The following is a 55,811-nucleotide window of genomic DNA, read 5'->3' as shown; positions in this document are numbered from 1 at the left end:
CCAGCGGATCAACCTCGACCAGGTCCCGCACCCGGTCACCGCGCACTACCCGGCGAGCGGGCAGCACTTTTTTGAACGGCTGCGGTACGCCACGGCGTACCGGGAGACCGTGAAGCTGACCGAGTCGCCCGTCGCCGCCGACGGGCCGCTCGCCGTCACCGAGGCGTACACCCTCGACGCGCGCCGGCTCTCGCACCCCGTCGAGTCGTACGGCTACCGGCTCACCGAGCCCGACGGGCGCCGCATCCTGCCCGAGAAGCTCGCCGCGCACGGCATCAAGGGCCCCGACGTGGGCCGGATCCAGCGCGACGGCGTCCTGGACGGCGTCACGCTCGACGAGGTCAGCGAGGTCCGGCGCGGGCAGCGCTTCGCCTTCGTCATGGACACCCGCCTCTGCGACGGCGTGCACGCCCTCGCCGACGGCGCCGACATGCTCGTCATCGAGTCGACCTTCCTCGACGAGGACGTCCGGCTCGCCACCGACCACGGCCATCTGACGGCCGGACAGGCCGCGTCGGTCGCGCGGGACGCGGGGGTGCGGCACCTCGTCCTCACCCACTTCTCGCAGCGCTACTCCGACCCCGCGGAGTTCGAACGGCAGGCGCGGGCGGCCGGGTTCGACGGCGAGCTGAGCATTGCCCAGGACCTCATGAGGGTCCCCGTACCGAAGAGATAGAGCACCACCCATGCACCTCCCCACGGCGCTTCCCCCGGCGCTCCCCAAGGCCGAACTGCACCTCCACATCGAAGGCACCCTCGAACCCGAGCTGGCCTTCGCGCTCGCCGCGCGCAACGGCGTCACCCTGCCGTACGCGGACACCGCCGCCCTGCGCGAGGCGTACCGCTTCACCGACCTCCAGTCCTTCCTGGACCTCTACTACGGCCTGGTGGCGGTCCTGCGCACCGCCGAGGACTTCACGGAGCTCGCGGACGCCTATCTGGAGCGGGCCGCCGCCCAGGGCGTCCGGCACGCCGAGATCTTCTTCGACCCGCAGGCGCACACCGCCCGCGGCGTCCCGATCGGCACCGTGATCGAGGGCCTGGGCGCCTCCCTCGACCGCGCCGAGGAGCGGTACGGCATCTCGACGCGGCTCATCATGTGCTTCCTGCGCGACGAGTCCGCCGAGTCGGCGCTCGCGACCCTGGAGGCCGCGAAGCCGTACCTGGACCGGATCACCGGCGTCGGCCTGGACTCGGCCGAGGTCGGCCACCCGCCGGCCAAGTTCCGCGAGGTGTACGAGGAGGCCGCCCGGCTCGGCCTGCGCCGCGTCGCCCACGCGGGCGAGGAGGGCCCCGCCGCCTACGTCCGCGAGGCCCTGGACGTGCTCGGCGTGGAGCGGATCGACCACGGCCTGCGCTGCATGGAGGACCCGGAGCTCGTCGAGCGGCTGGCCCGCGAGCGGGTCCCGCTCACCCTCTGCCCCCTGTCGAACGTCCGGCTCCGCGTCGTCGACACCCTCGCCGACCACCCGCTCCGCACGATGATGGCCGCGGGCCTGCTGGTGACGGTGAACTCCGACGACCCGGCCTACTTCGGCGGCTACGCGGGCGACAACTTCGACGCGGTCCGGACCGCCCTGGCCCTGGAGCCGGAGCAGCTCCGCGAACTCGCCCGCAACTCCTTCGAGGCGTCCTTCCTGGAAGACGACGAGCCGCGCAGGGCCCGGTACCTCGCGGAGGTGGAGGCCTTCGACTTCGGCGCCGCCTAGGGCCTGTCGTCACACTCCCGTCTGCCCCGCGACGCCATGCACGCGCTCTCGCCGCACCGGGCACAAGCCCGAGTACGTCCAGTACGAGGACTCGCGCCCGGCACGCCGAGAGCACGCACCTGACGCCGCAGGGCCGCCCTTCGGGCGACGACGGGAGTTTGACGACAGGCCCTAGGCCTCTTCCATGCGCTCTCCGGTTTCGATGATCGCGCCTTCGCACCGGCCGACCATCCGATGATTCCGCGGCGGTGATGGGCCGGTCGAGCACACTTGCAGGCGGTGGCGGCGGGCAGGCGTGTTGCCCGTTTCGGGTCCGACGGCGAGTGCCATGATCGGGAAAAATCCGCTCCTCTATCAACGGGGCCGTGAGGCCTTGAGGAGGACCATCGCATGTCAAGGGTCGGTCGGTGCGCGCGTCTGTTCGTCGCACTCCTGTTGATGCTCGTGGGCTCGGCCGCCGTAGGCGCCACTTCCGCCCACGCCGCCACCGAGCAAGTCACCGTGAGCCTCTACCGGGTCGTCGAAATCTCCTGTGACGAGGGAGACGGCGAGGCGTGTGGGAACGACTACTATCCGAAATTCGAAATCGACCACCAGGGGCTGTTCGACGGGAAAGACGACTACTGCTGCGCCCACGGGGCCGACTTCAGGACCAACTGGGTCCGGACGGCAACCGTGGACACCAGCCACAACCCCGTCGCCATCCACTTGGAACTGTGGGACCAGGACGACCTGAGCGCCGACGACCCCGTCCGGTGGGTCGGTTCGAGCAACGACCTCAACCTCACATTCGACCTGATGACCTGCACGTTCACCGGCAGCGGTCTGACCGGTCAACAGGGAGCGGGGGTCCCCACCCTGGCCGGTGAGAGCGAGGGCCCCGTGGCCCGGGGCTACTTCACGATCACCACACCCTCGTGCGTGAGCCTGGCGAACAACGAGGACAGCGACGGCGACGGTCTCATGAACACCTGGGAAGTCCCGGGCAGGGGCTACGACTTCGACACCGACGGGACCGTGGACCTGCCCCTGGGGGACCAGCCGTACGGGGCCGTCCCCTACCGCAAGGACCTGTTCGTCGAGGCGGACTACATGGCCGAGACCAAGCCTCAGGCCGAGGCCCTCGCCGACGTGGTCAAGGCGTTCGCCGAGGCTCCGGTCGACCCGTACCCCGATCCGGCCGACGCGACGAAGACCAAGTTCCGGGGCGTCAACCTCCATGTGACGGAGGGAGAAGCCGTCACGACCGTGAACCCCCTCATGTGGCGGTCGGACGGCCCTGGCACGGCGGACGACTTCAACGACCTGAAGAGCGGGAGCCCGCCGGGCCCTTGCACCGGATTCTTCGGCTCGGCAGCCGATCGGTCCAGCCCCAACTGCGCGAACGTCCTGAGTGCGAAACGCCAGGCCTTCCGCTACATGCTCTTCGCCCTCACCTTCTTCGACGGATCCACGCCGCCCAAGGCGTCGACGGCGTCGGGCACTTCCGAGTGGACCTCCGTGGGCCCGCAGGGCGGCAACGACTTCATCGTGACCCTGGACACCTGGGATTCCTCGACGATCCAGAAGATCGGCGCACGCAGGAAGGCCGAGGCCGCCACCTTCATGCACGAGCTCGGGCACACGCTGAGCCTGGGACACGGCGGCAACGACGCGGTCAACTGCAAACCGAACTACCTCAGTGTCATGAACTACACCCTGCAGTTCGCGGGCAGGGACGCCGCGAGGCCGCTGGACTATTCCAGCGCGGCCCGGGGCACGGCCCTCGGGACGACCCCGGCCACGGTGCTCGACGAGGCGAGCCTGAACGAGAACAACGGCGTGTACGGGACGCCCTCACCCGCGCGCAACACCGTCTACGGAGTCGCCGGCAAGCTGCGCGTCGCACCCGCCACGAACGGTCCCATCGACTGGAACGAAACCGGCGGCGACAAGGAATCCGCCATCCCGGCCGACATCAACTACATCCAGTCCATCGGTCCTGACGACGGCGGATGCAGCAAGGCCAGCCCCGGCCAGAGCCTGGGCGGCTTCGACGACTGGGCGAACATCCAGTACAACCCCCGCCTCAACGCCGGGTTCTTCGCCGACGGAGACCGCCCGCTCCTGCCGGAGCTGACCGAGGAATCGGTCCGCGCCATGTTCCAGCAGGCCGACCTCAAGATCGCCAAGTCCGCCGACGAAGCCGACGCCACCGGCGGGGCCACGGTGCACTACACGACCACCGTGACCGACCTCGGACCCGGTACCGCCACGGGCGTCCACGTGGACGACACCCTGCCCGACGGCAGCACCCAGCAGCGCTCGCTCGCCGACCTGGCCAACGGCGCCACCGCCACGGTCACACCGGCCTTCACCTACCTCGTACCGTGCGACACGGCGGACGGCACGGTCCTCACCAACCGCGCCACGGTCACCGGCACCGACACCGAGGGCGTGCCCGACCCGTACACGGACGACAACACGGCACGGGCGACCACCACCGTGCACGCCCCGGTCCTGACCGTGGACAAGGCCGCCACGGCCACCGTCGACGCGGGCCAGGCCATCACGTACACCCTCACCTACGCCAACACGGGGAGCGGCGCCGCATCCGGCGTCACCCTCACCGACACCCTGCCGGCGGGCGTGTACTACAGCCAGGCACTCGATCTCGGCACCGGCCCCAGGCCGAGCTCCGTGACCCTCAACGAGGACGGCACCCGGACCCTGGTCTGGAACGTCGGCAGCCTCCCGGCGCACTCCGGCGACCGGCAGATCGTCTTCACCGCGAGGCCGACGCTCCTGGCCCTGGCCGGCACCACCTACACCGACACCGTGTCCGTCGGCTACAAGAACGCCGGCGGGGCGTGCACCTTCGCGCCCGTCACGGACTCCGCCACCACCACCATCACCGTGACGCCGCCCAGCCGCGACCCGCTCTCCCAGGGCTACTGGAGGAACCACCCGGGGCTGTGGACCGCCGAGTTCCTGGCCCGCGTCCAGGCCACCGACCAGCGGTACGACACCGACCGGAGCGGGGCCCTGTCCGCCGCCGAGGTCACCGCGGCCTTCCGCGACGACAACGCGCCCAAGAGCGTCCTGGGCAAGCAGCTGCTGGCCGTCTACCTCAACCTGGCCACCCGGCGCATCAACGCCGGAACGGCCATCCTCTCGCGTACCACCCAGTCACTGGGCCTGCACAACGTCCGCGAGGCCGTGATCTACGCACAGGACACGCTGCTCCTCCCGGTGAACTCCGGCACCACGCAGCGCTACAGCAGGATCATCGGAGTGCTGGACGACATCAACGCCAACAGGATCGAGCGTTACTGACGGCTGCCCGAAAGGCCTTCCGTACGCTCCGAGGCCCCGCTCCCGCGCATGTCCGCGCCGGTGGCGGGGCCTCGCCGCGAGGCGAACGTCGCAGGTGGGGAGGGGCGGAGCCGCCGCTATCCGCGGTCCGACGGCCGCGCCAGGCGGAAGGCGGACTTCGCCGCGCGGCGGTGTGCCGTGCGGACGGGGAACTCGGTGACGGGCTGTTCCGGCGCGCCCATCTGCGGGACGAGGGCGGAGGACGCCGAGGCCGTGCCCGCGAGGACCGCGGCCGGGGCGCCGCCGCGGCGCCGGACGGAGCCCGGGACGAGGGGGCGGCCGGAGGCGTGCCGGGCCACGGCCGTCATGGGGACCGCGACGAGGAGGAGCAGGGCGCAGAGGACCACGCCCATGCCCGGATACCCGGCGCTCTCCGACAGCAGGCTGCCGACGACCGGGCCGCAGGCCACGCCCAGGGAGGACGCCGAGCCGACCAGGACGGCCCAGCGGCCGCGCGGGTCGAGGGAGGCGGCGAGGCCGAGGAGGTACGAGAGGACGACCGGGTAGACGGCGTTCCACAGGATCTCGCCGGTCGCGAAGGAGGCCAGGCTCCCGGCGGCCGAACTCAGCAGCACGCAGGCCGCTATGGCGGCGGTGCCCACGCCGATCGGCACCGCCCGGCCGAGGCGCGAGCCGAGCGCGCCGGCCGCCGTGACCCCGGCGAGCCCCGCGCCGAGCGCCGCCGCGAAGACCGCGCCGACGGTGACCTCGGAGAGCCCGGCCTGGGTCAGTCCGATGCGGCCGCTCACGCCCCAGAGCGCGTTCTGCGCGAGGGACCAGCACAGGATGCCCCCGGCGAGCACGGCCCCGGCCCGGCGGTACGGCAGCGGGCCCGCGGGGGAGTCCGTGCGGGTTCCACGCGCGCGCGTGGAACCCGCCAGCCGGCCCGTAAGCGGCCACACCAGGACCGCCGCGCAGGCGATCGCGAGCAGCGGGGGCGCGTGGCCGCCGCCCAGGTGCGGCAGCGTGAGGTAGAGGGCGCCCGCGGTGGCCGAGACGGTGAGCAGGCCCAGTGTCGAGGCCCGGTGCGGGTCGCGCTCGCCGGCGATCCCGGCCGCGGCGACCGCCGTCGCCGTGCCCGAGCCGAGGCCGCCGAGGACCGTGCCCGCGACCACCAGGGGCACGGTGTGGGTCGCGGCGGCGGAGCCGTATCCGACGGCCATGGCGAGGAGGCCCGCGCGGGCCGCCGTGCGGGGGCCGATCCGTTCGCCGTGCGCGGCGAGCGTGAATCCGGCGGCGGAGGAGCCGAGCAGCAGCACCGAGCCGACCAGGCCGGCCTGGGAGGGGCCGAGGCCGAGGCCCGAGGCGAGGCGGCCGACGACGGTCGGCAGCAGGTACGGGGCGAGGTAACCGGCGGTGAAGAGGGCGACGAGGGCGACGAGGGCCCCCGAGCCGCGCAGGCGCGACGACATGGGCGTTCCCGGGAACGGAAAGGGAGGGGTGGAGCGCCCGGTGGTGCACGGAGCACGGGGTCGCGGAACCATGTGTATCAAGCAGGTGAGTTGTCCGAGAAGGTGGTACCCGAGGGTAAAGTGTGTGATCCGGGTCACCATCGGTTTGGTGTGCGGGTATACGGGTAAGAGACCGGCTTTCCTCGTGCGTCCCACCCTTCACCCGGCCCCCATCGGGCACACTGGGCTGATCCGCACCACGTACGGGGAGCCGCCGTGACCACAGCAAGGGGAGACCAGCCGCAACACGACGCCGGGGTCGACCCGTTGGTGTGCCTGCGCGAACCCACCGACCCCGCCTGCGACGTCTTCCTGACGGGCACGGTCTTCCTCGACATCATCTTCACCGGCCTCGACAGCGCCCCCGTCCGCGGCACCGAATCCTGGGCCCGCGGCATGGGCTCGAGCCCCGGCGGCGTCGCCAACATGGCCACCGCCCTCGCCCGCCTCGGCCTGCGCACCTCCCTCGCCGCCGCCTTCGGCGACGACCACTACGGCGAGTACTGCTGGGACGCCCTGGAGCAGGGCGAGGGCATCGACCTCTCGCTCTCCCGCACCGTCCCCGGCTGGCACTCCCCGGTCACCGTCTCCATGGCCTACGAGGGCGAGCGCACGATGGTCTCCCACGGCCACGAGGCCCCGCCGCTCGACGGCGCCCTGCCCGCCTACCCGCCGCACGCCCGCGCCGCCGTCGCCTCCCTCGTCCCCGGCCGCTCCGAGGACTGGGTCGCCCGGGCCGCCCGCGGCGGCGCCAAGGTCTTCGCCGACGTCGGCTGGGACGACACCGGCCGCTGGGACCTCGCCGGGCTCACCGACCTGGAGCACTGCGAGGCCTTCCTGCCGAACGCCGCCGAGGCCATGCGCTACACCCGCACCGACTGCCCCCGGGCCGCCGCCCGCGCCCTCGCCGACAAGGTCCGCTACGCCGTCGTCACCCTCGGCTCCGAAGGCGCCTACGCCGTCGACGGCGCCACCGGCGAGACCGCCGAGGTCCCCGCCATCCAGGTCGCCGCCCTCGACCCCACCGGCGCCGGGGACGTCTTCGTCGCCGGCTTCGTCACCGGCACCCTCGCCGACTGGCCCCTCGCCGACCGGCTCGCCTTCGCCGGCCTCACCGCCGCCCTCTCCGTCCAGGAGTTCGGCGGCTCCCTCTCCGCCCCCACCTGGGGCGAGATCGCCGCCTGGTGGCAGCACGTCCAGGGGCACGCCAAGCAGGACCCCGAGGCCCTGCGCGGCCGCTACGCCTTCCTGGAGCGCCTCCTGCCCGCCCCCGCCCGCCCCTGGCCGCTGCGCCGGGCCGTGCCGACGATCGGCTTCCGGGCCGCGGCCTCGTAAATTCCTTCGACCCGCCGCCGCCAAGTCGTAGGCTTGGGGACCGAGAGGTTGTCGAGCGGCGAGAACCCCGCAACGGGAGGTATGCGCAGGCCACAGTGCCGGCCCATGACTCAGACACCCACAGCCCACAACGGCGCGGCCCACGAGGGCGCGCCCGGTCAGGCCCGCGCCCAGTTCACGGTCCCCGCCAAGCACCCGATGGTGAGCCTCCTCGGCTCCGGTGACTCGCTGCTCCGCGTCATCGAGAGGTCGTTCCCGGGATCCGACATCCATGTCCGGGGCAACGAGGTCAGCGCGGTCGGCGACGCGGCGGAAGTCGCCCTGATCCAGCGCCTGTTCGACGAGATGATGCTGGTGCTCCGCACCGGTCAGCCGATGACGGAGGACGCAGTGGAACGCTCGATCGCCATGCTCAGGGCGAGCGGGGACGGTTCGGCGGAGGGCGGCGAGGAGACCCCCGCCGAGGTGCTCACGCAGAACATCCTCTCCAACCGGGGCCGCACGATCCGCCCCAAGACGCTCAACCAGAAGCGGTACGTCGACGCGATCGACAAGCACACGATCGTCTTCGGCATCGGCCCCGCCGGTACCGGAAAGACCTACCTCGCCATGGCCAAGGCGGTCCAGGCCCTGCAGTCCAAGCAGGTCACCCGGATCATCCTGACCCGGCCCGCCGTCGAGGCGGGCGAGCGCCTGGGCTTCCTGCCCGGCACGCTCTACGAGAAGATCGACCCGTACCTGCGGCCGCTCTACGACGCCCTGCACGACATGCTCGACCCCGACTCGATCCCCAAGCTCATGGCGAGCGGGACGATCGAGGTCGCACCCCTGGCGTACATGCGCGGACGCACGCTGAACGACGCGTTCATCATCCTCGACGAGGCGCAGAACACGAACCCCGAGCAGATGAAGATGTTCCTCACCCGCCTCGGCTTCGACTCGAAGATCGTCATCACCGGTGACGTCACCCAGGTCGACCTGCCCAACGGGACGAAGAGCGGTCTGCGACAGGTCCGGGACATCCTGGACGGCGTCCCGGACGTGCACTTCTCCACCCTCACGTCGCAGGATGTCGTCCGGCACAAGCTCGTCGGCCGTATCGTCGACGCGTACGAGCTGTACGACAGCCGCAACGGCCGCAACGGGCTGTGACGACTTAACGAGAGAAGTACACAAGCACCATGTCGATCGACGTCAACAACGAGTCCGGTACCGAGGTCGACGAGCAGGCGATCCTCGACATCGCCCGCTACGCGCTCGCGCGCATGCGCATCCACCCGCTCTCCGAGCTCTCGGTGATCGTCGTGGACGCGGAGGCGATGGAGCAGCTCCACATCCAGTGGATGGACCTGCCGGGTCCGACGGACGTCATGTCCTTCCCGATGGACGAACTGCGCCCGCCGGCGAAGGACGACGAGGAGCCCCCGCAGGGGCTCCTCGGCGACATCGTGCTCTGCCCCGAGGTCGCCACCCAGCAGGGCAAGGACGCGCCGACCGAGCACTCCATGGACGAGGAGCTCCAGCTCCTCACCGTCCACGGGGTGCTGCACCTCCTGGGGTACGACCACGAGGAGCCGGACGAGAAGGCCGAGATGTTCGGCCTCCAGGCGGCGATCGTCGACGGCTGGCGCGCGGAGAAGGGCCTCACCGGCCCGTCCCCGGCGCCGACCGTGTCCTGACCCGATGGACGTCTCGCTGATCCTCGGCGCCGTCGCGCTGGTCATCGTGGCCTGGCTCGCCGCCTGCGCCGAGGCCGGTATCGCCCGCGTCTCCAGCTTCCGCGCCGCCGAGGCCGTACGGTCCGGGCGGCGCGGGGCGGAGAAGCTCGCGCAGGTCGCCTCCGACCCGACCCGCTACCTCAACGTGGCGCTGCTCGTCCGGGTCGCCTGCGAGATGGCGGCCGGCGTCCTCGTCACCTACGCCTGCCTGGAGGCCTTCCCGGAGACCTGGGAGGCGCTGCTCGTCGCCATCGCCGTCATGGTCCTCGTCTCGTACGTGGCCGTCGGCGTCTCGCCGCGCACCATCGGCCGCCAGCACCCGCTGAACACGGCGACCGCCGCCGCGTACGTCCTGCTGCCGCTGGCCCGGATCATGGGCCCGATCCCGCAGCTGCTCATCCTCATCGGCAACGCGCTGACGCCGGGCAAGGGCTTCCGCAAGGGCCCCTTCGCCTCCGAGGCCGAGCTGCGGGCCATGGTCGACCTCGCCGAGCAGGAGTCGCTGATCGAGGACGAGGAGCGCCGCATGGTGCACTCGGTCTTCGAGCTGGGCGACACCCTCGTGCGCGAGGTGATGGTGCCGCGCACGGACCTCATCTGCATCGAGCGGTACAAGACGATCCGTCAGGCCCTCACGCTCGCGCTGCGCTCCGGTTTCTCCCGGATCCCGGTCACCGGCGAGAACGAGGACGACATCGTCGGCATCGTGTACCTGAAGGACCTGGTCCGCAAGACGCACGTCAACCGCGACTCCGAGGCGGACCTGGTGTCGACCGCGATGCGGCCCGCCGCCTTCGTGCCGGACACCAAGAACGCGGGCGACCTGCTGCGCGAGATGCAGCAGGAGCGCAACCACGTCGCCGTCGTCATCGACGAGTACGGCGGCACGGCCGGCATCGTCACCATCGAGGACATCCTGGAGGAGATCGTCGGCGAGATCACCGACGAGTACGACCGGGAACTGCCGCCGGTCCAGGACCTCGGCGAGGGCAGCCACCGGGTGACCGCCCGGCTCGACATCGGCGACCTCGGCGAGCTGTACGGCCTGGGCCCCGACGAGTACGACGACGAGGACGTGGAGACCGTCGGCGGGCTGCTCGCCAAGGCGCTCGGCCGCGTCCCGATCGCGGGCGCCGCGGCGGTCGTGGAACTGCCCGACGGCCGTTCGCTGCGGCTGACGGCGGAGGCGCCGGCCGGCCGCCGGAACAAGATCGTCACCGTGCTGGTGGAACCCCTGGAACCGGAGGACGCGACGGAATGACCCCCGACGAGCTGCGCACGCTCTGCCTGGACTTCAACGACGCCTCGGAGGAGTTCCCGTTCGGACCGGACACCTCCGTCTTCAAGGTGGCCGGGAAGATGTTCGCGCTGTCGTGGCTCGACGGCGATCCACTGCGGATCAACCTCAAGTGCGACCCGGACGAGGCGGTACGGCTCCGCGCGGAGTACCCCGCCGTCGCCCCCGGCTACCACATGAACAAGCGGCACTGGAACACCGTGACCGTCGGAGAGCTCCCGGACCGGATGGTCCGGGAGCTCGTCGAGGACTCGTACGACCTCGTCGTCGCCGGTCTGCCGAAGGCGGTACGGCTCCGCCTCGACCGCCCCTGACTCAGGAGCTGCGCCGCAGGCCGAGGCCGACGAGGACCGCGGTGCCGAGGACGATCGCCGCGTCCAGGGCGAGGACCGTGCGGACGCCGCCGAACAGGTCGCCGCCCGTGGTGGCGAGCACGCCGAGCAGCGGGATGCCGATCGTGAGGCCGACCTGCTGGGTGGTGGTCACCAGGCCGGTCGCCAGGCCCTGCTCCTCGTCCGGGACGCCGGAGGTGACGGTCAGCCCGTACGAGATGATCGCGCCCAGGTGGAACATGCAGGCCAGCGAGGCCGCGACGGTCGCGAGAACGGCCCCGGAGTCCCGTCCCACGCCGAGGATCGCGGCGGTCAGCAGGCCCTGCCCGACGAGCGAGCCGACCAGGACGCGGCGGGCGCCGAGCCGGCCGATCACCTTCGGGGCGAGCGTGCCGGCCACGATCGCGGACACGCCCTGCACGCCGAAGATCAGGCCGGTGACGAAGGCCGAGAGGTGCAGCGTCTCCTGGAGGTACAGGGTCAGGACGAAGACGACGGTCGACATCATCGAGAAGGTGATCAGACCGCCCAGGTTGCCGAAGGCGACCGTCCGCCGCCCCAGCATCGGCAGCGAGACCAGCGGGGCCGGGTGCCGGGACTCGACCCGCACGAAGACCGCGAGCAGCAGCAGCCCCGCCACCAGCGTGACCAGCACGTCGGCGCCGCCGAAGCCGCGCTGGGCAGCCGTCGACAGGGCGTAGATCAGGGCCAGCAGACCGCCGGTGACGGTCACCGCGCCCGGCACGTCGAGCCGGGGCCGCTCCGGGGTGCGGGACTCGGGCAGCAGGCCCGGCGCCAGCGGCAGCACCACCAGGGTGAAGAGGGCGAGCAGGCCCATGGTGGAGCGCCAGCCGAGGGTGTCGGTCATGACGCCGCCGAGCACCATGCCGACGGTGAAGCCGAGCGAGAGTACCGTGCCGGAGACGCCGAGCGCCCGGTCGCGCAGCGGCCCCTCGGGGAACGTGGTCGTCAGGAGCGACATGCCGGTGGGGACGATCGCGGCGGCGCCCAGGCCCTGGAGGGCGCGGCCGGTGAGGAAGACCGCCGGGTTCCAGGCGAAGGTGGCCAGCAGCGAGGCGGCGCCGAAGAGCGCGAGCCCGGCGAGGAACAGCTTCTTGCGGCCGTAGAGGTCGCCGATCCGTCCGAAGAGGAGCAGGAAGCCGCCGGACGGCAGGGCGAAGGCGGTGACGGCCCACTGGAGGGCGGACTGGCCGAGGCCGAGGTCGGCGCCGAGGACGGGCAGCGCCACGTTCAGGACGGAGAAGTCGAGCGCCACCATGAACTGGGCGGCGCACAGCACGAAGAGGATGAGCCGGGTGCGGCCGTTGAGCTCCGGGGGAGCCGCGGGGGTGGGGGGAGCGGTCGGGGGCGAGGTCGTCGTTGCCATGACCCCACCTTCGGCGTGCGGGAACAACCGTGGGGAGCGGGAACTTATCCTGTTGGTCGCACCACCAGGCACCACCAGGCACCACCAGGCACCGCCGGGTGTCCGCCATGCGTCCAGGGGGAGGAAGCACACGTGGCCACGGTCCTCGAGAGCGCCGGAGCGAAGCAGCACCGACTCGCCGAACTGCGCGAGTTCCTGATGAGCCGTCGGGCCCGGGTCAGTCCGGCGGAGGCGGGGCTCCCGGACGGCGGTGCGCGCCGCCGCACCCCGGGGCTGCGCCGGGAGGAGGTCGCGGTCCTCGCGGGCGTCGGGGTCTCCTGGTACCAGTGGCTCGAACAGGGCCGGGACATCACGGTCTCGCCGCAGGTCCTCGACTCGGTCGCGCGGGTGCTGCGGCTGAGCCCGGCGGAGCGGCGCCACCTGTACGTCCTGGCGGCCCTGAACCCGCCGGCCCTGGAGGCGGCCCCGGAGGACCGGGACATGTGCGACGGGCTGCGGCGCCTGATCGACGCGTGGATGCCGTTCCCGGCGCACATCATGGACCAGTACTGGAACACGGTCATGTACAACGACGCGGCGGCGATCGTGCTCGGGATGCGGCCGGAGATCTCGCAGAACTGCATGATCGCGTTCTTCACCGATCCGCTGTACCGGTCGCGGGTGGGCCACTGGGAGGAGCTCGCGCCGAAGGTGGTCGCGCAGTTCCGGTCGGCCTGCTCGGAGTGCGACGACGACGGCGGCTTCCGGGCGGTGATCGACGAGCTCAAGGAGCGCAGCGAGGAGTTCGTCGAGCTGTGGGAGCGGCGGGACATCCTGCCCGGCGGCCAGAACCGCAAGGAGATGGAGCACCCGATCGTCGGCACGCTCGTCGTCGAGGCGACCCAGCTCCGCGTCCCGGCCCGTCCGGACCTCGTCATCGTCCTGCACACCCCGCTCCCCGAGGCCGACACGGCCGAGAAGCTGGAGTGGCTCGTCTCGCCGGCGGGCCGCCGCGGCGCGATGTACCCGGTGGCGGGCTGATCCCGGGACGGTCGCGGGCTGATCCCGGACGGTGGCGGGCTGATCCCCCGGACGGTCGCGGGCCGATCCCCGGACGACCGAGGGCTGATCCCCGACCGTCGCGGGCTGAGACGGGGCGGTCGAGGGTTGAGACGCCCTCCGGTCGTGTCCGGCCCCCGACCTATGCTCGGGGCATGACACTCAGCAGCGAGCACGGCGACCTCGGCGCCGAGGACCTCAAGATCATCACGCTGGCGCGGAGCGCCCGCGCCCGCAACGGCGTGCCCGAGGGCGCGGCCGTCCGCGACGAGACGGGCCGGACGTACGTGGCCGGCACCGTGGAGCTGGAGTCGCTCAAGCTGAGCGCGCTGCGCACGGCGGTGGCGATGGCGGTGGCCAGCGGCGCCCAGTCCCTGGAGGCGGCGGCCGTCGTGTCGAACGCCGGGGCCGCGTCGGACGAGGACCGCGCCGCGGTGCGCGACCTCGGCGGCCCGGAGACCCCGGTGCTGCTCGCGGGCCCCGACGGGCAGCTGCGTACGGCGGTCACGGCCGGCTGAGTCGGACGGTGACGGCAGGACGCGTCGAGGACCCGGCACGCCGCCGGGTCCTTGCGCGTTTGTGAAGGATCACCGCATCTTCTCTTGCCTTCCCCGGTCGTCTGCGCATCAATGGCAACGGTTCGCCCGACGGACCGTCAGATATTCGCCCTCCACGCAGTGTCCGCACCCCCTGCGTTCGTCATCGGAAGGGGTACGAACCCGCCATGAGAAGCAGAAGCAGCTTAGGAACCGTCGCGGTACTCGCCGGGGCGCTCGCCGCCGCCGGACTCGCCTTCGCACCGACGGCCGGCGCCGTCGCGCCGGGCTCCGCCACGGCCACGTACGACTGCGGCAGCTGGGGCGGTGGCACCGCCACCCTCACGGCCACGCAGAGCGGCACCGCCGCGACGATCAAGCTCACCTCGGCCATCACGACGCCGATCGCGGTCGGCGCCGACTCGATCAACGCCACCCTGACGATGGCCAAGGGCGGCGGCGGCACCCGGGTCTTCACCGGGAAGAAGAACCCGGCGCTCGGTGCCGGCCAGTCCGTCGTCATCGGCCCGCTGAGCGGGACCGTGGCCTCGGGCGACAGTCTCAACTCGTACTTCGCGGGGGTCGCCCTCAAGATGGTGATCTTCGGGGTCACGGTGAACTGCGACGCGCTGACGTCCCAGTCGCCCGGCCCGTTCGTCTTCAGCTGAGCACGTCCCGCCCCTCGACCGGTGTCGCCCTCGGCGGCACCGGTCTCTGGTGTGCCCGGCGGCCGCTCCGGCCCTCTTGACCTGGGGAAACGCCACCCAGAGGGTGATCTTGACAGAAGCTGATGGGTCATCAGTCGATGTCTCCCGATGCCATTGACTTCTCTCCGCCCGCAGCCGTCAATGGCGCCCACTCATCCCTCAGGAGGGGGCACACCCATGGCACTCAATCGATCCCGGGCGGCGACCCGAAGACGGCGCTGGACCGCCGTCCTCGGCGTCGCCGCCCTCGCGGTCGCCGGCGGAGGCGTACTCGCCGCTCCGGCCGGCGCGGTCTCGCAGTCGGTGGACTTCCAGACCCGCTGCGTCCCGCCGCCGATCGCCCAGATCCCGCCGATCGAGGGCACCACCACCGCCCAGATCACGGTCGACAAGCCCAACCCCAAGGTCGGCGAGACCGTGACCGTGACCTACGCGGTCACCAAGCCCGCCGCGTCCAACCCCGTCGACCTCGCGCTCCCGGCCGACATCCTGACGCCCAGCGGCAAGGTCGTCCTCGGCGGCGCCCAGACCGGCACGGTCACCGTCACCGGCCCCAAGAAGAACCCGCCGGTCCCCGGCAAGGGCGCCTTCCCGGGCTTCTCCATGACGGGCACCTTCACGGCCACCGCGGCGGGCTCGATCACCCTCTCGCCCGGCGACTACAACATCCACACCAGCTACCTCATGGAGCTGGACACCCCCTGTACGGTGCTCAACCCGCCCGCCCCGGTCTCCGAGACGGTCGTCGCGAGCCCCGTCACCAGCCCCAACACGCGCACGCTCCAGCTCGACAGCGCGTCCGGGGACCCCGGCGTCCGGGTCACCGTCACCGGCGCCGCGTTCACCCCGCTCACCGAGGTGACCGTCGTCGGCCGGTCCGGCGCGGCCGAGACCGCCGACAAGATGACGGTCACGACCGACAGCGAGGGCGGCTTCGCCGCGCGCCTGAAGGTCAACGACCCGGCCACCACCGGGATCGTGGCGTACGAGGGCGCGGCCTGGGACGCCGAGAAGGGCGCGGGACCCGCCGCGTACAAGGTGATCGTGCCGACTCCGCCGAACAGTCAGACGATCACCGCGGCCGTCACCGCGGGCGAGCTGTCCATGACCCAGGCGGGGGACGCCGTCCAGCTGTCCTCGGTCGACTTCGGCACGGGCGGCGCGGCCACCGGCGCCCTGCAGACGGTGACCGTCAAGGACTTCCGCGGCGGACCCGCGGGCTGGTCCCTGACCGGCAAGGTCACCGACTTCACCGGGCCCGGCGGAGCCATCGGCGCCGGGAACCTCGGCTGGACGCCCGCCTGCACCGCCAAGGCCGGCAGCCCCAGCACCTGCGCGGCCGGCTCGGCCGGACCGGTCGGGAGTGGCGGCGCGACCCTCGCCTCCACCCCGAACGGCACCCTCACGGGCGGTGAGTTCACCGTCGACGCGGGCCTCTCCCTCGACGTGCCGGCGTACACCGCCCCCGGCTCGTACGCGGGCGTGCTCACGCTGACGCTGTCCTGACCACCCCGCGGGCCGGGCGCGCACCCGGCCGGCCCGCTCCGTCTCCGCACCCCCGGGGGGTTCCGCACCCGTGCGCACCAAGCCGTACGTCCTCCTCCTGAGCACCCTCCTCGTGCTGGCCGCCCTCGCGCCGAGCGCGGAGGCCGCCGAGAACGGCGAGTGGGCCGTCTACCCGGCCGCCGCGCGGCTGGGCAGCCGCCCCTACTTCTTCCTCTCCGCGGACCCCGGCGGCACCCTCACCGACCGGGTCACCGTCGCCAACAAGACCGCCGCCCCGCTCACCTTCCGGCTGTACGGCGCCGACGCCTACAACACCGACCGGGACGGCGGCTTCGCCGTCCGCACCCAGGCGGAGAAGCAGACCGGCGCCGGTGCCTGGATCAAGCCCGAGCGGACCCGGGTCACCGTCCCGCCCCGCTCCGCCGTCACCGTCGCCTACACGCTCGCGGTCCCCGCCGACGCGGACCCCGGCGACCACCCCGGCGCCCTCGTCGCGCTCGACGAGCGGATCAGCGCCGGCGGGAAGGGCGCCGTCGCCGTCGGCGTCCAGCGCGCGGTCGCCGCCCGCCTCTACCTCCGGGTCAACGGGCCGACCGTCCCCGCGCTCGCCGTCGAGGACGTCACCCTCGACCAGGACCGGCCGCTCGTCCCCGGCACCCGCACGAGCAGCGCCCTCGTCTCGTACACCCTGCACAACCGGGGCAACGTCACCCTCAACCCGAAGGTCGAGCTGAAGGCCCGGGGGCTCTTCGGGCGCACCCTCCTCGACCGCGACCTGGCCCGGGTCCCGGCGGAGCTGCTGCCCCGGCAGAAGATCCGGCTCACCGAGCGGTGGACCGGCTCCCCGCAGCTCGACTGGGGTGACGTCACCCTCACGGCCACCGCGAAGGACGTGCGGGAGACCGGCACCGTGTCCTTCCTGGCGCTGCCGTGGCTCGCCGCCGCGGTCCTCGCCGTGGGCGGCGCGGCGGGCCTCTTCGGCCTGCGGATACGGCGCCGCCGGGCACTGAGTGCGTGAGGCGGGCGCTCATCGGGGACAATGGCCCCCATGAGCGCTCGCAACCAAGAAACCGAAGCCGTCCACCGGGCCGGCTTCGCCTGCTTCGTCGGCCGCCCCAACGCGGGCAAGTCCACCCTCACGAACGCTCTGGTCGGCCAGAAGGTGGCCATCACCTCGAACCGGCCGCAGACCACCCGGCACACCGTCCGCGGCATCGTGCACCGCCCGGACGCGCAGCTGATCCTGGTCGACACCCCCGGCCTCCACAAGCCGCGCACCCTCCTGGGCGAGCGGCTCAACGACGTGGTGCGCACCACCTGGGCCGAGGTCGACGTGATCGGCTTCTGCCTGCCCGCCGACCAGAAGCTCGGCCCCGGCGACAAGTTCATCGTCAAGGAACTCGCCGCGATCAAGAAGACGCCCAAGGTCGCGATCATCACCAAGACCGACCTGGTCGACTCCAAGACGCTCGCCGAGCAGCTCATCGCCGTCGACCAGCTCGGCAAGGAGCTGGGCTTCGAGTGGCAGCAGATCGTCCCGGTCTCGGCCGTGGGCGACAAGCAGGTCCAGCTGGTCGCCGACCTGCTCATCCCGCTCCTGCCGGAGTCCCCGCCGCTCTACCCGGAGGGCGACCTCACGGACGAGCCGGAGCAGGTCATGGTCGCGGAGCTGATCCGGGAGGCCGCGCTCGAAGGCGTACGGGACGAGCTGCCGCACTCGATCGCGGTGGTCGTCGAGGAGATGATCCCGCGCGAGAACCGCCCGGCGGACCGGCCGCTCCTCGACATCCACGCCAACGTGTACATCGAGCGCCCCAGCCAGAAGGGCATCATCATCGGCCCGAAGGGCAGCCGGCTCAAGGAGGTCGGCATGAAGTCCCGCAAGCACATCGAGGCGCTCCTCGGCACCCCCGTCTTCCTCGACCTCCACGTCAAGGTCGCGAAGGACTGGCAGCGGGACCCGAAGCAGCTCCGGAAGCTCGGCTTCTAGCGGGCCGGCCGATCAGGCCCGCCTGATCGGCCGGACCCCCTGGGGCTACGCGCCTTCCTTGAGGACCCTCGTGACGAGGGTCCTCTGCGCGTCCGTGAGGCGGGGGTCGCAGCAGCGGACGGTGACGCCGTCGACGGTGATCTCGTAGGAGAAGCCGTCGGGGACGCCCCGGACGTCGCCGTCGCCGTCCGCGAGGACGGTGGCGGCCAGGGACTCCAGCTCGGGGTCCGAGACCGCCACCTCCGCCGACCGCTCGATGCCCGCGAAACCGCCGGTGCGCCGCACTCGAATTCGCATGGGCCCTGTCTACCAGCCGGTCAGTCGGTGGGCACCCCCACCGCCGCCCAGGCCTTGAGGACGGCCTGGATCTCCTCGCCGTCGCCGAACCGGGCGCGGGCCGCCGCCACGGTGGCCGCCGCGAACTCGGAGAACCGGGTCTCGGGGGTGAGGGTGCCGCCGGTCATCACGTCGTACCAGATCCGTCCGGCCCGGTCCCAGGCGTTGCCGCCGAGCTCGGTCGCGGCCAGGTAGAAGGCGTGGTTGGGGATGCCGGAGTTGATGTGCACCCCGCCGTTGTCGCGGCCCGTGCGGACGTAGTCGTCCATGTGGCCGGGCTGCGGGTCCTTGCCGAGGACGTCGTCGTCGTACGCGGTGCCCGGGGCCTTCATGGAGCGCAGCGCGGCGCCCTGCACGTTCGGGTGGAAGAGGCCCTCGCCGATGAGCCAGTCGGCGTCCTGGGCGCTCTGGCCGCGGGCGTACTGCTTCACGAGGGAGCCGAAGACGTCGGAGACCGACTCGTTGAGGGCGCCGGACTGGCTGAAGTACTCCAGGTTCGCCGTGTACTGGGTGAAGCCGTGGGTGAGTTCGTGGCCGATGACGTCCACGGGGAGGGTGAAGTCGAGGAAGATCTCGTCGTCGCCGTCGCCGAACACCATCTGCTCGCCGTTCCAGAAGGCGTTGCCGTAGTTCTCGTCGTAGTGGACGGAGGCGATCAGCGGCAGGCCCGAGCCGTCGATCGAGTCGTGCCCGAAGGCGTTCATGAAGAGGTCGAAGGTGGCGCCGAGGCCGGCGTAGGCCCGGTTGACGGTGGCGTCGGCGACGGCCTCCTCGCCCTCGCCGCGGACCTTGGGGCCCGGCAGGTCGGTGCCGCGGGCGCAGTCGTGGACGGTGCGGTGGGGCTTGCCGGCGTCGCCGGGGGCGAGCGTCGGCGCGGCGCCGGGCAGCGGCAGCACCCGGAACGTACGGGCGGCGGCGTCGGCGACCAGGGTGCGGCGGGCCGCGGCGGCGATGGCCGGGTCGGAGGAGCGGGCCAGGTGCTCCAGGAGGTGGGGCGGCACGATCGAGCAGAAGGCGGGCGTGTGGGGATGCATCCCTGCAATGTGGCACTGCGTGATGTCGCTGTCACGAGAAGAGACGAGGATTGGCGAAATGGAGTGATGGGTCACCATTCGGGCTTGACGCGGCGGCCGTCCCGCATACTGGAACAGGACGTCCGTGCTCCACGGAGCTGGGCTATGGTGACGCCCATCATGCGTTTCGGGCTGCTTCTCCTTAGCTGCCGCGGCGAGGGCCTGTAGTCGTAGGCCGACCCCCTCCCCGCGGGACCTGGTGTTGCGTTCGACAGTCGGCCGTCCTTCTTGCTGGACCCGAGGAGCCCAACGCAATGTCCCAGTCCCCCTTCGTCAGCCGCCCCACGCCCGTCACCAACGCGACGCAGCTGCAGAAGCCGTCCGGTATGCCGATCCACAAGTACGGCCGGTACGAGGCCGTCGAGATCCCCGACCGCACGTGGCCCGACCGGCGCATCACCAAGGCGCCCCGCTGGCTGTCCACCGACCTGCGTGACGGCAACCAGGCCCTGATCGACCCGATGTCCCCGGCGCGCAAGCGCGAGATGTTCGATCTGCTGGTCCGGATGGGCTACAAGGAGATCGAGGTCGGCTTCCCGTCGTCCGGCGAGACCGACTTCGCGTTCGTGCGTTCCATCATCGAAGAGGGCGCGATCCCGGACGACGTCACCATCTCCGTACTGACCCAGGCCCGTGAGGACCTGATCGAGCGGACCGTGGAGTCGCTGGTGGGCGCCAAGCGCGCCACCGTCCACCTGTACAACGCCACCGCCCCCACGTTCCGCCGGGTCGTCTTCCGCGGTTCGAAGGAGCAGATCAAGCAGATCGCCGTGGACGGCACCCGCCTGGTCATGGAGTACGCGGAGAAGCTGCTGGGTCCGGAGACGACCTTCGGCTACCAGTACAGCCCGGAGATCTTCACCGACACCGAGCTGGACTTCGCCCTGGAGGTCTGCGAGGCGGTCTGCGACGTCTGGCAGCCCGGCCCGGACCGCGAGATCATCCTCAACCTGCCCGCCACCGTGGAGCGTTCGACGCCGTCCACGCACGCGGACCGGTTCGAGTGGATGTCCCGGAACCTGACGCGCCGCGAGTTCGTCTGCATCTCCGTCCACCCGCACAACGACCGCGGCACCGCCGTGGCGGCGGCCGAGCTGGCCGTCATGGCGGGCGCGGACCGCATCGAGGGCTGCCTGTTCGGGCAGGGCGAGCGGACCGGCAACGTCGACCTGGTGACGCTGGGCATGAACCTGTTCTCGCAGGGGGTCGACCCGCAGATCGACTTCTCGCAGATCGACGAGATCCGTCGCACCTCCGAGTACTGCAACCAGATGGAGGTCCACCCGCGCCACCCGTACGCGGGCGACCTGGTCTACACGGCCTTCTCCGGCTCCCACCAGGACGCCATCAAGAAGGGCTTCGACGCCATGGAGGCCGACGCGGCCGCCGCCGGCAAGACGGTCGACGAGATCGAGTGGGCGGTGCCGTACCTGCCGATCGACCCGAAGGACGTCGGCCGCTCGTACGAGGCGGTCATCCGGGTCAACTCGCAGTCCGGCAAGGGCGGCATCGCGTACGTCCTGAAGAACGACCACAAGCTGGACCTGCCGCGCCGGATGCAGATCGAGTTCTCGAAGATCATCCAGCAGAAGACCGACACCGAGGGCGGCGAGGTCACGCCGGCCGCGATCTGGTCCGTCTTCCAGGACGAGTACCTGCCCAACCCGGAGAACGCCTGGGGCCGCATCCAGCTGCGCTCCGGCCAGAGCACCTCGGACACGGACGGCACGGACACGCTGACCGTCGAGGCGGTCGTCGACGGCGTCGACACCGTCCTGACGGGCGCCGGCAACGGCCCGATCTCGGCGTTCTTCGCCGCGCTGCAGTCGATCGGCGTGGACGCCCGCCTGCTGGACTACCAGGAGCACACGATGAGCGAGGGCGCGTCCGCGCAGGCCGCCTCGTACATCGAGTGCGCCATCGACGGCCAGGTCCTGTGGGGCATCGGCATCGACGCCAACACGACCCGCGCGTCCCTGAAGGCGGTCATCTCGGCGGTCAACCGCTCCGCCCGCTGACCCGCACCGCGCCCGACGGCCGCCCCGTACCCTCCTCGCGAAGGGTGCGGGGCGGCCGTCTCGTGTGAGCTGCGTCACGGTTTCAGGTTCGCTTAAGGAAGATCATCCCGGCATGCCGGAATCGGCGCCATATCAGGTGAGTTGACGGCACATCGGGGAATGGCGGAAGGTCGGCTCGTCCCTTCGGACACACCCCCCACGCGCCCCCTCCGTACCTCCCTGACCTGGAGTTTCGTATGCGCACGACCGCTGCCGTGGCCGCCGTTATCGCGGTGACCGGTGCCGCCCTCTCCTGGGCCCCCGCCGCTTCCGCCACGAACTCCACGGAGTGCGCGACGAACCCGCTCGGAACGGCCGGCCTGTACGCCGAGTTCGTCGAGAAGGACTCCACCCGCCACTCGGACTCCGAGGGCGCGGTCGCGGTCGGCGGCGACGCGTTCTTCGGCGACGCGAAGGTCGGCCAGGGCTTCTCCGTCGGCCACAAGCTGACCGGCGCCGACCTGGCCAGGCTGCCGGGCGGCCACAGCCTCGTCGTCGGCGGCACCCTCCACGCCAACCAGGTGGTGATCGACAAGGGTTCCGGCGTGTACGGATCGCTCGACGACCGCTCGGTGAAGGGCGCCGGCTTCGCCGTCGACGGCCCGCACGCGAAGGGCGCCTCGCCGGTCGACTTCGGCAAGGAGTTCACGGGGCTGCGCGCGCTGTCCACCGGCTGGGCCGCGACGAAGCCCAACGGCACGGTCGCCACCTCCGGCGACGGCGTCTTCCTCACCGGCACCGACCCGAAGCTGAACGTCTTCGCCGTGAACGCCGCCGACCTGGAGAAGTTCCGCGCGATCACCCTGGACGTCCCGGTCGGCTCCTCGACCCTGGTGAACGTGCTCGGCACCTCGTACGACATGAGCACCTCCGCCACCTACGGCGTCTACTACAAGAACCTCGACGGCGGCGCCCCCGTCGTCGACGACTACGCCGTGCCGCGCGACGAGTACCGGCAGATCCGCTCCCGGCTGCTGTGGAACTTCCCGCAGGCCGAGAGTGTGAAGAAGAACTACACCTCGTGGCCGGGCGCGATCCTCGCGCCGAACGCCAAGGTCGAGATGGGCGGCAAGAACGTCGGCCCCGGCCACGTCAACGGCTCCGTCATCGCGGAGGAGCTCGTCACCGTCCCCGGCGCCGAGACCCACCGGATGAACTTCACCGGCTGCCTGCCCGGCGAGCCGACGCCGGGCCCGGTCGTCACCCCCGAGACGCCGAAGCCGACCGACACCCCCGTCCCCACCCCGCCGGCCACCCCCGAGCCGACCCCCAGCGAGGGCGGTGCGACGCCGAGCGCCTCCGGGACGCCCGGGGGCTCCGCGTCCCCGTCCGCGCCCGCCACCCCGGGCGAGGACACCACCGCCCCCGGCACGCCCCCGGCGCCGGCGCCGTCCGCCACCCCGGAGGGTGATCTCGCGACGACCGGATCGGCCATCGGCCCGGGCGTCATCGGTGCCGCAGCGGCCGCCGTCGTCGTCGGCGGGGGCTTCCTGGCCTTCGCAAAGCGTCGTCGCCGCGCCTCCTGACGGATTCCGCAGGGTGACGTGTCTCGGCCAAGTCCACGGTGAACTCCTTACGGGGTGCTGACGTCGCATCATGGATGTGGCTAACATCACGCCAACGCCGGCAGTGCAGCCGGGCCGTTGAGGAGGTGCGTGTGCGGTCTGCCCGGAATTCACGTGGTGGGAAAGTGGGCGTCTGCGGAATCCGCACCTCCTGGAACACCGTCGGAGACGGCGAGTTCTTCTGCGAGGAGTGCGGGGGCGACCGGAACTACCGGCGGCGCACCGGCCGCCGCAGGTTCGCCGTCCTGGGCGTCCCGGTCCTGCCCCGGGGCTGTACGGGCCCCGTCGTCGAGTGCGCGGCCTGTCACACGCACTTCGGCACGGAGGTCCTCGACCACCCGACGACGAGCCGCTTCTCGGCGATGCTGAGGGACGGCGTGCACACCGTCGCGCTGGCCGTGCTCGCGGCCGGCGGCACCGACTCCCGTGCGGTCCTCGACCGGGCCGTCACGGCGGTCCGGTCCGCCGGCTTCACCGAGTGCACGGCCGTCCAGCTCGTCGACCTCGTCGAGGCCCTGGCGGCCGACACCGGGCGCTTCATGCCCGAGGTGAACCCCGAGGGCACGCTCCTCGCGATCGAGCTCCACGAGGCCCTGGAGCCGCTCACCCCGCACCTCGCGCCCTCGGGTCGGGAGTCGATCCTGCTCCAGGCGGCGCGGATCGCCCTCGCCGACGGGGCGTACAGCCCGGCCGAGATGGAGGTCCTCGGGACCGTCGGGAACGCCCTCGCGTTCGCGCCCGACGACACCGTCCGCCTCCTCGCCTCGGCGCGGACGGTGCCGTAGGCCCCGGTCTACGGGGCGATGTTCTGGTTGAGCCGGAACACGTTGCCGGGGTCGTACCGGCGCTTCACCGTGCGCAGCCGGTCGTAGTTCTGGCGGTAGTTGACCCGCACCCGGTCCTGGTCGTCGGTGTCCATGAAGTTCACGTAGCCGCCCTCCTGGGTGTGCGGGCGCAGCGCCTCGTCGTAGGCGCGGGTCCAGGCGATGTTGAGCTCCGAGTCCGCCGGGTCGGTCCAGGTGCCGCCGAAGGAGTGCGAGAAGACGGCGTCCCGGTAGGCGAAGGCGGTGTCCTGCGGTCCCGTCTCGTGGCAGGCCCCGTCGATCGGGAAGAGCGCCGTGTCCGACTCCAGCGACGGCATCGTCTCGCCGTACGCCATGTGGGTCGCGATGGCGCCCTCGGTGAGCTCGCGGCTGAAGTTGCCCTTCCAGTAGTGGTAGAGCCCCGGCGGCAGCTGTTCGTCGAAGAGGGTGTTGATCACCGGGTACGGCATCCGGTCCATGAAGCGGCCGACGACCGGGCCGATCCCGTCCAGGAGGGCGAGGACCCGCTCGTCGTCCGCCGCCGGGCCGGAGAAGCAGGTGAAGGCGGCGCAGATCGGGCGGCCGTGCCAGCGCTCGGGCAGGAACGGTTCCTCCGGGCCGAGCGCGATCACGAGGATCGAGTTCAGCTCCACCGGCGCCGCCGTGATCATCGCCTGCCAGGCGCGCGCCACGTCCCCGTCCAGGGGGTAGCAGGTGATCCCGCCGAAGATCACGTCGACCGGGTGCAGCCGGAACGCGAGCGAGGTGACGACGCCGAAGTTCCCGCCGCCGCCGCGCAGCGCCCAGAACAGGTCCGGGTTCCGCTCGGCGTCGCAGGTCACGAGCGTCCCCTCGGCGGTCACGACGTCCGCGGCGACCAGGTTGTCGCAGCTCAGTCCGCAGCGGCGGGCCAGATGCCCCATGCCGCCGCCGAGCGTCAGACCGCCGACGCCGGTCGTGGAGACCACCCCGCCGGTGGTGGCGAGCCCGAAGGCGTGGGTGGCGTGGTTGAAGTCGCCCCAGGTGGCGCCGCCCTCGGCCCGGGCCGTCCGGGCCTCCGGGTCGACCCGTACCCCCCGCATGCGGGACAGGTCGACCACGAGGCCGTCGTCCACGGTGCCGAAGCCGGCGACCGAGTGGGAGCCGCCCCGCACGGCGAGCGGGAGCCCGTTCTCCCGGGCGTGGAGGACCGCCGCGCTCACGTCGCCGGCGTCCACGGCGTGGACGACGACGGCCGGCCGACGGTCGTGCAGGGCGTTGTAGACCCGGCGGGAGACGTCGTACGACGGGTCGCCGGGGGTCACGACGGTGCCGCGCACGGCACCGCGAAGCGTGTCCAGGGATGCGGTCGTGGTGGTCATGTCTCCGGTGTAGCCCCGGGGGGCCCGGCCGGGCATCGCCCGAACCGCCCATCGGCGCCGGGACCGGGTGTGGGCCGTACGGCCCATGGCGCGGGCGGCGCCGTCAGAGCAGGCCGTGCGCGTACGCGTACGCGGTGGCGGCCGCGCGGGAGCCGACGCCGAGCTTGGCGAAGATGTTGTTCAGGTGACGGGAGACCGTGTGCTCGCTGATCACCAGGGCCTGGGCGATGTCCCGGTTGGTGCCGCCGGTGGCGACGAGCCGCAGGACCTCCGCCTCGCGGGCGGTCAGCCCGCCCGGCAGCCGCCGCCGCTTCCCGCCGGAGAGCAGCGCCGCCGCCCGCCGGGCGTCCGGCACGGCCCCGAGCCGCTCGAACACGGCCCGCGCGGCCACCAGCTCAAGCCCGGCCGCCTCCTCGTCGCCGGCCGCCCGGCAGGCCGCCGCGAGCAGCATCCGCGCCTGCGCGGCCTCGTACGGCACCCGCAGCTCCAGCCACCCGGCGAGCGCCCGCCGCAGCGGCGGCAGCGCGGCCTCACCGGCGGCCAGGGCGACCGCGCCGCGCGCCGTGTCGGCCATCGCCCGCAGCAGCGGTACGTCACCGGCCAGCGCGTCCAGGGCCGTGGCCGCCTCGGCGGCGCCGGGCACGTCCCGCACGGCGAGGGCCACCTCCGTACGGGCGGCGAGCAGCCGGGCCCGGCCCAGGAGGTCGTGGCGCGGGTCGCTCTGGCAGGCGAGCGCCAGCTCGACACCCGCCACCGCCGCGTCGGCCCGGCCCTGCGCCAGGCGCAGTAGCGCGAGCCCCGGCTGCGGGATCCGGCCCAGCTCGTGCGCGTGCGCGTACGACACCGCCGCCGCGTCGAGCCGCCCCTGCCGCCGCTGCACGTCCCCGGCGGCGTAGTACGCGGCAGCCGCCGACTCCAGGCAGTCCACCGGCACCTCCCGGCACGCCAGCCGCGCCTCGTCCTCCGCCAGGTCCCACGCCCCGATCAGGTCGAGGACCTCGACCCGGCGCGCCCGGCACACGCCCCGGAACGGGTTCTCGCCGGAGGGGACGGTCAGGGGGAGGGGCGTTGAGGCTCCGGGCGGGGCCGGGCCGGGGGCCGGGCCGGGGGCCGGGTCCGCCGGTGGGTGGCCGGACCAGGGCGGCGCGCACCATTCCATGGCCGCGTTCGTCCACTCCACGGCGCGGCCGAGGTCGGCGGCCTCCATGCACTGGGTGAGGGCGAGGCAGTAGAGCCAGCCGGTGAACATGCCGGTGAGCTCGCCGGCCGAGACGGCGCACATGGCGTCGTCGAGGAGGGCGAGGGCCTGGGCGCGGCGGCCGTCGGCGAGGAGGACGGCGGCCTCGGCCTGCCGACTCAGGGCGAGGAGGTCGGGGCTGCCGGAGCGGAGGGCGAGGCGGGTCATGCGGCGGGTGGCGGCGAGGGCCGCGGCACGGTCGCCGTGCTGCTCGGCCTCCTCGGCGTCCGTCCAGGCGAGGAAGCACTGCTCGGGGCACGGCGGCAGGTCTTCGAGGTGGTGCCGGGCCCGGTGGAGCCAGCCCGCGGCGGCGGCGGGCCGCCCGAGGCCGGCGTACTCGTAGTGCAGCCACCAGGAGGCGAGCCCGGCGCCCCGGTGGTCGCCGGCGGCGAGGAAGGCGGCGTGCGCGCGGAGCCGGGCGGTGACGGACTCGTCGATGTGCCCCGACCACCAGGCGGCGTCGGCGAGCACGGACAGGTCGTCGGCGGTCAGCGCGCGGGACGGGTGCCGGTCGTGGGCGCGCAGCAGCGCGTACGCCTCCGCCCAGGACTCGCGGTCGGCGGCGTCCCTGGCCCGTTCGACCGCGTCGTCGGCTTCCGCCGTGCGACGGGTGCGGATCGTGGGTGCGGACATGGCTCTCGCCCCTTCCCGGTCCTTTCAGGGTAGGACCGGGAAGGGGCGAGGGCCTCGCGACCGGGGGCCGCGACCACGGGTGCGTCACGGCCGGAGGGCGACTACTGGATGGCGCCGCTCGCGCGCAGCATGTCCTCGCGCTCGACGATCTTCACGCGCTCGCGGCCCTGGGGCTCGCCCAGCGCCTTCTCGGCGGCGTCGAGGGCGTACCAGCCCTCCCACGTGGTGTACGTGATGCCCTTGCCCTCCAGGAAGGACACGACGGCGTCCTGCTCCGGGGTCTCGGGCGTGAGCAGACGGCCGTGGGCGAAGTCGTCCAGGAGGTTGGCCACGGTCTCGTTGGCGTCGCCCTTGGTGTGGCCGATGAGGCCGACGGGGCCGCGCCGGATCCAGCCGGTGCAGTAGGTGGAGGCCATGTGCTCGCCGGTCTCCTCGATGACCCGGCCGCCCTCGTCGGGCACGGTGCCGCTGGCGGTGTCCCAGGGGAGCTTGGGCAGCTCGTCGGAGAGGTAGCCGACGGCGCGGTAGACCGCGGACACGTCCCAGTCGGTGGTGGTGCCGGTGCCCTTGACGTTGCCGGTGCCGTCGAGCTCGGTGCGCTCGGTGCGCAGGCCCACGACCTTGCCGTCCTCGCCGAGGATCTCGACGGGCGACTCGAAGAAGTGCAGGAAGAGCTTGTGCGGGCGGTCGCCGATGTCGCGGATCGCCCAGTTCTCCAGGGTCTTCGCGACCATGTCGGTCTGCTTGTTCTTGCGCCGCTCGGCGATCGAGCCCTCGTCGTAGTCGATGTCCTCGGGGTTGACGATGACCTCGATGGTGGGGGAGTGGTCCAGCTCGCGCAGCTCCATGGGGCTGAACTTGGCCTGGGCCGGGCCGCGGCGGCCGAAGACGTGGATCTCCACGGCCTTGTTGGCCTTGAGGTCGGCGTAGACGTTCGCCGGGATCTCGGTCGGCAGCAGCTCGTCACCGGTCTTGGCGAGGATGCGGGCCACGTCGAGGGCCACGTTGCCGACGCCGAGGACGGCGACCTTCTCGGCTTCGAGCGGCCAGGTGCGCGGGACGTCCGGGTGGCCGTCGTACCAGGACGCGAAGTCGGCGGCGCCGTACGAGCCGTCGAGCTCGACGCCGGGGATGCGGAGCTCGCGGTCGGCCATGGCGCCGGTCGAGAAGATCACGGCGTCGTAGAAGGCGCGCAGGTCGTCGAGGTGTATGTCGGTGCCGTAGTCGACGTTGCCGAAGAGGCGGACCTGCGGCTTGTCGAGCACCTGGTGGAGGGCGTTGATGATGCCCTTGATGCGCGGGTGGTCGGGGGCGACGCCGTAGCGGATGAGGCCGAAGGGGGCGGGCATCCGCTCGAAGAGGTCGATGGACACGCCCGGCTCGGCGGCGGCGTCGGACTTCAGCAGCGCATCGGCGGCGTAGATTCCGGCGGGGCCGGCGCCGACGATCGCGACCCGGAGGGGGCGGGGCATGACGGGATTCCCTTCGCAAGCGACATGGCGGCGAAGCCGCCGACACTTAGGCCACCCTAAATAACCTCTCGCGCGGAGTGGTACCCGGGCCCGGTCTATGGGCCCATAAGGCGGACTTATGGCTTCCATAAGCGAGTGCGTGAATGAGCGGGGGTGCGCTCACAAGCCGTCGACGCCGAGGAGGGCGAGGACGGCGGCCGTGACCGCCCCGGCGGCACCGAGGAACCCGATGAGGAGACCCGCCCCCGCCAGCGTGATGTCCAGCCACCGCATGGTCCTGCTCCGCAGCACGACCACGCGCCCCGGGTCCCGCGGATCGTAGGCGACGTCGATGGTCCACGTGGGGGCGAACTTCCGCACGGTGCGGTGCAGCCCCATGGGGTCGACGTAGACGTACTGGCCCGGCTGGCCGGGCACCCGGTCGGCGGCCACCGTGACGCCGTGCCTGCGCAGCTGCCACTCCTCGTACGACGGGTACCCGCCGCCCGTGCCCAGCACCAGGAACAGCAGCCCGAAGAAGCCCGACGGGATGATCGCGAGAAGGGCGACCGCGTGCCCGGTGACGCACACGAGCACGGACAGGGCGACGATCACGAGGGAGCCGTACAGCCCCATCTGCTTGAGCCTGCGGAAGAGCCGCGTGGCGTGCTGGTCGCCCAGGCGGGTCCCCGAGAGGTACGGGGTGCCGTCCACCGCCTCGGGCTCCTCCGGCAGCGCCGCGTTCACCGCGTCGGCGAACGCCGCCGCGGCGGCCTCGTCCACGTCCTCGAACCGGTGCACGGCCGGCACGGCCCCCGGCGCGGCCGTCAGTTCGATGGCGACGGCCCGCCCCTCGGCGCGGACGCGACCGACGGCCCTCAGCGGGATGTGCACCTCCTCCTGGGGCCGGCGCAGGAGCAGCGCCTGGCCCTCGACGCGCAGGCCGGTGCCCTGGGGGCCCCTGAGGGGAGGTACGGACGGCAAGATCGACATGGCTTGATCGTAGGGGTGGAGGTGACACTCCGTGAAGCCGTTGAGCACGTTCCGTATGTGAAGGGCCGCCCCCGCCGACACCCCCCGTTACGCTGTGGCGACCGGCACGACCAGCGGTGCCGGCGTCGAAGGAGAGCCCCGGCGTGACCGACAGCAGCCCCCAGGCAAGGGAACGGATCGTGGCCGCCGCCGCCGACATGATCCGCCGCCGCGGCCTCAACGCCACCAGCATCCGCGAGACCGCCAAGCACGCCGCCGCGCCGCTCGGCTCCACCTACCACTACTTCCCCGGCGGCAAGCAGCAGCTCACCACCGAAGCCGTCCGCTACGCCGGCGACGTCGTCGCCCGCCGCCTCCGCGAGGACCTGGGCGCCGGCCCCGTCGCCGGCCTCCGCGCCCTCCTCGCCCTCTGGCGCGACATCCTCGTCGGCGCCGACTTCCACGCCGGCTGCACCGTCCTCGCCGTCGCCGTCGAAGAACCCCCGGAAGCCGAGATCCCGCCCGCCCTCACCGCCGCCGCCGAGGTCTTCGACCAGTGGGAAGAGCTCCTCGCCTCCTCCCTCCGCGCCCACGGCGCCGACCGCGACCACGCCGCCCAGGTCGCCACCCTCGTCGTCGCCTCCGTCGAAGGCGCGGTCGCCATGTGCCGCGCCAAGCGCTCCACCGCCCCCCTCGACCGCGTCACCCGCCAGCTGGAGGCCGTGGTCGCCGGGGCCATCGCCCCTGCTTCCCCTACCGCTCCGTGAGCGTCGCCAGGACCAGCCGGCCGGCCCCGTAGAGCCCGCCCCCCACCAGACCGCAGCCCACGACGGTCACCAGCGCCATCATGCAGCGCACGTACAGCCCCTCCGGGCGGATGGCCACCGCCGGGTCGCGCGGGTCGTACGCCACCTCGATCCGCTCCCCGCCCACCGGATCCGTGTACGTGTGCCCGTTCCCGGCCGGATCCACGTAGCGGTACACCCTCGTGCTGCTCGTGTGGTGCGACAGCTCCGCCACCACCGTGATCCCGTGCCTCGGCAACCACCACATCCGGTACAGCCCCCGGCCCACCACCCGCACCAGGAACCCGCCCATCGCGCCGACCAGGACCGCGAGTCCGAACATCACCGCGTACTCGCCCCGGCCCGCCACCCCCACGAACACGTCCAGGGCGACGACCGGCACGGCGGCCCCGAGCACGAGCGCCTTCCCCCGGGCCGGGGCCGGGGCGGCGGTGACCCGGGTCGTCACCAGCGCGGCACCGTCGACCGCCTCCCCCTCCCGCTCGGGCAGCGCGCCGTTCACGGCCTCGGCGAACGCGGTCGCCGCCGCCTCGCTCACGTCCGCCACGCCGTACGTCGTCGGCTCGGCGCCGTCGGGCGCCGTGAGCTCGATGCCGACCGTCCGCGCCTCGGCGCGAACCCGCCCGATCGCCGCGACGGGTATGCGGAGCTCCTCGCCCGCACGCCGAAGCGTCACGACCCCTTCCTCGCAGCGGAGTACGGCGCCGTCACGGCCGCGCAGGACGAGGGTGGGCAGGGAGGTCGTCATCTCGCGACGTCGGCGACGAAGGCGGACCAGGCGGCGGCCGGGACGATCAGGACGGGGCCGTCGGTGAGCTTGCTGTCACGGACGGGGACGACGCCGGGGACGTCGTCGAGGACCTCGACGCAGTTGCCGCCGTCGCCGTCACTGTAGGAACTCTTGCGCCACGCGGCGCCCACGAAGTCGTACGAGACCTCGACGCAGTCGCCGCCCGAAGCATTGCTGTAGGAGCTCTTGAACCAGTGGGCGTTGCTCAGGTCGTACGCGCGCATCGTCTGAAGTCCTCCGCCGCCGACTCGGTCAGTGCGAGGGACGCCTCCGGCGACAGCGTGGCGACCCTGAGCAGATCGTAGGTGCGCTGGGCCTGCTTCACCACTGCCGGATCATCGAGGAGGGTTCCCGAAAACTCGGTCTCTGTATAGGCCGTTGGCGGTTGGTCATCGAACTCCATGAGCTTGAGCGTGCCGGTCATGTGCGCGTGTGCGCCGATCGTGCGAGGCACTACGGTCACCAGTACCGACCGCCTTCGGATCAGCGCAATGATGTGCTCAAGTTGCTCGGCCATGACCTCGTGGCCGCCCACGGGAGCTCGTACAGCGTTCTCGTGTAGGACGACCCAGTACTCCGGCCTTGTAGCGTCCTTGAGGATCGCTGCCCGTTCAAGCCGTGCGGTGATCTGTTCGTCGACGTACTCCTCGGTGGCGAACGGATGTGTTGCGACCGTCAGCGCCCGTGTGTAGTCCGCCGTTTGGAGCAGGCCCGGCACCACCGTCGGCGCGAACTCGCAGATCTTCGTGGCCACGGCCTCCAGCTCCGCCACCGCGTGGAAATAGGAGGCGTACGGCGACGTGTCGATGAGTTTCCGTACCGTGCGTTCGAAAATACCGCCGGTTTGTAGGATCTCGTCGATTCGCTCCGCCACATCGAGCTGTGGCTTTCGAATTCCCTGCTCGAACAGGCCGATGTACGCCCCGGATACGAACACGCGTCTGCCCAGTTCGCCCTGTGACAGCCCCTTCGTCTCGCGGCGCTCCTTGAGGAGCTCGCCGAAGAACTCCCAGGTGTCCTGCTGCTTGCCTCTGGCCATGGATTAACTCCCCAACCCTACGCCGCAGTTGTACGGCCTGCGAGTCTGCCGATTCTACGGATCCTTCGTCAGCCTGGAGAGGCGAAGCGGGAAATGGATTCAGAAAGGCATACGTTGGTGAAGGAAGACTTCATGAAGACGACCACGGGGACAGTCGGAGCCGCACAGGAGGCGGTGGCGGAATTGCGTCAGGCGCTCGGGCGGGCGGGAATCACGCTCCCGTCGCTGGGGCTCGACGTCGTCACCCTCGCTGCCGACCCGCCGAGGCCGCTCGTGGAATTGGGATGCTGCACGGTGGAAACGGCCCGGCTCCTTGCCGCCGCCGTACTGCCGAGGGAGGAGAGTCGAACGTGACGCTGCCCATCGGGTCGTACGTCGTCGAGATCCGTACCGGACGGGTCGGGAGGGTGATGGGGCACGAAGGGCCCTACGTGCAGGTGCGTCCGCTGGGGGGCGGCCGGGAGTGGGACGTGGAGCCGGAGGAGGTGCGGGAGGCGACGTCGTCGGAGCGGTTGAGCGCGGCGACGGCGCACGCGAACGCGCGGAGCAGGGGCGAGGTGCCCTGAGGGCGCTCGCGGGCCGGTGCGAGGGAGTCGGCACCGGCCCGCGAGGCGGTCAGGCGGTCCCGCGGCGGATCCGGTGGAGCTCGCGGGTGATGGCCCAGGCGTCGGCGACGGGGCCGAGGTGGTCGAGCTTGTCGGGGTTGAGGACGGCGCGGATGGTCTGGATCCGGCCGTCGAGGACGTCGAGGGCGATGGCCTGGAGGACCTTGCCGTCACGGTCGCGGTAGATCGCGCCGGGCTGGCCGTTGATCTCGTGCGGCTCGCAGGTGACGTCGATCGCGAGGAGCGAGGGGAAGACGGAGCCGAGGAGGCGGGCCACGTTGTCCGCGCCGAGGATGGTGCGGGCGAGGTTGGGGGCCTTGCCGCCGCCGTCGCCGACCAGTTGGACGTCGGCGGCGAGGAGGTTCTGGAGTCCGCCGACGTCGCCGTTCTGGAGGGCGTCGAAGAAGCGGGTGGCCAGCTCCTGGCGCTCCTGCCGGTCGGCGGCGAAGCGGGGCCGGCCGTCGTGCATGTGGCGCCGGGCGCGGACGAGCAGCTGGCGGCAGGCGGCTTCCGAGCGGTCGACGGACGCGGCGATGTCGGGGAAGTCGAAGGCGAAGACCTCGCGGAGGAGGAAGACGGCCCGCTCCAGGGGGGTGAGGCGTTCGAGGAGGAGGAGCGCCGCCATGGAGACGGAGTCGGCGAGTTCCACCGAGCGGGCGGGGTCCTGGTACGGGTCGTCGAGGAGGGGCTCGGGGAACCAGGGGCCGACGTACTCCTCGCGGCGGACCCGCGCGGAGCGCAGGACGTCGATGGAGAGGCGGGTGATCGTGGTGGAGAGGAAGGCCTTGGTGGAGGTGGGGACGGTGGAGGAGCCGTCGAAGCGCAGCCAGGTCTCCTGCACGGCGTCCTCGGCCTCGCCGACGCTGCCCAGGATGCGGTAGGCGATCGAGAACAGCAGCGGGCGCAGTTCCTCGAATTCCTCGACCTTGCTCATGACGACTTCCTCTCCCCGTTCCGTGCGTCCGCGCGGCGCGGACGCCCTCGTGATCATCCAGGTGGATGGTGTCCGGCGGTGGTTGTCAGTGGAACCGTCCGGGCACGTAGTCGCCGGCCGGCTGGCGGGTGATGACGTTCATCCGGTTCGCCATGTTCATGAAGCCGATGTGCAGGACGAGGGCCATGAGCTCCTCCGCGTCGTAGTGGAGGGCGGCGCGCTCCCAGACCTCGTCGCTGACGCCGCCGGCCGCGTCGGCGGTCCGGGTGCCCTCCTCGGCGAGTTCGAGGGCGGCGCGCTCGGCCTCGGTGAAGACGGTGGCCTCCCGCCAGGCCACGACCAGGTTGAGCCGCAGCGGGGTCTCGCCGGCGAGGGCGGCCTCCTTGGTGTGCATGTCGATGCAGGCGGCGCAGCCGTTGATCTGGCTGACGCGGAGGGCGACGAGCTCCTGGGTGGCGGCCGGGATCGTCGACTCCTTGACGGCCCTGCCCGCCGCCATGAGGTGCTTGAGGGCCTTGCCGACGACGGGGCTGGCGAGGAGGTCGAGTCGCGCGTCCATGGGGTGCTCCTTCGGGTGGGTGTCGCTCGCTGGCTACAACCCCTGAGACGAGGTGGCCCGGCCGCCTGTGACACGGGCGCATGTGACCTGCGTCTCCCCGCCGGGGAACGTCCCGCCGTGGGCCCGGCTGTCGGCGCCGTACGCGAGAATGGGGCGCATGAGTCTGTTCCGCGACGACGGCATCGTGCTGCGCACCCAGAAGCTGGGTGAAGCGGACCGCATCATCACGCTCCTCACACGCGGTCACGGACGCGTACGCGCGGTCGCGCGCGGGGTGCGCCGGACGAAGTCGAAGTTCGGGGCGCGGCTCGAACCCTTCTCGCACGTGGACGTGCAGTTCTTCGCCCGGGGGAGTGAGCTGATCGGACGCGGACTGCCGCTCTGCACGCAGAGCGAGACGATCGCCGCGTACGGCAGCGGCATCGTCACCGACTACGCGCGCTACACCGCGGGCACGGCCATGCTGGAGACCGCCGAGCGGTTCACCGACCACGAGGGCGAGCCCGCCGTCCAGCAGTACCTGCTGCTCGTGGGCGGCCTGCGGACGCTCGCGAGGGGCGAGCACGCCCCCCATCTGATCCTCGACGCCTTCCTCCTCCGCTCCCTCGCGGTGAACGGCTACGCGCCCAGCTTCGAGGACTGCGCCAAATGCGGAATCCACGGACCGAACCGGTTCTTCTCGGTCGCCTCGGGCGGGGTCATATGCGGCGACTGCCGGGTCCCCGGAAGCGTCGTACCCTCCTCGGAGGCCATCGGCCTGCTCAGCGCGCTCCTCACCGGCGACTGGGCGACGGCGGACGCGTGCGAGCCGCGTCACGTCAGGGAGGGCAGCGGACTCGTGTCCGCCTACCTGCACTGGCATCTGGAGCGCGGCCTGCGCTCCCTGCGGTACGTAGAGAAAAGCTAAGACTTGATCCGTCATTCACCAGAGGGTGAGCTGCGGGTTGCGGCCGGGGCGGTGCCCGGGCTTTCCGACGTGGTCACGCTGAAGACGTGGCTCATCCGGGGTCGCTCGGGACCGCTGTCCGGCGGTTCGGGGAGCAGAGGTTCCACGGCGTTGCCGTGGGACTGCCGCGTGGTCGGCACCGCGTGCGGTGGTCCGGCTCGGTGCGGTTGACTCCCGCAGGGCTTCTTCCAGCCCTTGGGCGAAGGTGATCTGTGCGTGCCGGGACATCGTGGTGTCCAGGTACGAGGTCTTGGGGTCGTCCACGTCGTGGAAGCGGACGAACATGGCCAGGGCGGCGGAGACGAGGTCCCGCCTTCCGGCCAGGCCGCAGGCGGTGCACCGGTGTTCCCGGTCGCGCAGGGTCTTGGTGACGCGTACGCCGCACAGACAGTGCTGGGACAGGGCTGTGGACCAGGTGGACGCCGCGTACGAGTCGCCCGCCCGCGGCCTGGCACTCGTGGTCGAGGGCGGCGATGAGCAGGCCGGGGGTGGTCCGCGAGAGCCGCTTGCCCCACAGCCGGTACCAGGTGCGGATATCGCAGTCCTCGACCACGAGCACCGGGCCATGGACGGAGATGATCTCGCGGGACACCTGGCGGGCGCGGTGGCGGCGGCGCTCGGCGCTGCTGGCGGCGGCTTCGGCCTGCCGGGTACGCATTTCCCGGTAGTCGGTGGAGAGCCGGTCACGATGGAAGCCGGGACCCCGTCGGACGGATCAAGACTTGCGGGCAGGGAGACGATCGAGAGATGGGAGACGTTGCCGTCGATCCCGCCGATCCGGTCCAGGGCGGCCGCCCGCTCTCGCACACCCCGTGCGGCGGAGGAAGAGTAGCCGGGGCAGAGGACCATCAGGTGCGCCTCGTACACCCAGCCGCCCGGCGCGGACGCCTTGCGGCGCCGTACGAGATCGACCTTGTGCCACCGGCCCGGATCGGCGAGGAAGGCGAGGCGATCGCCCGCCCAGTAAGAGCGAGGCCTTCGCCGTGTGAAAATCGACTACGCGTGAACTACGGAACAGTTCTTTAGGAGATCCATCGCCATGGCCATCGCACGAATCCTCGGGCGCCAGCGCCGGGAATACAGGACCCCCGAGCCGCACCCGTCCGGTGCGCGTCCGCCGAAGCTGCAGTCCGAGCTGGTGCCGGAGCACGTGGCGATCGTGATGGACGGCAACGGCCGCTGGGCCAAGGAGCGCGGGCTGCCCCGCACCGAGGGCCACAAGGTCGGGGCGGAGCAGGTGCTCGACGTGCTCCAGGGCGCGATCGAGATGGGCGTCGGGGCGATCTCGCTGTACGCCTTCTCCACCGAGAACTGGAAGCGCTCGCCCGATGAGGTGCGCTTCCTCATGAACTTCAACCGCGACTTCATCCGCAAGACCCGCGACCAGCTCGACGAGCTCGGCATCCGGGTGCGCTGGGTGGGCCGCATGCCCAAGCTGTGGAAGTCGGTCGCCAAGGAGCTCCAGGTCGCCCAGGAGCAGACCAAGGACAACACCAAGCTGACGCTGTACTTCTGCATGAACTACGGTGGCCGCGCGGAGCTCACCGACGCGGCGCAGGCGATGGCCGAGGACGTCAAGGCGGGCCGCCTCGAACCCTCCAAGATCACCGAGAAGACCATCCAGAAGTACCTCTACTACCCGGACATGCCGGACGTCGACCTCTTCCTCCGGCCCAGCGGCGAGCAGCGCACCTCCAACTACCTGATCTGGCAGAGCGCCTACGCCGAGATGGTCTTCCAGGACGTCCTGTGGCCCGACTTCGACCGCCGCGACCTCTGGCGCGCCTGCGTCGAGTACGCCCAGCGCGACCGCCGCTTCGGCGGCGTCGACCCGGCGGACCTCGCCGTCCTCGACAAGGCCTGACGGAGCACCGCAAGGCGAAGGGCCCGTACCGAATCGATGCGGTACGGGCCCTTCGTATGTCAGGTCACTTGCCGGCGCACTCCGCGCAGGTGCCGAAGATCTCGACGGTGTGGGCGACGTTGACGAAGCCGTGCTCCGAGGCGATGGTCTCGGCCCACTGCTCCACCATGGGGCCTTCCACCTCGACGGCCTTGCCGCAGACGCGGCAGACGAGGTGGTGGTGGTGGTCGCCGGTCGAGCAGCGGCGGTAGACGGTCTCGCCGTCGCTGGTGCGCAGCGCGTCGACCTCGCCCGCGTCCGCGAGGGACTGCAGCGTGCGGTAGACGGTGGTGAGGCCGACGGAGTCGCCGCGGTGCTTGAGCATGTCGTGCAGCTCCTGGGCGCTGCGGAACTCGTCCACCTCGTTCAGCGCCGCCGACACGGCGGCCCGCTGCTTGGTCGAGCGGCCGCGTACGGGGGGTCCTGCCGTCACCACGGGGGCCTCCTTGAAGTGTGTTCGCCCCCGCCATTCTGCCAGTCCCCCGTGCTCGTGAGATCGAACAGGGATCAGACCTTCACGTCGTCGCTCGGCCGGCGGCTCGCCGGAAGGGGCGCGTCGCAGTCCTTCGTGGCCTGCTCCGCCGCGCGCGCCCGCCGCTTCGCGAGCGGGGCGGCGAGCAGGGTCAGGGCGATGAAGACGCCGATCGCGTACAGGACGATCGTCGCGCCGGGCGGCACGTCCTGGTAGTACGAGGTGACCGTGCCCGCCAGGGTGACCGTGACGCCGGTAGCCACCGCGAGGACGAAGGTCGCGCGGAACGACTTCGACAGCTGCTGGGCGGCCGCGACCGGCACCACCATCAGCGCGCTCACCAGGAGCAGGCCGACGACCCGCATGGCGACCGTCACGGTGACCGCGGCCGTGACCGCGATGAGGAGGTTCAGGGCGCGCACCGGCAGGCCGGTGACCCGGGCGAACTCCTCGTCCTGGCTGACCGCGAAGAGCTGCTTGCGCAGGCCGACCGTGACGAGGACCACGAACGCGGCGAGGACGCTGATCGCCGTCACGTCCGAGGTGGAGACGGTGGAGAGCGAGCCGAAGAGGTACGAGCTGAGGTTGGCGTTGGAGCCGGTCGGCGACAGGTTGATCAGCAGGACGCCGCCGGCCATGCCGCCGTAGAAGAGCAGCGCGAGCGCGAGGTCGCCGCGGGTCTTCCCGTACGCCCGGATCAGCTCCATGGCGACCGAGCCGGCGACGGCGACCAGGGTCGCCATCCAGACCGGGCTGGAGTTCAGCAGGAAGCCGAGGCCGACACCGGTCATGGCGACGTGGCCGATGCCGTCGCCCATCAGGGCCTGGCGGCGCTGGACGAGGTAGATGCCGACGGCGGGGGCCGTGATGCCGACGAGGACGGCCGCGAGCAGCGCCCGCTGCATGAAGGCAGGTTCGAGGAAGTCCATGATCAGGTCAGCAGTCCCGTGCGGAGCGGCTCGCCGGCCGCGTGCGGATGTACGTGGTCGTGGCCCGGCAGCGCGTGCTGGCCGAGGGCCTCGGGCGGCGGGCCGTCGTGGACGACGCAGCCGTCGCGCAGGACGACGGCCCGGTCGATCAGCGGCTCCAGGGGGCCCAGCTCGTGCAGGACGAGCAGGACGGAGGTGCCGCCGGCGACCTGCTCGCGCAGGGTCGCGGCCAGGATCTCCTGGCTGGCGAGGTCCACGCCGGCCATCGGCTCGTCCATGATCAGCAGTTCGGGCTCGGAGGCGAGCGCGCGGGCGATCAGGACGCGCTGGTGCTGGCCGCCGGAGAGCGCGGAGACGGAGTCCTTCGCGCGGTCGGCGAGACCGACGAGGTCGATGGCCCGCTCGACGGCCGCCTTGTCGGCCCGGGTGGTCCAGCCGAACCCGCGGCGGGACAGCCGGCCCGAGGAGACGACCTCGCGGATGGTGGCGGGGACGCCGCTGGCGGCGGTGGTGCGCTGGGGCACGTAGCCGATGCGGGCCCAGTCGCGGAACCGCTTCCGCTCCGTGCCGAACAGCTCGATGGTGCCGCCGGTCAGCGGCACCTGGCCGATGACGGCGCGGACGGCGGTGGACTTGCCGGAGCCGTTGGCGCCGAGCAGCGCGACGACCTCGCCGCGGTGGACGGTGAGGTCGACGCCCCGGAGGACGGGCCGGCCGCCGAGGGCGGCCGTGGCCCCGCGGACGGCGATGACGGGTTCCGGTTCCTGGACTGCCATGGCTCGTGCCTCCTGCTGTGCTGCCGTGGTCACTTGGCGCCGAGTGCCTTCTTCAGCGCGGCGAGGTTGGACCGCATGACCTCGATGTAGTCATCGCCCTTGGACTTGTCCGTGATTCCCTCCAGCGGGTCGAGCACGTCGGTCGTGAGACCGGTGTCGCCGGCGAGGGTCTTGGCGGTCTTGTCGCTCGCGAGGGTCTCGAAGAAGACGGTGGAGACCTTGTCCTTCTCCGCGATGTCCTGGAGTTCCTTGATGCGGGCGGGGCTCGGCTCGGACTCGGGGTCGATGCCGGTGATGCCCTCCTGCTCCAGGCCGTACCGCTCGGCGAGGTAGCCGAAGGCGGAGTGGGTGGTGATGAAGGTCCTGGTGGCGGTGTTCCTCAGGCCCGTCTCGAACTCGGTGTCCAGGGCGCCGAGCTTCTTCACCAGGGCGTCGGTGTTCTTCGCGTAGTCGGCCGCGTGGGCCGGGTCGGCCTTCTCCAGTGCGCTGCCGACGCCCTTGGCGACCTCGGCGTACTTCACGGGGTCGAGCCAGATGTGGGGGTCGGCGCCGGCCTCGGAGCCGTGGTCGTGCCCGGCCTCCTCGCCCGCGTGGTCGTGGCCGGCCCCGGTGCCGTGCTCCTCGAGCGCGGTGAGGGTGGCGGCGTCGACCGTGTGCTTCACGCCGGCCTGGGCTATCGCCTCGTCGACGGCGGGCTGGATGCCCTTGAGGTAGAGGACGACGTCGGCCTCGCCGAGCTCGCCGATCTGCCGCGGCTTGAGCTCCAGGTCGTGCGGCTCGACGCCCGGCTTCGTCAGCGTGTTCACGGCGACGTGCCCGCCGCCGATCTGCTCCGCCAGGTACTGCATCGGGTAGAACGACGCCACGACGTCCAGCTTTCCGGCGCTCCCCTTGTCCGCCGCGTCGGACGTGCCGGCGCACGCGGAGAGGGTGACGAGCCCGAGCGCGACGGCTCCGGCGAGGGCGGTGCTGGGTATGAGGCGACGTACGTTCATGACACTCATTTTCAACAAAAATGGAAACGGTTGTCAATTGCCCTTCGCGTGACCCCTCCCACGCGCGACCGGCGGGCCCTGGCAGCCGAACCGATTTGATACGGGGGGTGCGGGCGCCGGTAACCTGAGGCATTCGCACTTCGTCGTCGTAATGAAGAGAGCACCGTGGCCGCCGACAAGATCGACACCATCGTCAGCCTGAGCAAGCGCCGTGGCTTCGTCTACCCGTGCAGCGAGATCTATGGCGGTCAGCGTGCCGCCTGGGACTACGGGCCGCTGGGTGTCGAGCTGAAGGAGAACATCAAGCGCCAGTGGTGGCGTTACATGGTCACCTCGCGCGAGGACGTCGTCGGCATCGACTCGTCGGTCATCCTGGCCCCCGAGGTCTGGGAGGCCTCCGGTCACGTCGCCACCTTCACGGACCCGCTGACCGAGTGCACCTCCTGCCACAAGCGCTACCGCGCGGACCACCTGGAGGAGGCGTACGAGGCGAAGCACGGCCGCCTCCCCGAGAACGGCCTCACCGACCTCAACTGCCCCAACTGCGGCAACAAGGGCACCTTCACCGAGCCCAAGCAGTTCTCGGGCATGCTCTCCACGCACCTCGGCCCGACCCAGGACTCCGGCTCGGTCGCCTACCTGCGCCCCGAGACCGCCCAGGGCATCTTCACCAACTTCGCCCAGGTGCACCTGACCTCGCGCAAGAAGCCGCCGTTCGGCATCGCGCAGATGGGCAAGTCCTTCCGGAACGAGATCACTCCGGGCAACTTCATCTTCCGCACCCGCGAGTTCGAGCAGATGGAGATGGAGTTCTTCGTCAAGCCGGGTGAGGACGAGGAGTGGCAGGAGTACTGGATGCAGCAGCGCTGGAACTGGTACACCGGCCTGGGTCTCCGTGAGGAGAACATGCGCTGGTTCGAGCACCCGAAGGAGAAGCTCTCCCACTACTCGAAGCGCACCGCCGACATCGAGTACCGCTTCTCGTTCGGCGGCAGCGAGTGGGGCGAGCTCGAGGGCGTCGCCAACCGCACCGACTACGACCTGAAGGCCCACTCCCAGGCCTCCGGCACCGACCTGTCGTTCTTCGACCAGGAGGCCGGCGAGCGCTGGACGCCGTACGTCATCGAGCCCGCGGCCGGCCTCGGCCGCACGCTGCTTGCGTTCCTGCTCGACGCGTACATCGAGGACGAGGCCCCCAACGCCAAGGGCGTCATGGAGAAGCGCACCGTGCTGCGCCTCGACCCGCGCCTGTCGCCGGTCAAGGTCGCCGTCCTGCCGCTCTCGCGGAACGCGCAGCTCTCCCCGAAGGCCAAGGGCCTCGCGGCCGACCTGCGCCAGAACTGGAACATCGAGTTCGACGACGCCGGCGCCATCGGCCGCCGCTACCGCCGCCAGGACGAGATCGGCACCCCGTTCTGCGTGACCGTCGACTTCGACACCCTCGACGACAACGCGGTGACCGTGCGCGAGCGCGACACCATGAAGCAGGAGCGCGTCTCCCTGGACCAGATCCAGGGCTACCTGGGCAGCCGCCTGCTCGGCTGCTGAGTCACCCCGCCCGCACGCGAAAGCCCCCGGTTCCGTCACTCGGAACCGGGGGCTTTCCCGTGGTGTCAGGCGGTCGCGGCAGCGGCGGCCGCCGCCTCGGCCTCGGCCTCGGCCTGGCGCCGGGCGCCCTCGGCCGCCCGGCGCTTGCCGAACCAGGCCGTCCACACGCCCAGGGCGCCCAGGACGCCGTAGATCATGACCGGGCTGAGGGTGACCATGGTCTTCGTCGCCAGGACGTACGCCAGGGCGACCCGGACGAGCGCCTCGGCGACGTACGCCACGCCCCACACCAGCGTCATCGTGCGCATGGTGGAGCGGAAGCCCTCGTACTGCCACATGCCGTTCCACCAGGCCGTGCTCTCCGGGGTGCCGTCGGTCGCGAACTTGCGGCCGAAGTAGAACATCAGCGGGCGCGGCGCGAGCAGGGTGGCCAGGCAGAGCAGACCGAACAGGCCCGTCACGCACGAGTCCTTGACCAGGAGCGCGCGGGCGGTGTGGGCGCCGACCAGCGACACCACGGCCGTGATCACCAGGAAGACCAGGGTGACCACCGCGAACTCGTCGATCTTGCGGCGCCAGGCGGCCACGATCGCGGTGTCGAGGACCGGCCAGGCGCTGCTCAGGAGCAGCGCGGAGAACTCGGACCAGCCGTGGTCCTCGGTCAGGGTGTTGTACGTGAGGATCGGCGCGACGACGTTGAGGCCGATGGTGAGGACCCAGCCGATCGCGGACGCTCCGCCCGAGCGGGCCGGCTTGGCGGGTGTGGACATGGTTCCCCCTGGTGCTTCTGCGGTCGCGGTGCGGGGGAACGCTAGTCATGCACCGGACAGGGAAGGGGAAACTCCGAGCCAAATGATCTTCAAAAAGGTCACGGGTCCGGGGATTCCGGCCCTCAGGCGCGCAGCGCCCGCTGCACCAGGGAGACCACCGCCGCGAACGCGTCCTCGGCGTCCGGCGCCGACCACTCGCCCGCGTGCGCCGGATTGTGGAAGCGGTCCGTGGCGTGGAAGACCGCGCGGGCCGTCGACGTGACGTCCCGCTCGGGGGCCGCGAACAGGCCCTCGCGGTGCCCGTCCTCCAGGATGCGGGCGATCTGCTCGACCAGGTGATCCTCGTGCCGGTCCACGACCGCGCTGGTCTCGCCGATCAGCACCTGGAACGTGGCCATCAGCTCCGGATCGCCGCCCGCCTTCCTGCGCTTGAGCGCGAACAGCGCCGTGAGCCACCCGGTCAGCCGCTCGTCCGCCCGCTCCCCGGCCTCCGCGTACGGCCGCAGCGCCACGATCGTCCGCTCCAGCCACCGCTCCGTCACCGCCTCGCGCAGCGCCGCCTTCGTGCGGAAGTGCCGGTACACGCTGCCGTGGCTGACCCCCAGCACCCGTGCCACGTCCACCACGGTCGCCTTCGCGGGGCCGTACCGGCGCAGCACCTCCTCGGTGGCTTCGAGGATGCGCTCGGCGGTCAGGGTCTCGGTGGCGGCCATGGAATGACAGTACCTGTCAGCTGCGGGAGACCGGCTGACGCCGGTCAGTGCTCGCTGTCCAGGTGGGCCATCTGGGCCGCCGGGTAGCGGTCGCCGGAGGCGGCGCCCGCGGGGACGGCCGCTTCGACGGCGGCCAGGTCGGCGGCGTCGAGGGTGAGGTCGAGGGCGCCGAGGGCCTCGGTGAGGCGGTCGCGGCGGCGGGCGCCGACGAGGGGGACGATGTCCTCGCCCTGGGCGAGGACCCAGGCGATGGCGGTCTGGGCGACCGACGCGCCCTTCGCGTCGGCGACCGCGCGCAGGCGGTCCACCAGGTCGAGGTTCCGGTCGAGGTTCTCGCCCTGGAAGCGGGGGCTGAAGCCGCGGAAGTCGCCGGCGGCGAGCTCGCGGTCGCGGGTGAAGTGGCCGCTGATCAGGCCGCGGGAGAGGACGCCGTACGCCGTGACGCCGATGCCCAGTTCGCGGGCGGTCGGCAGGATCTCGTCCTCGATGCCGCGGGAGAGGAGCGAGTACTCGATCTGGAGGTCCGCGATCGGGGCGACGGCCGCCGCACGGCGCAGGGTATCCGCGCCGACCTCGGAGAGGCCGATGTGGCGGACGTGGCCCTGCTCGACCAGTTCGGCGATGGCGCCGACCGTCTCCTCGATCGGTACGTCCGGGTCGACGCGGGCGATCCGGTAGATGTCGATGTGGTCGGTGCCGAGGCGCTGGAGCGAGTACGCCGCGAAGTTCCGCACGGCGGCCGGGCGGCCGTCGTACCCGGTGAAGCCGCCCTCGACGGTGCGGAGCGCGCCGAACTTCACGCTGGTCAGCGCCTGCTCGCGGGCGGCGGCCGGCGCGGTCCGCAGCGCCTCGTTGATCAGCAGTTCGTTGTGGCCCATCCCGTAGAAGTCGCCCGTGTCGAGCAGCGTCACCCCGGCGTCGAGGGCGGCGTGGATCGTCGCGATCGACTCGGCGCGGTCGCTCTCGCCGTACAGGGCGGACATGCCCATGCAGCCGAGGCCCAGGGCGGAGACGGCCGGGCCGGTGGTGCCGAGGGAGCGGGTGGCGAGGGGGTTCTGTGTCGTGGTCATAGAAGAAGCATGGCATGACCGATGACAGATTTCAATATTTGTCATTCATGCGGGGCGGAGGGGGAGCCGCTCAGCTCACCGACCTCGGCAGCCGCAGCGCGAGCACCGCCGTCAGGAGCGCCATCGCCAGCTGGATGAGGAGGGTCACCGTCAGCGCCGTGCCCGTCGAACCCGACGCGGAGAGCGACAGGAACAGGGAGCCGAGGGTCGCGACGCCCAGGGTGATCGCCGCCTGCTGGGTGGTCACCATCACGCCGCTGCCCACGCCCGCCCGCTCCGGCGGGACGTCGGAGAGCACCACCCGGAAGAGCACCGGGAGCTGGAGCCCCTGACCGACCCCCGCGACCGCCATGCCCGGGATCAGGCTCGCCACCGACAGATCCGGCCAGGAACGCCCGGCCGTCACCGCGATCAGGCCGAGACCGGCCGCCTGGAGCAGGGCGCCCACCGGCACCACCCGCGTGCCCCAGCGGCGGATCAGGCGGGGGCCCGCCAGTGACGCCGCGAAGAACGCCACCGCCATCGGGACGAGCGCGAGGCCCGAGGCCACCGCGCCCAGGCCCAGGCCCTGCTGGAGCGAGACCGCGATCACGAACATGAAGCCGCTGAAGCCCGCCGACAGCGGCAGCACGAGCACGAGGCCGCGCCGCAGCGACGTCAGGCCGAGCAGGCTCGGCGGCACCAGCGGGGTGCCGCCCGTGCGGTCGAGCCGCCGCTCCACCCGCCAGAAGCCCGCGGCCACGAGCGGGAACGCCCCCAGCGCGAGCCAGGTCCACAGCGGCCAGCCCGCCGCCCTGCCCTCCGTCAGCGGGGCGAGCAGGGTGAGCAGGGCGGCGCCGAGGAGCAGCGTGCCCGCCACGTCCACCGGCGCAGGCCGCTCCGAGCGGGTCTCCGGCACGGTCCGCACGGCGAGCAGCAGGCCGATCGCGGCGATCGGCACGTTCACCAGGAACACCGCGCGCCAGCCCGAGCCCGCGAGGTCCGCCGCGACGAGCACCCCGCCCAGGATCTGGCCGCCCGCCATCGACAGGCCGGCGGTCGCCCCGTACAGGCTGAGCGCCTTCGCCCGCCGCGGCCCCTCCGTCGCCGCGTGGATGGTCGCGAGCACCTGCGGCAGCATCAGCGCCGCCGCGGCACCCTGTGCCACCCGCGCCCCGACCAGGCTCCAGGCGTCCGGGGCGAGCCCGCAGGCGAGCGAGGTCAGGCCGAAGGCGGCCATGCCGACGATGAAGAGCCTGCGGCGGCCGAAGAGGTCGCCGAGCCGCCCGCCGAGCACGAGCAGTACGGCGTACGGCAGCCCGTACCCGGCCACGATCAGCTCCAGCATCACCGGGCCCGCGGCGAGGTCGTGGTCGATGGACGGCAGGGCGACGTTGACGATGAAGAAGTCGATCAGCGGCAGCGCGGCGCGGAGGAGGACGGTGAAGAGGCCCAGGGTGCCGAGCGCCGCGGCCCCGCCGGGACGTGTCGAGGCGGGGGCGTCGGGCCGGGCGGAGGTGCGAGCGGACGCCGAGGCCGAAGCAGGAGCCGGGGGACGGCCGGAGGCGGGGCCGGAGGCGGAGGCCGAAGCGGGGCCGGAGGGGAGGCCTGGGGCGGGAGTGCGGCCGGAAGCCGGGGTCGAAGTCACGCATCAGACGATCCGCGTCCGCTCAGCCTGGTACCAGAGTCTCTTTATCCTGGTAGTACGAATACCTGGCAACGGGCTGACGGCCCCGGCACCCTGGAAGCGTGACGACAGCGATGACGGCGGCACCCGAGACCCGGCGGCACGAGCTCGCCGCCTTCCTGCGCAGCCGGCGCGAGCGCATCAGCCCCGAGCAGGTGGGCCTGCCCCGGGGCAGGCGCCGCCGCACCCCCGGGCTGCGGCGCGAGGAGGTCGCGCACCTCTCCGCCGTCGGCGTCACCTGGTACACCTGGCTGGAACAGGCCCGGGACATCCAGGTCTCCCCACAGGTCCTCGACGCGCTCGCCGCCGCGCTGCTCCTCGACCCGACCGAGCGGAGCCACCTCTTCGCCCTCGCCGGACACGCCGACCCGCACCCCGGGGCGCCCTCCCCGGCCGTCACGCCCGCGCTGCGGACGCTCCTGGAGCAGCTGGAGCCCGTACCCGCCGCCGTCCAGAACAGCCGGTTCGACTACCTCGCCCACAACCGGACCTTCGGGCGCCTCTTCTGCGACCTGGACGCGCTGCCGCGCGAGGACCGCAACTCGCTCTGGCTGGCGTTCACGAACGAGGACTTCCGGGCCGCCGCCACCGACCTGCCGGACCTCCTGCCCATCCTGGCCGGGAAGTTCCGCGCCTCCATGGCCGAGCACCTCGCCGAGCCCGCCTGGAAGGAGCTGGTCCAGCGGCTCGAAGCGGCCTCGCCCGAGTTCCGGGAGATCTGGGCCCGGCACGACGTGGTCGCGCCGGGCGGCCGCACCAAGGTCATCCACAACGCCCACGTCGGCCTCCTCAGGTTCGAGCACACCAACCTCTGGCTCGGCCCGAACTCCGGCCCCCACCTCGTCGCGTACGTCCCCGTGGACGCCGAGACCCGTGCGGGGACCGCCCGCCTCCTGGACGTGGTCACCCGCGGGCGGGAGCACGCGGCGGACGCGGGCCCGGTGCCGGTCGGAGCGTCCCCCCGGCTGTGAGCTCCGCCATGCGCGGATCGTACGGCTGACCGAGGCCCTCCGGGGTGCGCGACAATGGGGCGCATGACCGCGTTCACCCCTCTCGCCATCGGGCCGCACATCGTGCAGCCGCCGGTGGTGCTCGCCCCCATGGCCGGCATCACCAACGCCCCCTTCCGTACCCTCTGCCGCGAGTTCAGCGGCGGCAAGGGGCTGTTCGTGAGCGAGATGATCACGACGCGCGCCCTGGTCGAGCGCAACGAGAAGACGATGCAGCTCATCCGGTTCGACGAGACCGAGAAGCCGCGCTCCATCCAGCTGTACGGGGTGGACCCGGTGACGGTCGGCAAGGCCGTGCGGATGATCGTCGACGAGGACCTCGCCGACCACATCGACCTGAACTTCGGCTGCCCGGTCCCCAAGGTGACGCGGAAGGGCGGCGGCTCGGCCCTCCCGTACAAGCGTCCGCTGCTGCGGGCGATCCTGCACGAGGCCGTGACCAACGCGGGCGACCTGCCGGTCACGATGAAGATGCGCAAGGGCATCGACGACGACCACATCACGTACCTCGACGCCGGCCGCATCGCGGTCGAGGAGGGCGTCACGGCGATCGCCCTGCACGGGCGGACGGCGGCCCAGCACTACGGCGGCACCGCGGACTGGGACGCCATCGCGCGCCTCAAGGAGCACGTGCCCGAGATCCCGGTGCTCGGCAACGGCGACATCTGGTCGGCGGACGACGCGCTGCGGATGATGCGGGAGACGGGCTGCGACGGCGTCGTCGTGGGGCGCGGCTGCCTGGGCCGCCCGTGGCTCTTCGCTGACCTCGTGGCGGCCTTCGAGGGCACCGGCGCCCCCGGCGGAGCCGCTGAGGGATACAGCGCGCAGCCGGGTCTGCGCGTGGTCGCGGACGCGATGGTGAAGCACGCGCGACTGCTCGGCGAGTGGCTGGGCGACGAGGCACGCGGTGTCATCGACTTCCGCAAGCATGTGGCCTGGTACCTGAAGGGCTTCGCGGTGGGTTCCGAGATGCGCAAGAGCCTCGCCATCACCTCGTCCCTGGACGAACTGCGCGCTCAGTTGAGCGAGCTCGACCTGGACCAGCCGTGGCCGGTGGGTGCGGACGGTCCTCGGGGTCGTACGTCCGGAAACAACCGAGTCGTCCTGCCGGACGGCTGGTTGAAGGACCCGTACGACTGCGCGGGAGTGAGCGAGGACGCTGAGCTGGACACGTCCGGCGGCTGAGATCCGGCCTTTCTTGGGGAGTGATCCTCGCCACCCCTGAGGGGGGTGGCGCTCACATGAGCATGTTACGGGCGGCTGCACCGCCTGAAGGGGTGGCACTGGGTGCCACCCCTTTTGCGTTCAAGACTTGAACGCAAATGGTCGATTCGATGCTCATGTGAGCGTGATTCCCCAGGCTTTGGCCCGTGCAGCCTTCGGGCGGTGAAAGCGGAATGTTTTACTCGGTAACTTTCGAAGTGCTGGCGGACGGGTGGTTAAGACCGGGTGTCCGCTAGGCGTACCTCCCCAGAAGCCTTCGATCTGGGTATGTTCCTCGCCGTCAGGGCAGCCAACCGAGTCGTCGAGGAGTCGAGACCCGTGTCGGGAAACATTGATCAGAAGTTCGTGTACGACTTCACCGAGGGCAACAGGGACCTGAAGGACCTGCTCGGTGGCAAGGGCGCCAACCTCGCCGAGATGACCAACCTCGGCCTTCCGGTGCCTCCGGGCTTCACGATCACCACCGAGGCGTGCAAGGTCTACCTCGAGAGCGGCTCGGAGCCGGTGGAGCTCCGCGACGAGGTGTCCGCCCACCTCGACGCCCTCGAGCAGCAGATGGGCAAGAAGCTCGGCCAGGCGGACGACCCGCTGCTGGTCTCCGTCCGCTCGGGCGCGAAGTTCTCCATGCCCGGCATGATGGACACCGTCCTCAACATCGGCCTCTCCGACGCGTCCGTGGCCGGCCTCGCCCGCCAGGCCGACAACGAGCGCTTCGCGTGGGACTCGTACCGCCGGCTCATCCAGATGTTCGGCAAGACCGTCCTCGGCGTCGACGGCGAGCTCTTCGAGGAGGCCCTCGACGAGGCCAAGGCCGCGAAGAAGGTCGCCAGCGACACCGACCTGGACGCCGCCGACCTCAAGAAGGTCGTCAAGCACTTCAAGAAGATCGTGAAGGCCCAGACCGGCCGCGACTTCCCCCAGGACGCGCGCGAGCAGATGGACCTCGCCATCGAGGCCGTCTTCAACTCCTGGAACACGGACCGCGCCAAGCTGTACCGCCGCCAGGAGCGCATCCCGGGCGACCTCGGCACCGCCGTCAACGTCTGCTCGATGGTCTTCGGCAACCTCGGCCCCGACTCCGGCACCGGCGTCGCCTTCACCCGCGACCCCGCCTCCGGCCACGCCGGCGTCTACGGCGACTACCTCCAGAACGCGCAGGGCGAGGACGTCGTCGCCGGCATCCGCAACACCGTGCCGCTGGCCGACCTCGAGTCGATCGACAAGACGTCGTACGACCAGCTCATGCACATCATGAGCACCCTGGAGACCCACTACAAGGATCTCTGCGACATCGAGTTCACCATCGAGCGCGGCCAGCTCTGGATGCTCCAGACCCGCGTCGGCAAGCGCACCGCCGGTGCCGCCTTCCGCATCGCCACCCAGCTCGTGGACCAGGGCCTGATCGACGAGGCCGAGGCGCTCCAGCGCGTCACCGGCGCCCAGCTCGCCCAGCTGATGTTCCCCAAGTTCGACGAGGACGCCAAGGTCGAGCAGATCGGGCGCGGCATCGCCGCCTCCCCGGGCGCGGCCGTCGGCAAGGCCGTCTTCGACTCGTACACCGCGGTGAAGTGGTCCCGCTCCGGCGAGAAGGTCATCCTGATCCGCCGCGAGACCAACCCGGACGACCTGGACGGCATGATCGCCGCCGAGGGCATCCTCACCTCCCGCGGCGGCAAGACCTCGCACGCCGCCGTCGTCGCCCGCGGCATGGGCAAGACCTGTGTCTGCGGCGCCGAGGAGCTCGAGGTCGACACCAAGCGCCGCCGGATGACCACGGCCGACGGCCAGGTCGTCGAGGAGGGCGACGTCGTCTCCATCGACGGCTCCACCGGCAAGGTCTACATCGGTGAGGTACCCGTCGTACCGTCCCCGGTCGTCGAGTACTTCGAGGGCCGCATGCACGCCGGCGCCGACGACGCCGACGAGCTCGTCGCCGCCGTGCACCGGATCATGGCCTACGCCGACCGCGTCCGCCGCCTCCGCGTCCGCGCCAACGCCGACAACGCCGAGGACGCCTCGCGCGCCCGCCGCTTCGGCGCCCAGGGCATCGGCCTGTGCCGCACCGAGCACATGTTCCTCGGCGAGCGCCGCCAGTACGTCGAGCGCCTCATCCTGGCCGACACGGACGCCGAGCGCGAGGAGTCGCTGAAGGCGCTCCTGCCGCTGCAGAAGCAGGACTTCATCGAGCTCTTCGAGGCCATGGACGGACTGCCCGTCACGGTCCGCCTGCTCGACCCGCCGCTGCACGAGTTCCTGCCCGACATCACCGAGCTGTCGGTGCGCGTGGCCCTCGCCGAGTCCCGCAAGGAGCCGCACGAGAACGACCTGCGCCTCCTCCAGGCGGTGCACCGCCTGCACGAGCAGAACCCGATGCTGGGTCTGCGCGGTGTCCGTCTCGGCCTGGTCATCCCCGGCCTGTTCACCATGCAGGTCCGGGCGATCGCCGAGGCCGCGGCCCACCGCATCGACGCCAAGGGCGACCCGCGCGCGGAGATCATGATCCCGCTCGTCGGCACCGTCCAGGAGCTGGAGATCGTCCGCGAGGAGGCCGAGCAGGTCATCGCCGAGGTCCGGGCGCAGACCGGCGTCGACCTGAAGCTCGCGCTCGGCACCATGATCGAGCTGCCGCGCGCCGCCGTGACCGCCGGCCAGATCGCCGAGGCCGCGGAGTTCTTCTCCTTCGGCACCAACGACCTGACGCAGACGGTCTGGGGCTTCTCCCGCGACGACGTGGAGGCCTCGTTCTTCACCGCGTACCTGGAGAAGGGCATCTTCGGCGTCAGCCCCTTCGAGACCATCGACAAGGACGGCGTCGGCGCCCTCGTGCGCAGCGCCGTGCAGGCCGGCCGGGCCACCCGCCCCGACATCAAGCTCGGTGTCTGCGGCGAGCACGGCGGCGACCCGGAGTCGGTGCACTTCTTCCACGAGGTCGGCCTCGACTACGTCTCCTGCTCGCCCTTCCGGATCCCGGTGGCGCGCCTGGAGGCGGGCCGCGCGGCCGCCGAGTCGAAGGGCAGCGACAGCCGCTGAGCCGTGCTGAACGGAGGTTCAGCAGCGGCCACCGAGTCCTGCTGAACCGGGGTTCAGGAGTGGCGGTCGGGCCCTCCTGAACCCCGGTTCAGCAGCGGAAACCGGTGAACCACCGGGGCCACCGCCGGTCATTCACCCACCCTCACCGGCGGGCGGCGGTTCCGGAATCACAGAGACGGGACGGACACCTTTGTGCGGAGGTGTCCGTCCCGTCGTCTTTCGTCCCGCTCATTTTGCACGGCCGTCGATCGGATGTGAGTTCCTGTTCAATTGCGGCTGATTGAATTATTGGCTATTGAACTTTTCTGTTCCTCGCCGCAAAGAACGGTTCGGGCGCGACCTCCGGATCCCCACCCGGAGGCCGCGCCCTTTACCGATGCCGGGCAGGTGAGCCGCAACCCTCGCCGACCGCCGCCAGACGCGCAAAGCCCCCCACGGTCTTCGCCACGTCACCTCGGTCCTGAAGGTTTCCTGCCCGACCCGTACAGCTTTTCGGTTCCCCCCTGATCCCCGCGATGCCTTTCAACTGTGGCTGAAACACCCTGGTAACGTGCAGTGATGCTGTGCATACTCGTTGTCGGGGGTGGTTGCGAGTGCACAGGTGGGGACGTCATGCTGCGGATTCATTTCACCGGAAACGACTTGGCGGGGGTGAGGACCGCTGCCCGGCCCGATGTTCTGTGGGAAACGATTCTCAGCTTTCACCGTTTAAGAGACCGGCGCGGACCCGTGGTCTACGGGGAATGGCGCTCGGAAACCCGGATGAGGCTCGGCGGTGAGACCCGGCTCCTCGCCGCGCTGGTGCCCAGCCGCGGCTATTTTCCGGACTTTCTGACGCCCGCCGAGGGCGTCCACGGCCTCGACGAAGGCCTCCAGGCGATCCGCGCGACCGACACCGGACGGCTCCGCGACGAGCTCTCCCTGCTCGCCGCCGACCGCTCCGGCGGGCGGACCGTGCCCCACTCGCTGCGCGCCCTCGCCGACGGAGGCGCGGAGCCCTTCGACCGGCTCGTCGGCGCGCTGCGCGGCTACCACCGCGCCGCCGTGGAGCCCTACTGGCCGCACATCCGCGCCCAGGTCGAGGCCGATCGGGCCCGGCGCGGGAGGGCGCTGCTCGACGGCGGGGCCGACGAACTCCTCGCCTCGCTGCCGCCGATGCTGCGCTGGCGCGCGCCCGTCCTGGAGGCCGACTACCCGGTCGACCGGGACGTCCACCTCGACGGCCGGGGGCTGCTGCTCCAGCCCTCGTACTTCTGCCGGGGGACCCCGGTCGTGCTGCGCGACCCCGCGCTGCCGCCCGTCCTCGTGTACCCCGTCACCCACGGCGAGGCGCCGACCGTCCGTGCGCCCGGCGGCTCCTCGCTCGCCAAGCTGGTCGGCCAGACCCGCTCGGCGGTCCTGCACGCCATCGGCGACGGCGGGACGACGAGCGAGCTGGCCCGACGGGCCGGCGTCTCCCTCGCCTCGGCGAGCCAGCACGCGGGCGTCCTGCGGGAGGCCGGGCTCATCGCGACCCTCCGCAACGGCAACGCGGTCCTGCACACCCTGACGCCACTGGGCGCCGCCCTCCTCGGCGGCGCCCAGCGGACGGTCGACCTGCGGTGCTACACGGGTGCCTACGCCCGGAACGGGCCCTTCACCTCGTAGGTGATGCCGCCCGACGAGCTGCCGCTGGTGCCGCGCTGGCTGGAGAAGTACAGCCGCGTGCCGTCGGGGGAGAAGGCCGGTCCGGTGATCTCGGACGCGGACTGGCCGGTGATCCGCAGGAACGGCGCCACGACGTCGTCCGGCGTGATCAGGCAGATCTCCATGCTGCCGCCGTCCTCGGCGACGTACAGGTCGCCGGAGGACGAGCCGGTGATGTTGTCGACGCCGGTCAGCGGGGCGCCGCCGCCGACCACCAGTGAGTCGTCGTAGGCCAGCTCGTACGTGCCGGCGGCGAGGTTCACCTGCCAGACGCGGTTGTCGCCCTTGGTGGTGAACCACACGGTGTCGTCGGCGTAGTGGCAGCCCTCGCCGCCGTTGAAGCGCTTGGCGCCCGTGACCTGGTTGCGGGTGGTGGTCGGCGAGCCGTCCGGGTCCGGGACGTTCTGCCAGGTGAAGGTGCCCGACGTGGCCGTGCCCGCCTTGAAGACCTGGAGCGTGCCGGAGGACAGGTTGCCCCAGGTGGTGGGGATGAACCGGTAGAAGCAGCCGTCCGACTCGTCCTCGGTCAGGTAGACCGCCTGGCGCACCGGGTCGGCCGCCGCCGCCTCGTGCTTGAACCGGCCCATCGCGTCCCGGCGGGTCGCGGTGCCGCCCCACGGGTTCGTCTCGTAGACGTACCCGAGCGACACCTCCTCGCAGGACAGCCAGGTGTTCCACGGGGTCTTGCCGCCGGCGCAGTTCTGCCGGGTGCCGGAGAGGATGCGGTACGCGCCGGTGATCGCGCCCGCCGAGTCGAACCTCACCGCACTGGCGCCGCCGCTCGGGTTGATCTCCGAGTTCGAGACGTAGATCCACCCGGTGCCGTCGGCGAAGCAGGCGCCGCCGTCGGGGGCGTTGTGCCAGGCGTACGAGGTGCCGGTCACGGTCTGGCCGGACCGCGCGATCACCCGGCTGGTGAACCCGGCCGGCAGCTGGATGCCGTTCGCGTCCGCCGCGCCGAGCGCCCCGTACGGGCCCGCTCCCGGCTGGGCCGGTGCGGCGAACGCCGCGCTCTGCCACAGGCTGCCGCCGAAGGCCGCCGCCGACGTGCCGATGACCGCTCCGCGCAGGAAACTGCGTCGCTCCACGTCTCACTCCCGAGAAGGATGGTGATCCGCCCCGCCATACCGGTCGGCGACGGGGTCGCGCGCTTCCGGAACCTAGGAGCGCCGCATGGCCGGGGCCGCAACACGCGATGAAGCGGAGGCGGCGGGCGCCGGGCCCTTCGGCGGCGGGCGGGATCTTCGGGACTGGGGGAGCGGCGGCGGGCGGGAGCGACGTACGACATCGGCGGGCGCCGGCCGGGAGCGGCGTACGACATCGGCGGGCGCCGGGCGGGCCCTTCGGCGGCGGGCGGACCTTCGGCACTGGGGCAGCGGCGGCGGGCGGGGGACACTGGAGGACATGCGTGCCACCCGGGACATCAGCGACCGTCACGACATCGACGTACTGCTGCGCCGTTTCTACGGCGCCGCCTTCGCCGACCCGCTCATCGGGCCGTTCTTCACCGAGATCGCGGGCACGGACCTGGAGGTCCATCTGCCGAGGATCGGCGACTTCTGGGAGCGGGCGCTGCTGCGGAGCGCGGAGTACGGGCGGGACGCGTTCGCCCCGCACGCGGCGCTGCACTCGGCGCGGCCGCTGACGGCGGCGCACTTCGGACGCTGGGTGCAGCTGTGGCACGCGACGGTGGACGGGCTGCACCAGGGGCCGCGGGCCGAGCGGGCGAAGGCGCAGGGGGAGCGGATCGCCGTCGCGATGCTGGGGCGGCTGGCCGGGCCGGGAGCGGCGACGGGCGGCGGGGGCGGCGGGTTCGTACCGCTGGCGGCCCTTGAGCTGCGGTCGGTCGCCTGAGCGAAAAGAATGCTCCGGAGAGCGATGAGTTCCGAGGGGCGGGCCCGTCCTACCTCTCGACAGCACCGCACGACGGAAGAGAGCGCGCCATGGCCCCGCAGATGATCTTCGTGAACCTGCCCGTCAAGAACGTCGAGGCGAGCAGGCTCTTCTTCTCGAAGATCGGCTTCTCCTCGAACCCGCACTTCAGCGACGAGACCACCGCCTGTGTGGTCATCAGCGACACGATCTTCGCCATGCTCCTCGAAGAGCCCAAGTTCGCGTCCTTCATGGCGCCCGGCAAGGAGATCTCCGACGCGACCAAGACCACCGAGGTCCTGGTCACGCTGAGCGCCGGGAGCCGGGCGGAGGTCGACCGGCTGGCCGACGCCGCCCTCGCCGCCGGCGGCGGCCCGGCGAAGGAACCGCTGCTGATGGACTTCATGTACGGCCGCTCCTTCACCGACCTGGACGGCCACCACTGGGAGGTCTTCTGGATGGACCCGGCGGCCGCCCAGGGCGAGGACACCCCCTAGACGAGTAAGTCCGAAGTGCTGGTCAGTGGTCGTAGGCGATGAGTGACCTGGTCAGGGCTGTGGTGTTGGCCCGGTTGTGCCAGATGGCGGCGGTCAGGGCCAGGATGCGTTGTCCGACGCGGG

Annotated in this window: 52 protein-coding genes and 1 pseudogene (1 of these 53 running past the window's edge); 30 read left to right on the top strand and 23 right to left on the bottom strand. The window is 71.7% G+C overall.

The annotated features are described in order from the left end of the window. The 3 genes from MRBLMG1_RS16610 to MRBLMG1_RS16600 all read left to right on the top strand — a co-directional run. Window positions 1–676, top strand: partial view of a ribonuclease Z gene (locus MRBLMG1_RS16610; RefSeq protein WP_367824790.1) — the 3' portion only. The gene continues 227 nt to the left of window position 1, outside the view; the window shows 676 of its 903 coding nt (coding positions 228–903); its start codon lies beyond the left edge, outside the window; it ends in the stop codon at window positions 674–676. A 10-nt stretch (window positions 677–686) separates the two neighbouring features. Continuing rightward, window positions 687–1,709: an adenosine deaminase gene (locus tag MRBLMG1_RS16605; RefSeq protein ID WP_367824789.1), complete on the top strand. Its 1,023-nt coding sequence runs from the start codon at window positions 687–689 to the stop codon at window positions 1,707–1,709. 390 nt (window positions 1,710–2,099) lie between these two features. Beyond that, window positions 2,100–5,024 carry a DUF7507 domain-containing protein gene (locus MRBLMG1_RS16600; RefSeq protein WP_367824788.1) on the top strand — a complete coding sequence of 975 codons (2,925 nt, stop codon included), beginning with the start codon at window positions 2,100–2,102 and terminating at the stop codon, window positions 5,022–5,024. A 116-nt stretch (window positions 5,025–5,140) separates the two neighbouring features. Here the strand turns inward: MRBLMG1_RS16600 and MRBLMG1_RS16595 are convergent, their stop codons facing one another. After that, window positions 5,141–6,475 (bottom strand): MFS transporter, encoded by a 1,335-nt coding sequence (locus MRBLMG1_RS16595; RefSeq protein ID WP_367824787.1) that lies wholly within the window; start codon window positions 6,473–6,475, stop codon window positions 5,141–5,143. A gap of 255 nt (window positions 6,476–6,730) precedes the next feature. Here MRBLMG1_RS16595 and MRBLMG1_RS16590 point away from each other — a divergent pair, with 255 nt between their 5' ends. The 5 genes from MRBLMG1_RS16590 to MRBLMG1_RS16570 all read left to right on the top strand — a co-directional run bounded on the left by MRBLMG1_RS16590 (window position 6,731) and on the right by MRBLMG1_RS16570 (window position 11,178). Next, on the top strand, window positions 6,731–7,849 hold the full coding sequence (locus MRBLMG1_RS16590) for a carbohydrate kinase family protein (RefSeq protein WP_367824786.1): 1,119 nt from the start codon (window positions 6,731–6,733) through the stop codon (window positions 7,847–7,849). Between the two features lie 105 nt (window positions 7,850–7,954). Then, window positions 7,955–9,001, top strand: a complete 1,047-nt coding sequence (locus MRBLMG1_RS16585; protein ID WP_367824785.1) for a PhoH family protein — start codon at window positions 7,955–7,957, stop codon at window positions 8,999–9,001. Between the two features lie 29 nt (window positions 9,002–9,030). Further along, entirely contained in the window at window positions 9,031–9,528 is a 498-nt protein-coding gene (gene ybeY, locus MRBLMG1_RS16580) for an rRNA maturation RNase YbeY (protein WP_250760877.1), read from the top strand. A gap of 4 nt (window positions 9,529–9,532) precedes the next feature. Next, entirely contained in the window at window positions 9,533–10,828 is a 1,296-nt protein-coding gene (locus MRBLMG1_RS16575; protein ID WP_367824784.1) for a hemolysin family protein, read from the top strand. Next, window positions 10,825–11,178 (top strand): MmcQ/YjbR family DNA-binding protein, encoded by a 354-nt coding sequence (locus MRBLMG1_RS16570; RefSeq protein ID WP_367824783.1) that lies wholly within the window; start codon window positions 10,825–10,827, stop codon window positions 11,176–11,178. The genes MRBLMG1_RS16575 and MRBLMG1_RS16570 overlap by 4 nt, the downstream gene beginning before the upstream one ends. A 1-nt stretch (window position 11,179) precedes the next feature. Here the strand turns inward: MRBLMG1_RS16570 and MRBLMG1_RS16565 are convergent, their stop codons facing one another. After that, complete coding sequence (locus MRBLMG1_RS16565) at window positions 11,180–12,583, bottom strand: MFS transporter (protein WP_367824782.1); 1,404 nt, start codon at window positions 12,581–12,583, stop codon at window positions 11,180–11,182. A 132-nt stretch (window positions 12,584–12,715) separates the two neighbouring features. Here MRBLMG1_RS16565 and MRBLMG1_RS16560 point away from each other — a divergent pair, with 132 nt between their 5' ends. The 6 genes from MRBLMG1_RS16560 (at window position 12,716) to era (ending at window position 18,360) form a co-directional block, all read left to right on the top strand. Beyond that, a complete protein-coding gene (locus MRBLMG1_RS16560; protein WP_367824781.1) occupies window positions 12,716–13,603 on the top strand; it encodes a helix-turn-helix transcriptional regulator in 888 nt (295 codons plus the stop codon). 173 nt (window positions 13,604–13,776) lie between these two features. Then, window positions 13,777–14,139 (top strand): cytidine deaminase, encoded by a 363-nt coding sequence (locus tag MRBLMG1_RS16555; protein WP_367824780.1) that lies wholly within the window; start codon window positions 13,777–13,779, stop codon window positions 14,137–14,139. Between the two features lie 206 nt (window positions 14,140–14,345). Further along, the gene (locus tag MRBLMG1_RS16550) at window positions 14,346–14,825 is read left to right on the top strand and encodes a hypothetical protein (protein WP_367824779.1); all 480 of its coding nucleotides are present in this window, start codon (window positions 14,346–14,348) and stop codon (window positions 14,823–14,825) included. A gap of 216 nt (window positions 14,826–15,041) precedes the next feature. Continuing rightward, window positions 15,042–16,370, top strand: coding sequence for a beta-xylosidase (locus tag MRBLMG1_RS16545; RefSeq protein ID WP_367824778.1), 1,329 nt, complete (start codon window positions 15,042–15,044; stop codon window positions 16,368–16,370). A 70-nt stretch (window positions 16,371–16,440) separates the two neighbouring features. After that, window positions 16,441–17,388 carry a WxL protein peptidoglycan domain-containing protein gene (locus MRBLMG1_RS16540; RefSeq protein ID WP_367824777.1) on the top strand — a complete coding sequence of 316 codons (948 nt, stop codon included), beginning with the start codon at window positions 16,441–16,443 and terminating at the stop codon, window positions 17,386–17,388. Between the two features lie 21 nt (window positions 17,389–17,409). After that, complete coding sequence (gene era / locus MRBLMG1_RS16535) at window positions 17,410–18,360, top strand: GTPase Era (protein ID WP_017239245.1); 951 nt, start codon at window positions 17,410–17,412, stop codon at window positions 18,358–18,360. Window positions 18,361–18,405: 45 nt separating this feature from the next. On the opposite strand, the gene MRBLMG1_RS16530 is transcribed toward era, so the two are convergent. Beyond that, window positions 18,406–18,657 carry a protealysin inhibitor emfourin gene (locus MRBLMG1_RS16530; RefSeq protein ID WP_367824776.1) on the bottom strand — a complete coding sequence of 84 codons (252 nt, stop codon included), beginning with the start codon at window positions 18,655–18,657 and terminating at the stop codon, window positions 18,406–18,408. A 20-nt stretch (window positions 18,658–18,677) separates the two neighbouring features. After that, complete coding sequence (locus MRBLMG1_RS16525) at window positions 18,678–19,730, bottom strand: M4 family metallopeptidase (protein WP_367824775.1); 1,053 nt, start codon at window positions 19,728–19,730, stop codon at window positions 18,678–18,680. Between the two features lie 293 nt (window positions 19,731–20,023). Here MRBLMG1_RS16525 and leuA point away from each other — a divergent pair, with 293 nt between their 5' ends. The 3 genes from leuA (at window position 20,024) to MRBLMG1_RS16510 (ending at window position 24,176) form a co-directional block, all read left to right on the top strand. Further along, window positions 20,024–21,787 (top strand): 2-isopropylmalate synthase, encoded by a 1,764-nt coding sequence (gene leuA, locus MRBLMG1_RS16520; RefSeq protein WP_367824774.1) that lies wholly within the window; start codon window positions 20,024–20,026, stop codon window positions 21,785–21,787. 236 nt (window positions 21,788–22,023) lie between these two features. Further along, complete coding sequence (locus tag MRBLMG1_RS16515; protein WP_367824773.1) at window positions 22,024–23,352, top strand: choice-of-anchor A family protein; 1,329 nt, start codon at window positions 22,024–22,026, stop codon at window positions 23,350–23,352. Between the two features lie 131 nt (window positions 23,353–23,483). Next, a complete protein-coding gene (locus MRBLMG1_RS16510) occupies window positions 23,484–24,176 on the top strand; it encodes a TerB family tellurite resistance protein (RefSeq protein WP_367824772.1) in 693 nt (230 codons plus the stop codon). 8 nt (window positions 24,177–24,184) lie between these two features. Here the strand turns inward: MRBLMG1_RS16510 and MRBLMG1_RS16505 are convergent, their stop codons facing one another. The 4 genes from MRBLMG1_RS16505 to MRBLMG1_RS16490 form a co-directional block, all read right to left on the bottom strand. After that, a complete protein-coding gene (locus MRBLMG1_RS16505) occupies window positions 24,185–25,555 on the bottom strand; it encodes an FAD-binding oxidoreductase (RefSeq protein ID WP_367824771.1) in 1,371 nt (456 codons plus the stop codon). A gap of 103 nt (window positions 25,556–25,658) precedes the next feature. Further along, entirely contained in the window at window positions 25,659–27,425 is a 1,767-nt protein-coding gene (locus MRBLMG1_RS16500) for a LuxR C-terminal-related transcriptional regulator (protein WP_367824770.1), read from the bottom strand. Window positions 27,426–27,526: 101 nt separating this feature from the next. Beyond that, a complete protein-coding gene (locus MRBLMG1_RS16495) occupies window positions 27,527–28,897 on the bottom strand; it encodes an FAD-dependent oxidoreductase (protein ID WP_367824769.1) in 1,371 nt (456 codons plus the stop codon). Between the two features lie 159 nt (window positions 28,898–29,056). Next, window positions 29,057–29,869 carry a hypothetical protein gene (locus MRBLMG1_RS16490; RefSeq protein ID WP_367824768.1) on the bottom strand — a complete coding sequence of 271 codons (813 nt, stop codon included), beginning with the start codon at window positions 29,867–29,869 and terminating at the stop codon, window positions 29,057–29,059. Window positions 29,870–30,012: 143 nt separating this feature from the next. Between MRBLMG1_RS16490 and MRBLMG1_RS16485 the strand changes: the two genes are divergently transcribed. Further along, window positions 30,013–30,615 (top strand): TetR/AcrR family transcriptional regulator, encoded by a 603-nt coding sequence (locus tag MRBLMG1_RS16485; protein WP_367824767.1) that lies wholly within the window; start codon window positions 30,013–30,015, stop codon window positions 30,613–30,615. Here the strand turns inward: MRBLMG1_RS16485 and MRBLMG1_RS16480 are convergent. Genes MRBLMG1_RS16480 through MRBLMG1_RS16470 form a run of 3 tightly spaced genes read right to left on the bottom strand, consistent with a single transcriptional unit; the run spans window position 30,602 to window position 32,483 of the window. Further along, entirely contained in the window at window positions 30,602–31,402 is an 801-nt protein-coding gene (locus MRBLMG1_RS16480; RefSeq protein WP_367824766.1) for a hypothetical protein, read from the bottom strand. The genes MRBLMG1_RS16485 and MRBLMG1_RS16480 overlap by 14 nt on opposite strands. Further along, on the bottom strand, window positions 31,399–31,668 hold the full coding sequence (locus tag MRBLMG1_RS16475; protein WP_367824765.1) for a DUF397 domain-containing protein: 270 nt from the start codon (window positions 31,666–31,668) through the stop codon (window positions 31,399–31,401). The genes MRBLMG1_RS16480 and MRBLMG1_RS16475 overlap by 4 nt, the downstream gene beginning before the upstream one ends. After that, on the bottom strand, window positions 31,650–32,483 hold the full coding sequence (locus MRBLMG1_RS16470; RefSeq protein ID WP_367824764.1) for a helix-turn-helix domain-containing protein: 834 nt from the start codon (window positions 32,481–32,483) through the stop codon (window positions 31,650–31,652). Before MRBLMG1_RS16470 ends, MRBLMG1_RS16475 begins: the two co-directional genes overlap by 19 nt. A gap of 132 nt (window positions 32,484–32,615) precedes the next feature. Between MRBLMG1_RS16470 and MRBLMG1_RS16465 the strand changes: the two genes are divergently transcribed. Then, window positions 32,616–32,837, top strand: coding sequence for a hypothetical protein (locus MRBLMG1_RS16465; protein ID WP_367824763.1), 222 nt, complete (start codon window positions 32,616–32,618; stop codon window positions 32,835–32,837). Beyond that, entirely contained in the window at window positions 32,834–33,049 is a 216-nt protein-coding gene (locus tag MRBLMG1_RS16460; protein WP_367824762.1) for a hypothetical protein, read from the top strand. Before MRBLMG1_RS16465 ends, MRBLMG1_RS16460 begins: the two co-directional genes overlap by 4 nt. Window positions 33,050–33,098: 49 nt before the next feature. Here the strand turns inward: MRBLMG1_RS16460 and MRBLMG1_RS16455 are convergent, their stop codons facing one another. Both MRBLMG1_RS16455 and MRBLMG1_RS16450 read right to left on the bottom strand, forming a co-directional pair. Further along, the gene (locus MRBLMG1_RS16455; protein WP_367824761.1) at window positions 33,099–34,022 is read right to left on the bottom strand and encodes an RNA polymerase sigma-70 factor; all 924 of its coding nucleotides are present in this window, start codon (window positions 34,020–34,022) and stop codon (window positions 33,099–33,101) included. An 85-nt stretch (window positions 34,023–34,107) separates the two neighbouring features. Further along, entirely contained in the window at window positions 34,108–34,581 is a 474-nt protein-coding gene (locus tag MRBLMG1_RS16450) for a carboxymuconolactone decarboxylase family protein (RefSeq protein ID WP_367824760.1), read from the bottom strand. Window positions 34,582–34,738: 157 nt separating this feature from the next. Here MRBLMG1_RS16450 and recO point away from each other — a divergent pair, with 157 nt between their 5' ends. The 3 genes from recO to MRBLMG1_RS16435 all read left to right on the top strand — a co-directional run bounded on the left by recO (window position 34,739) and on the right by MRBLMG1_RS16435 (window position 37,391). After that, window positions 34,739–35,488 carry a DNA repair protein RecO gene (recO, locus tag MRBLMG1_RS16445; protein WP_367824759.1) on the top strand — a complete coding sequence of 250 codons (750 nt, stop codon included), beginning with the start codon at window positions 34,739–34,741 and terminating at the stop codon, window positions 35,486–35,488. 445 nt (window positions 35,489–35,933) lie between these two features. Then, the gene (locus MRBLMG1_RS16440; RefSeq protein ID WP_367824758.1) at window positions 35,934–36,359 is read left to right on the top strand and encodes a hypothetical protein; all 426 of its coding nucleotides are present in this window, start codon (window positions 35,934–35,936) and stop codon (window positions 36,357–36,359) included. A gap of 207 nt (window positions 36,360–36,566) precedes the next feature. Then, on the top strand, window positions 36,567–37,391 hold the full coding sequence (locus tag MRBLMG1_RS16435) for an isoprenyl transferase (RefSeq protein ID WP_367824757.1): 825 nt from the start codon (window positions 36,567–36,569) through the stop codon (window positions 37,389–37,391). 64 nt (window positions 37,392–37,455) lie between these two features. Here the strand turns inward: MRBLMG1_RS16435 and MRBLMG1_RS16430 are convergent, their stop codons facing one another. The 4 genes from MRBLMG1_RS16430 to MRBLMG1_RS16415 form a co-directional block, all read right to left on the bottom strand. After that, window positions 37,456–37,866, bottom strand: a complete 411-nt coding sequence (locus MRBLMG1_RS16430) for a Fur family transcriptional regulator (RefSeq protein ID WP_367824756.1) — start codon at window positions 37,864–37,866, stop codon at window positions 37,456–37,458. A gap of 71 nt (window positions 37,867–37,937) precedes the next feature. Next, window positions 37,938–38,831, bottom strand: coding sequence for a metal ABC transporter permease (locus tag MRBLMG1_RS16425; protein ID WP_414721592.1), 894 nt, complete (start codon window positions 38,829–38,831; stop codon window positions 37,938–37,940). 2 nt (window positions 38,832–38,833) lie between these two features. Then, the gene (locus tag MRBLMG1_RS16420; protein WP_367824755.1) at window positions 38,834–39,607 is read right to left on the bottom strand and encodes a metal ABC transporter ATP-binding protein; all 774 of its coding nucleotides are present in this window, start codon (window positions 39,605–39,607) and stop codon (window positions 38,834–38,836) included. A gap of 29 nt (window positions 39,608–39,636) precedes the next feature. Next, complete coding sequence (locus tag MRBLMG1_RS16415; RefSeq protein WP_367824754.1) at window positions 39,637–40,602, bottom strand: metal ABC transporter substrate-binding protein; 966 nt, start codon at window positions 40,600–40,602, stop codon at window positions 39,637–39,639. 165 nt (window positions 40,603–40,767) lie between these two features. Between MRBLMG1_RS16415 and MRBLMG1_RS16410 the strand changes: the two genes are divergently transcribed. After that, window positions 40,768–42,150: a glycine--tRNA ligase gene (locus MRBLMG1_RS16410; protein ID WP_367824753.1), complete on the top strand. Its 1,383-nt coding sequence runs from the start codon at window positions 40,768–40,770 to the stop codon at window positions 42,148–42,150. Between the two features lie 65 nt (window positions 42,151–42,215). On the opposite strand, the gene MRBLMG1_RS16405 is transcribed toward MRBLMG1_RS16410, so the two are convergent. The 4 genes from MRBLMG1_RS16405 to MRBLMG1_RS16390 all read right to left on the bottom strand — a co-directional run bounded on the left by MRBLMG1_RS16405 (window position 42,216) and on the right by MRBLMG1_RS16390 (window position 46,330). Beyond that, a complete protein-coding gene (locus MRBLMG1_RS16405) occupies window positions 42,216–42,920 on the bottom strand; it encodes a VC0807 family protein (protein ID WP_367824752.1) in 705 nt (234 codons plus the stop codon). A 122-nt stretch (window positions 42,921–43,042) separates the two neighbouring features. After that, window positions 43,043–43,633, bottom strand: coding sequence for a TetR/AcrR family transcriptional regulator (locus MRBLMG1_RS16400; protein WP_367824751.1), 591 nt, complete (start codon window positions 43,631–43,633; stop codon window positions 43,043–43,045). Between the two features lie 44 nt (window positions 43,634–43,677). Then, complete coding sequence (locus MRBLMG1_RS16395; RefSeq protein ID WP_367824750.1) at window positions 43,678–44,703, bottom strand: aldo/keto reductase; 1,026 nt, start codon at window positions 44,701–44,703, stop codon at window positions 43,678–43,680. Between the two features lie 70 nt (window positions 44,704–44,773). Further along, window positions 44,774–46,330 carry an MFS transporter gene (locus MRBLMG1_RS16390; protein WP_414721591.1) on the bottom strand — a complete coding sequence of 519 codons (1,557 nt, stop codon included), beginning with the start codon at window positions 46,328–46,330 and terminating at the stop codon, window positions 44,774–44,776. A gap of 113 nt (window positions 46,331–46,443) precedes the next feature. Between MRBLMG1_RS16390 and MRBLMG1_RS16385 the strand changes: the two genes are divergently transcribed. From MRBLMG1_RS16385 to MRBLMG1_RS16370, 4 genes are all read left to right on the top strand, one after another. Next, entirely contained in the window at window positions 46,444–47,340 is an 897-nt protein-coding gene (locus MRBLMG1_RS16385) for a helix-turn-helix domain-containing protein (protein ID WP_367824836.1), read from the top strand. Window positions 47,341–47,403: 63 nt separating this feature from the next. After that, entirely contained in the window at window positions 47,404–48,564 is a 1,161-nt protein-coding gene (gene dusB, locus MRBLMG1_RS16380; protein ID WP_367824749.1) for a tRNA dihydrouridine synthase DusB, read from the top strand. A gap of 357 nt (window positions 48,565–48,921) precedes the next feature. Further along, window positions 48,922–51,633 (top strand): pyruvate, phosphate dikinase, encoded by a 2,712-nt coding sequence (ppdK, locus tag MRBLMG1_RS16375; protein ID WP_367824748.1) that lies wholly within the window; start codon window positions 48,922–48,924, stop codon window positions 51,631–51,633. A 612-nt stretch (window positions 51,634–52,245) separates the two neighbouring features. Next, complete coding sequence (locus tag MRBLMG1_RS16370) at window positions 52,246–53,280, top strand: ArsR/SmtB family transcription factor (RefSeq protein WP_367824747.1); 1,035 nt, start codon at window positions 52,246–52,248, stop codon at window positions 53,278–53,280. Here the strand turns inward: MRBLMG1_RS16370 and MRBLMG1_RS16365 are convergent. Beyond that, entirely contained in the window at window positions 53,250–54,407 is a 1,158-nt protein-coding gene (locus tag MRBLMG1_RS16365) for an alkaline phosphatase PhoX (RefSeq protein WP_367824746.1), read from the bottom strand. The two genes, MRBLMG1_RS16370 and MRBLMG1_RS16365, sit on opposite strands and share 31 nt — an antisense overlap. Window positions 54,408–54,723: 316 nt before the next feature. On the opposite strand from MRBLMG1_RS16365, the gene MRBLMG1_RS16360 reads away from it, so the two are divergent. Both MRBLMG1_RS16360 and MRBLMG1_RS16355 read left to right on the top strand, forming a co-directional pair. After that, window positions 54,724–55,173, top strand: a complete 450-nt coding sequence (locus tag MRBLMG1_RS16360; protein ID WP_367824745.1) for a group III truncated hemoglobin — start codon at window positions 54,724–54,726, stop codon at window positions 55,171–55,173. A gap of 89 nt (window positions 55,174–55,262) precedes the next feature. After that, window positions 55,263–55,688, top strand: a complete 426-nt coding sequence (locus tag MRBLMG1_RS16355; protein ID WP_367824744.1) for a VOC family protein — start codon at window positions 55,263–55,265, stop codon at window positions 55,686–55,688. A gap of 22 nt (window positions 55,689–55,710) precedes the next feature. Here the strand turns inward: MRBLMG1_RS16355 and MRBLMG1_RS37450 are convergent. Beyond that, window positions 55,711–55,811: pseudogene (locus tag MRBLMG1_RS37450) on the bottom strand (IS982 family transposase); the annotation flags it as partial.

It is taken from the genome of Streptomyces sp. LMG1-1-1.1, assembly GCF_040815545.1.
Lineage (GTDB): Bacteria > Actinomycetota > Actinomycetes > Streptomycetales > Streptomycetaceae > Streptomyces.
The sequence above is the reverse complement of the archived record's forward strand: the minus strand, read 5'-3'. Positions and strand labels throughout refer to the sequence as shown.

Excerpts from the sequence above, each read along its gene's own strand:
- MRBLMG1_RS16605 (WP_367824789.1), top strand. The coding sequence starts at position 687 with ATGCACCTCCCCACGGCGCTTCCCCCGGCGCTCCCCAAGGCCGAACTG.
- MRBLMG1_RS16600 (WP_367824788.1), top strand. The coding sequence starts at position 2,100 with ATGTCAAGGGTCGGTCGGTGCGCGCGTCTGTTCGTCGCACTCCTGTTG.
- MRBLMG1_RS16595 (WP_367824787.1), bottom strand. The coding sequence starts at position 6,475 with ATGTCGTCGCGCCTGCGCGGCTCGGGGGCCCTCGTCGCCCTCGTCGCC.
- MRBLMG1_RS16585 (WP_367824785.1), top strand. The coding sequence starts at position 7,955 with ATGACTCAGACACCCACAGCCCACAACGGCGCGGCCCACGAGGGCGCG.
- ybeY (WP_250760877.1), top strand. The coding sequence starts at position 9,031 with ATGTCGATCGACGTCAACAACGAGTCCGGTACCGAGGTCGACGAGCAG.
- MRBLMG1_RS16575 (WP_367824784.1), top strand. The coding sequence starts at position 9,533 with ATGGACGTCTCGCTGATCCTCGGCGCCGTCGCGCTGGTCATCGTGGCC.
- MRBLMG1_RS16570 (WP_367824783.1), top strand. The coding sequence starts at position 10,825 with ATGACCCCCGACGAGCTGCGCACGCTCTGCCTGGACTTCAACGACGCC.
- MRBLMG1_RS16565 (WP_367824782.1), bottom strand. The coding sequence starts at position 12,583 with ATGGCAACGACGACCTCGCCCCCGACCGCTCCCCCCACCCCCGCGGCT.
- MRBLMG1_RS16555 (WP_367824780.1), top strand. The coding sequence starts at position 13,777 with ATGACACTCAGCAGCGAGCACGGCGACCTCGGCGCCGAGGACCTCAAG.
- MRBLMG1_RS16550 (WP_367824779.1), top strand. The coding sequence starts at position 14,346 with ATGAGAAGCAGAAGCAGCTTAGGAACCGTCGCGGTACTCGCCGGGGCG.
- MRBLMG1_RS16545 (WP_367824778.1), top strand. The coding sequence starts at position 15,042 with ATGGCACTCAATCGATCCCGGGCGGCGACCCGAAGACGGCGCTGGACC.
- era (WP_017239245.1), top strand. The coding sequence starts at position 17,410 with ATGGCCCCCATGAGCGCTCGCAACCAAGAAACCGAAGCCGTCCACCGG.
- MRBLMG1_RS16530 (WP_367824776.1), bottom strand. The coding sequence starts at position 18,657 with ATGCGAATTCGAGTGCGGCGCACCGGCGGTTTCGCGGGCATCGAGCGG.
- MRBLMG1_RS16525 (WP_367824775.1), bottom strand. The coding sequence starts at position 19,730 with ATGCATCCCCACACGCCCGCCTTCTGCTCGATCGTGCCGCCCCACCTC.
- leuA (WP_367824774.1), top strand. The coding sequence starts at position 20,024 with ATGTCCCAGTCCCCCTTCGTCAGCCGCCCCACGCCCGTCACCAACGCG.
- MRBLMG1_RS16515 (WP_367824773.1), top strand. The coding sequence starts at position 22,024 with ATGCGCACGACCGCTGCCGTGGCCGCCGTTATCGCGGTGACCGGTGCC.
- MRBLMG1_RS16505 (WP_367824771.1), bottom strand. The coding sequence starts at position 25,555 with ATGACCACCACGACCGCATCCCTGGACACGCTTCGCGGTGCCGTGCGC.
- MRBLMG1_RS16500 (WP_367824770.1), bottom strand. The coding sequence starts at position 27,425 with ATGTCCGCACCCACGATCCGCACCCGTCGCACGGCGGAAGCCGACGAC.
- MRBLMG1_RS16495 (WP_367824769.1), bottom strand. The coding sequence starts at position 28,897 with ATGCCCCGCCCCCTCCGGGTCGCGATCGTCGGCGCCGGCCCCGCCGGA.
- MRBLMG1_RS16490 (WP_367824768.1), bottom strand. The coding sequence starts at position 29,869 with ATGTCGATCTTGCCGTCCGTACCTCCCCTCAGGGGCCCCCAGGGCACC.
- MRBLMG1_RS16480 (WP_367824766.1), bottom strand. The coding sequence starts at position 31,402 with ATGACGACCTCCCTGCCCACCCTCGTCCTGCGCGGCCGTGACGGCGCC.
- MRBLMG1_RS16475 (WP_367824765.1), bottom strand. The coding sequence starts at position 31,668 with ATGCGCGCGTACGACCTGAGCAACGCCCACTGGTTCAAGAGCTCCTAC.
- MRBLMG1_RS16470 (WP_367824764.1), bottom strand. The coding sequence starts at position 32,483 with ATGGCCAGAGGCAAGCAGCAGGACACCTGGGAGTTCTTCGGCGAGCTC.
- MRBLMG1_RS16465 (WP_367824763.1), top strand. The coding sequence starts at position 32,616 with ATGAAGACGACCACGGGGACAGTCGGAGCCGCACAGGAGGCGGTGGCG.
- MRBLMG1_RS16455 (WP_367824761.1), bottom strand. The coding sequence starts at position 34,022 with ATGAGCAAGGTCGAGGAATTCGAGGAACTGCGCCCGCTGCTGTTCTCG.
- MRBLMG1_RS16450 (WP_367824760.1), bottom strand. The coding sequence starts at position 34,581 with ATGGACGCGCGACTCGACCTCCTCGCCAGCCCCGTCGTCGGCAAGGCC.
- recO (WP_367824759.1), top strand. The coding sequence starts at position 34,739 with ATGAGTCTGTTCCGCGACGACGGCATCGTGCTGCGCACCCAGAAGCTG.
- MRBLMG1_RS16435 (WP_367824757.1), top strand. The coding sequence starts at position 36,567 with ATGGCCATCGCACGAATCCTCGGGCGCCAGCGCCGGGAATACAGGACC.
- MRBLMG1_RS16425 (WP_414721592.1), bottom strand. The coding sequence starts at position 38,831 with ATGGACTTCCTCGAACCTGCCTTCATGCAGCGGGCGCTGCTCGCGGCC.
- MRBLMG1_RS16420 (WP_367824755.1), bottom strand. The coding sequence starts at position 39,607 with ATGGCAGTCCAGGAACCGGAACCCGTCATCGCCGTCCGCGGGGCCACG.
- MRBLMG1_RS16415 (WP_367824754.1), bottom strand. The coding sequence starts at position 40,602 with ATGAACGTACGTCGCCTCATACCCAGCACCGCCCTCGCCGGAGCCGTC.
- MRBLMG1_RS16405 (WP_367824752.1), bottom strand. The coding sequence starts at position 42,920 with ATGTCCACACCCGCCAAGCCGGCCCGCTCGGGCGGAGCGTCCGCGATC.
- MRBLMG1_RS16400 (WP_367824751.1), bottom strand. The coding sequence starts at position 43,633 with ATGGCCGCCACCGAGACCCTGACCGCCGAGCGCATCCTCGAAGCCACC.
- MRBLMG1_RS16395 (WP_367824750.1), bottom strand. The coding sequence starts at position 44,703 with ATGACCACGACACAGAACCCCCTCGCCACCCGCTCCCTCGGCACCACC.
- MRBLMG1_RS16385 (WP_367824836.1), top strand. The coding sequence starts at position 46,444 with ATGACGGCGGCACCCGAGACCCGGCGGCACGAGCTCGCCGCCTTCCTG.
- dusB (WP_367824749.1), top strand. The coding sequence starts at position 47,404 with ATGACCGCGTTCACCCCTCTCGCCATCGGGCCGCACATCGTGCAGCCG.
- MRBLMG1_RS16370 (WP_367824747.1), top strand. The coding sequence starts at position 52,246 with ATGCTGCGGATTCATTTCACCGGAAACGACTTGGCGGGGGTGAGGACC.
- MRBLMG1_RS16360 (WP_367824745.1), top strand. The coding sequence starts at position 54,724 with ATGCGTGCCACCCGGGACATCAGCGACCGTCACGACATCGACGTACTG.
- MRBLMG1_RS16355 (WP_367824744.1), top strand. The coding sequence starts at position 55,263 with ATGGCCCCGCAGATGATCTTCGTGAACCTGCCCGTCAAGAACGTCGAG.